Here is a 57,671-nt window from a genome sequence, read left to right on the forward strand (position 1 = left end):
GCGGATGGACTCGACCACGCGGGCAATCTGGTCGATCGTCTCCCCATGCCCGGCGGGCCAGCTGCGCCACTGCACGCCGTAAACGGGCCCCAGGTCCCCGTTCTCATCCGCCCACTCGTCCCAGATGCTCACCCCGCGCTCCTGCAGCCAGCGCACGTTGGAGGAGCCAGAGAGGAACCACAGCAGTTCGAGCGCCACCGAGCGGAAGTGCACGCGCTTGGTGGTCAGCAGGGGGAAGGAGCCGCCCAGGTCGTAGCGGATCTGGCGTCCGAACACCGACAGCGTCCCCGTGCCGGTGCGGTCCGTCTTGGGGGTCCCGTTCTCGAGCACGTCCCGCAGGAGGTCCTCGTAGGGAGTGGGGATGGGCATGGGTCTCCTCTCACGACGCCGCTGCGGCGGCCTCCGCGCGGCGCGCACCTCACGAACGGTCGGGGCGCGCCCGGGTGGGGACAGCGGCGTCGGCGTGGGCATGAACGCGGGCCGGGGGCCCGGCGGTCGGGGTGGTGTCAGTCGTCGAACGGGGAAATGATCTCGAAGCCCACGGCGCGGGCGCTCTGCGAGGCCCGGGGCATGTGCAGCACGATCATCTGACCGGGGCTCAGGTACGGGTCCGCGTCCGGCAGTTGCGCTGCGAGCGCGGGCGGCAGGTGCTTGGCGAGCACCTTCAACACGGTGGGCAGCACGGGGCGGTGGGTGCACAGCACCACGGGACGCTCGGTGTCGAAGAGCTGCTCGGTGACCTGGGCCGCGCGCTTGGGATGGCGCTTGTGGGCGGCCTCCGTCAGCTGTGAGCGCTCCTTGACCTTGATCCCGTACTTCTTGGCGTAGGGCACCACGGTGGAGATGCAGCGCAACCACGGGGACGTCACCACGCGCTTCGGTTGCCACGCGGCGAGCAACCGGGTCACGGCGAGCGCCTGACGCTTGCCCGTGGCGGCGAGCGGGCGGTCCCCCTCGGCGCGCTGCCAGGAGGAACGCGGCTTGGCCTTGGCGTGGCGGATCACGATCACGGGGCGGGTGGCCAGGGAGGCCCGCGCGTACAGGCGGGCGAGTTCGTCCAGGGGAGCGGTGTCGTCCTCGTTGGTCAGGATCGAGCGGGCCCGGGCCACGGGCAACCAGCTCATCCGGTCCACCTCGTCGTCCTCCGGGGACGCGTGGGCGAAGGGGGAGACCTCCGCGGCCCAGTAGCGCACGAGCTTGTCATGACCGCGGACGGTGTACTCGGTGTCCGCGAGGTGGACCCCCAGGGTGATGTGCAACCCCGTCTCCTCGCGCAGCTCGCGCACGGCCGTCTCCGGCAGCGTCTCGCCGTCGTCCTGCTTGCCCTTGGGCCAGGACCAGTCGTCGTAGCGGGGGCGGTGGATGACCAACACCTGGAGTTCGCCGTCCACCACCCGCCAGCACACACAGCCGGCGGCGAGGATGTCGTACTTACTCAGGGTCTTGTTCTTCGCCATGACCTGCTCTCCGTAGTCGGACGCTCGACTCGACCGCGCGGCGCGGGCGGGGTTCGGTAACGATCGTAGCCGTCTCAGCTGCGGTACATGACGTCCACGTGCCAGCGCTCGAAGCCCAGGGATTCGTACAGCGCCACGGCCGCGGGGTTGTCCGCGTCCACGTACAGCATGACCTCGTCCAGCCCCTGTTCGGCCAGGTGGTTGATGCCCGCCGCGGTCAGGGCGCGGCCGAGTCCGTGGCCCTGGTGGTCCGGGGCGATCCCCACGGCGTAGACCTCACCGATGGCCGCGGCGTCCCCCGAGGACGGGTGCACCTTGGTCCAGTGGAAGCCCGCGACGTCGTCCAGGTCGTCCGCGGCGACCGCGAGCAGGAAACCCCGGGGATCGAACCACGACTCGTTCTCGCGTTCCTGCAGATCGGCGAGCGTCATGCGGCCCTGTTCGGGGTGCTCGGCGAACGCCGCGGCGTTGACCCGCAACCACGACTGCTCGTCCCGGCCCACCTCGAACGCCCGGATCTCGAGATGTTCCGGTAGGTCCACGGGCAGGGGGACGTCCTCGGCACCGGCCACGGCGCGCTTGAGCTGGTAGAGGTCCCGCACGGCCTCGAGGCCGTGGAGCTCGGCGAGGCGTTGCGCGGCCACGTGGTTGCCGTGGGCCCAGGCCTCCACGGTGCCGTCCAGCTGAGCGCGCAGCTGCCCCGCGATCGCCGTGGCCACACCCCGTTTGCGGTGCTCGGGGTCCACCACGAGCTCCACCGTGTACGTGGACGCGCGATCCGGCTGCGGCACGACCACCGCTGCACCCACGAGGCGCTCGCCGTCGGTGGCCGCGACGCACGTGACCCCCGCACGGCCGGAGCGCACGTCCACGAGGGTCTGGTCGGAGAACGGCGGCTCGCCGTCCGCGGCGTGGGCGCGCTCGGCGAGCGCCACGAGATCGTCGGGGAACGGGATGTCGTCGTGGGCGGTCACGGTCACGGACATGGGATGCCTCCTCAGTGGGTTATGGCGCGCGATCAGGGCGTCTGGCTCCCTGCCCGCGGTGTAGCTGTACCCCACGTTACGCACCGTGGTGATCAGGTGCTCGTGATCCGCACCCAGTTTGGCTCGCAGCCGACGGATGTGGACGTCCACCGTGCGCGTCCCGCCGTAGTAGTCGTAGCCCCACACCTCGGAGAGCAACTGGTGGCGCGTGAACACCCTCCCCGCGTGCTGGGCCAGGAACTTCAACAGCTCGAATTCCTTGAACGTGAGGTTCAGGGCCCGCCCGCCCAGTTTCACGGTGTAGGAGTTCTCGTCGATCACCACGGCCCCGGCGCGGATCACGGCGTCGTCGTTCTCGAACGCGTTCGTCCCGGCGTCGGCGAGCGCGAGGCGCAACCGCGCCTCGATCTCGGCGGGTCCCGCCGTGTGCAGCAGGACGTCGCTCACGCACCATGACGGCGCCACGGCCGCCATCCCGCCTTCGGTCACCGTCACGAGCACGGGCAGCGGGCGTTCGAGCCCGGACAGGGAGACGGCCGTGTTGCGCGCCGTCACGAGGTTGCGGGTGCCGTCAACAATCACCACGTCCGGGCGCGCGGACCCGGTCAGTGCACTGCTCTCGTCCGGGGCGTGCACCCGCACCCGGTGCGGCAGCAGCTCGAGCGCGGGCAGTGCGGACTCCACGGCGGGGGAGGCGGTGCTGAGCAGGGCGATGTGGGTCACTGTGGGATCCGCTCGGACGCGAGGTGACCGCTCCCGCGCGGGCACGGCCGATGACCGGGCCAGTATAGGCGGGCCCCGTGGACGTGCGGGGGTACACGTGACCCGCCGCGAGGCCCGCGCCGGTTACCCTGAAACGGGTACGCACCACACCGCCCGCCCTCGGCCCCGAAGGAACCCCGCCATGAAGTACGCGCGCATCATCGTCGCCGCCGTGGTGGCGCTCGTCCTCGCGCTCACGGCGGGCGTGATCGGCTCGTGGGCGCCGCTGCTCGTGTCCGTGGCCATGGCCGTGACGATCGGTGTGGGGTGGCCCGCCGCCGCGGGGATCCAGGCGCGGCGCCGGCACAACGTGCTCATCGCGGTGGCCGGCACCCTCGCGTGCCTGCTCGTACAACTCGTCCCGTCCCAGCGCCTCGTGTGGTTGCCCGCGATCATCGGTGTGTCCTTCATGGCCGTGTGCGTGGCCGAACTCGTGCGGGGGGAGGGTGCCAAGTACCGTCTGGAATCCGCGCTGGCCTCCGCGACGGGGGTCCTGGCCGCGGTTGCCGCCTCGGGGTGGATCGCGTTCTCCCGCGTGGCCCACGACCAGGGACTGAGCAGGTGGCTCACCGTCGCGGGCGTGGGCGCCCCGCTGACCATCATCCTGGTGGTCGCCGGTGCCCGCGTGATCTCCGCGGCCCCCGAGAACCTGCGCCGCAGGGGCATGATCACGCTCGGTGTCACACCCGTGGCACTGTTCGGTATGGTGGCCGTTTTCGCGACCCAGCTACTGGCCGCCGTGGTAGCGTGAAGCCATGCTTGCTCTCGAAATCTTCTACCTCGTTCTGCTCGGCCTCGCGGGCCTGTGCATCCTCGGAATCTCCTTGAAGGTCGTGTTCAGCCTCTTCAAGGGCCAGCTGTAACTCGTGCCCGTCGAGATCCCCACGGACCTGACCCCCGAACTCGTTCCCTTCGCATGGCTGTTGGGCACGTGGGAGGGCAACGGCTTCATGGGATACGGCGCCGCCGAACAGCGTGCCTTCCGGCAACGCGTCACGTTCGAACAGACCGGCTTACCGTTCATGATCTACCGCGCGCAGACCACGCTGCTCAACGAAGAGGGCGAACCCCAGCGCGAGGCCACGTACGAACAAGGGTTCTGGGAGCTCGCCCGTAACCGTGAGGACGGCGACATCGGACCCGGGATGCTCCCGCCGGACCCCGTGCCCGTGCTCAAGTCCGCACAGGACGTCGAGGACCTGCGCAACGCGGACGGCGGCTTCGACATCTCCGTGACGATCGCCCAGCCCGGCGGCGTCGCCGAGCTGTACCTGGGCCAGATCAAGGGCCCGCGCGTGGACCTCAGCACGGACGCCGTGATCCGCGCCCGCGGTGCCAAGGAGTACGTCTCCGGGACCCGGCTCTACGGGCTCGTCAACAACCACCTCATGTGGGCGTGGGACATGGCCGCGCAGGGCCACGAACTCGCGACGCACGCTTCCGCCGAACTGAGCAAGGTCGAACCCCAGAAGTGACTGACACCGCACCCTCATACTCCTCCGTCCTGTTGCACCGCCACGGTGCCGTGACCGCGGAAGCGCTGGACGAGGGGGTCGCGGCGCACTACGGCGCCCCCGTGCACGAACAGCGCGCCCTGGCCCGGGGGAGGGCCGTGGTGGACCAGTCCCAGCGCGGCGTCGTGACCGTGAGTGGCCCCGATCGACTGAGCTGGCTCACCACCTTGTCGTCGCAGGTGCTCACCGGACTGACCCCGGGGGTCAGTACCGAAACCCTCTTCCTGAGCATCCAGGGCCGCGTGGAATTCGCTCCGCACGTGGTCGACGATGGCGGGACCACGTGGTTGATCACCGAGGCCCGGGAGGCCGCAGGGCTCGCCGACTGGCTGACCACCATGCGCTTCGCCCTGCGGGTGGAGATCGAGGACGTCAGTGACCGCTGGGCGGTGCTCGTCGCCACGCGGGACCTTCGTGAGTTGCTTCCCGCCCAGACCAACCCCATGCTGGTGTGGCACGACCCGTGGCCGGGCGTCGGCGCGGGCGGTCACGCCTACGCCGTGACCGAGGACCACCCGGGTGCCGCGCGCTCGTGGTACGAACACCTGATTCCGCTCGCGTCGTTGGAGACCGCGGTCGCGGCTCTCGAGGAACAGGGGTACTCGCTCGCCGGTTCGTGGGCCGCGGAGGCCCTGCGGATCGAGGCCTGGCGGCCGCGCTGGGGCGCGGACACGGACGAGAAGACCATTCCGCACGAACTGGACTGGATGCGCACCGCCGTGCACCTGGCCAAGGGCTGCTACAAGGGCCAGGAGACCGTGGCCCGCGTGCACAACCTGGGCCACCCGCCGCGCCGGCTCACGTTCCTGGACCTGGACGGTTCCCAGCACACGCTCCCGGGCCCCGGGGCCACGGTCGAGCTGAACGGCAAGGTCGTGGGTCGCGTGACCGCGGCCCAGTTGCACCACGAGGCCGGCCCCATCGCGCTCGCCGTGCTCAAACGCTCGGTCGCCCCGGACGCGGTGCTCACCGTGCGGGACACCGTCGTGCAGGGCTCGGAGGAGGCTGCATCGAACGGCAACGGCGCGTCCGACGACGCCGCGGGCGGCACGTCCGCGGACGCACCCGCCGAACAGTGGGCCGCCGCCCAGACCGTGGTGGTCCCCCCGGATGCCGGGTCCGTGGTGGGCCGGGCCCAGGGGCTCATGCGCGGTCCGCGCGGCGGTGGAATGCGGCTCTGACCTAACACGACTGACATGTGGTGACGCCCCGTTCCCCTCGGAGGGGAACGGGGCGCCACCACGAGTCGGGGCTCAGCGACCGAACAGCACCTTGGCCTCGTCGTAGCGGTCCTGCGGTACCACCTTGAGCCCGTCGAGCGCCTCGGAGAAGTCCACGCGCACCACGTCCGTGCCGCGCAGCGCGCACATCTTGCCCCACTGCTTCTCGGTGGCCATCCCCACGGCGGCGATCCCCAGTCGCGTGGCCAGGACACGGTCGAAGCCGGTGGGCGCGCCACCGCGCTGGATGTGACCCAGGATCGTGTTGCGGGTCTCGATGCCGGTGTTCTCCTCGATCTCCCGCGTCACGAAGTCCCCGATGCCCCCCAGCCGCGGGCGCCCGGACGCCTCGGTGCCCTTGCCCGCGATGGCCTCCTCGCGGTCGTCGGGGATGAAGCCCTCCGCCACGACAACGAGCGGTGAGCGGCCACGCTCGTGGACCTCACGGACCCACTCGGAAACCTGCTCCATGGACTCCCGGAATTCGGGGATCAGGATGGCGTGCGCGCCGGCGGCCATGCCGGAGTGCAGCGCGATCCAGCCCACGTGGCGGCCCATGACCTCCGCGACCATGCACCGGTGATGCGATTCGCCGGTGGTGCGCAGCCGGTCCATCGCATCCGTTGCGATCGAGACCGCGGTGTCGAAACCGAACGTGAAGTCGGTGGCCTGCAGGTCGTTGTCGATGGTCTTGGGCACGCCCACCACGGGCAGCCCCGCATCCGCGAGCCGCTTGGCGCCGGCCAGGGTGCCTTCGCCGCCGATCGCGACCACGGCGTCGATCCCGTGACGCTCCAGGACCTTGGCGATGTTCTCGGGACCGCCCTGGGGGCCGTCGAAGGGGTTGGTGCGCGAGGTGCCCAGGATGGTCCCGCCCTGGCGCGCGAGGCCGCGTACGCTTTGCCGCGGCAGGTCGATGATGTCCCCTTCGACGACGCCGCGCCAGCCGTCCCGAAAGCCCACGAACTCGTGATCGAAGGATTTGATGCCGTGCAACACCGCGCCGCGGATCACCGCGTTGAGTCCGGGGCAGTCCCCGCCGCTGGTCATGAGCCCGATTCGCATGTGTGCCTCAGTTCCCCTCTGTCGTGTCGTGTCGTGTCGTTGTTCCCCTTCCATCCTAGTGACGCGCGCTCGGCGTTGCCCGGGACACCGGATGAACGGACGCGCGGCACACGGTGGGCCCCGTCCACCCGTGGTTAATGTGGACAACTAAGATCGGGGGAGGATCTGTGAACACGCCGTTCGCGATGTCAGGCCACCAGGAGGACGTTATGACCGCCCAGCAAGAACCGGCCCGGGAGAACCTGCGCGAGTTCATCGACAAGCTCGTGGACCAGGGGTACACCGTGCGGGACGGGCAGTCCCCGGACCCGGATCTGATCGACCCGGGTGGAAGCGCGGTGGAGACGTGGCGTGAGGGGTACCCGTACGACGAGCGGATGTCCCGCGAGGACTACGAGCTCGAGAAGTACCAGTTGCAGATCGAGCTGTTGAAGTTCCAGTACTGGGGCCAGGACAACGACCTCAAACACGTGATCGTGTTCGAGGGTCGGGACGCCGCGGGCAAGGGCGGGACCATCAAGCGTTTCACCGAGCACCTCAACCCCCGCGCCGCCCGCGTGGTGGCCCTGAACAAGCCCTCGGACCGCGAGCAGGGCCAGTGGTACTTCCAGCGCTACATCCAGCACCTGCCCACCAACGGTGAGATCGTGCTGTTCGACCGCTCGTGGTACAACCGCGGCAACGTGGAGCGCGTGATGGGCTTCTGCACGGACGAGCAGTACGAGAGCTTCATGCTGCAGGCGCCCGTGTTCGAGAAGATGCTCGTGGACTCGGGGATCCACCTGACCAAGTTCTGGTTCTCGGTGACGCAGCACGAGCAGCGCACGCGCTTTGCGATCCGCCAGATCGACCCGGTGCGCCGCTGGAAGCTCTCGCCCATGGACCTCGCGTCCCTGGACCGCTGGGAGGACTACACCGTGGCCAAGGAGGAGACCTTCCGCCGCACGGACACGGACCACGCCCCGTGGATCACCATCAAGTCCAACGACAAGAAGCGCGCCCGCCTCAACGCCATGCGCTTCTTCCTCAACCAGTTCGACTACGAGGACAAGGACACCTCCGTGGTGTACCCGCCAGACCCGCTGATCGTGCGCCGCGGCCGCGACGCCGTGGACGACTGATACCCGGCTCCTCCCACTGTCCCCCGGAAGCGTCCATGGTTGGTTCCACCCCGTGAGCCGCCCGGCCTGATTGATTCGTGGCTGGGCGGCCGCTGGCGTATCCACCCTGTGCGAGGCCACGTCCCACTACGCGGTGGACCCGAACCCGCCGAACATGGCCCTCCTGGCGTTGACCCTCCCGGCCGCGGGGCTCGTGTGCGTGCTTCTCGCCGGGCGGCGTCTCGGCGCCGTACGAATCGCGTGTGCCGTGGCGCTGAACCAGGTGCCCTTCCACGCGCCGTTCTCGCTGGGCGGTCATGCCGCGGGGCCGTCCTCCCACGTGATCGGGACGGCCCACGCCCAGGGTCATGCCCTGCGCCCCGTCCCCCTGGCCTACCCCCTGCCCCCGCGCGCGTGGTCACCCGTGCGCATCATCTCCCCACGCGGACCGCCGGCTCTCTCCGTCTGAGCCGCTTTCCTTTCGAGCACACCCCGGGCACTCGCCTGCGGGGTGTCCTCACCACCTGCCGTCGAGAGGTACTTCATCATGTCCGCAATACGGAACGCACTGTCGTCCGAACGCGCCCGCGAGGGCGCGCGCCCCTCCCACGCCTGGTTCATGGCCCTGCTGCAAAGACTGCACTCTGCCGCTGCGCACCACGATCGACTGGTTGCACCGGGACCTGCTGCTGGGTGAGCCCGGGCGGCTCTACAGCGAACTCGCGGCCTCGTGCTCGCGGCGGATCTCGCGGTCGCCGTCGTCGCACAACGCCGCCCGGCCCGGGAATCCGCGCACTGATCACCCGTGCGGACGGCGCTCCCCGAACGGGCCGTACGGCCTGAACGGGCCGCGCCGTCTGAACGGAAGGCGCTCCCTGCACGAACGGCGCCCCTGAACGAACGGCGCCCCCAACAGCGGTCATCCGCCGTCGGGGGTGCGTGCGCTGGGGAGGGTGCGTGCGCGGTGAAGGGTGCGTCCGCGCGGGGGCCTCAGGCGGTCTCGCCCCGGAAGTTGTGCCGGTCCACGAGCGCCCACGACGCCGCGGCGTTGACAGCGGCCACGGTGAACACCGAGGGCCACGCGCCGATCTTCTTGGCCAGCGGGTGGGACAGTCCGAACCCGGCGAGGTACAGCACGCTCAGGCCCGCGGTCGTGGCGGGTCCCGCGGAGCGGTACCACGTGCGCCCGGCGACCACGCCCTTCGCGAGCAGGACCGCGCCGCCCAGGGCGCGCACCCCCGTGAAACGGGCCACCGCGTAACCGCCGATCAGTCCGCCGGCCACCACAGCCGAGCTGGGCAGGGCCACGGCGGAGGGCAGCAATTCGTCCAGCTCGTGCAAGGTCTCTTTGACGCTCATTCGGTGCCTCCCAGGAAGTTCTGCAGACGGGACAGGCCCTCGGCGAGATCGTCGTCGCCCAGGGCGTAGGACAGGCGCAGGTACCCGGACGGGCCGAAGGCCTCACCCGGGACCACTGCCACCTCCGCCTTCTCGAGGATCAGTTCCGCGAGCTCCGCGCTCGTGGTGGGCGTGACGCCCGCGAACTCGCGGCCCAACAGCGCCGTGATGTCTGGGTACGCGTAGAACGCACCGGTGGGGGTGGGGCACACCACGCCGTCGATCGCGTTGAGCCCGTCCACGATCGTGCGACGACGCCGGTCGAAGGCCTCGCGCATGCGTTCCACCTGGTCCATGGGCCCGTTCAGTGCGGCCAAGGCCGCGCGCTGGGCCACGTTGTTCACGTTGGAACTCAGGTGCGACTGCAGGTTGGTCGCGGCCTTCACGACGTCTGCGGGACCAACCAGCCAGCCCACACGCCACCCGGTCATCGCGTAGGTCTTGGCCACGCCGTTGAGCAGGATGAGGTTCTCGTGCAGCTCGGGTACGGCGCGGGCCATGGAGGTGAACTCCACGTCGTCGTACGTGAGGTGCTGGTAAATCTCGTCGCTGATCACGAAGATGCCCTTGGCCGCGGCCCATTCACCCACGGCCCGGGTCTCCTCGGCGGTGTAGACCGCACCCGTGGGGTTGGAGGGCGAGCAGAACAACAGGGCCTTGGTGTGTTCCGTGTATGCGGCCTCCAGTTGTTCGGGCGTGACCTTGTACTCCTGGTCCGCACCCGCGAAGACCTCCACGGGGTTGCCGCCGGCCAGTCGGATGGCTTCAGGGTAGGTGGTCCAATATGGGGCGGGCAGCAGGACGTCGTCGCCGTCGTCCACGACCGTCTGGAACGCCTGGTACACGGCCTGCTTGCCGCCGTTGGTCACGAGCACCTGGGAGGGCTCCACGGCCCATCCGCTGTCGCGCTGCGTGGCTTGCGCGATCGCTGAACGCAGCTCGGGCAGTCCCGCGGCGGGGGAGTAGCGGAAGTTCTTGGGGTCCTGGAGGGCCTCGGCGGCGGCATCCACGATGTAGTCGGGGGTCGCGAAGTCCGGTTCACCCGCGCCGAAGCCGATCACCGGCCGCCCCTCGGCCTTGAGGGCCTTGGCCTTGGCGTCCACGGCGAGGGTCGCGGACTCCGCGATCGCCGAGATCCGATGCGAGATGCGCTGCTGCGCTGGTGACATGGTGATCATTTCTCCTGGGCTGACTGGGCTGCTTGGACTGACCGGGTCGTCCCGGCGGGCGGGCCTCACACTGGCCCGCGCACGGATCCGTACGGGAACCTGACGGGCCCGGGGTCCGACCGGGGACGCGGACACCGCTCCCAGCTTAGGTGGCCGGGCCCCTGCTTTGCACGGGACGCGGCGGGCGCGTACCATGGTCTGTTGGTGCCGCCACCAGTGCGGTGCGCTCTGCCCCGGGATGGACTCCCGACGGCGGGATGACGGGCCGATGATAGGCTCGGGCACCGGATTTCGTGTCGCGCACGGCTGCGGCGCGGTGTCGAAGGGCAGTGGCGCAATTGGTAGCGCAGCGGTCTCCAAAACCGCAGGTTGCAGGTTCGAGTCCTGTCTGCCCTGCTTCAGGACCCACAACGGCACGCACACCACCGCCGAGAAGTTGCTTCACGCAGGGGAGAGCCGATGTCGCACACCGTCACAGGACAGACCCCGGGTCAACCTGCGGGTTCCGATCACAAACGTGGGATCTTCGGCCGGATCTGGCTGTTTATCCGTCAGGTCGTGGGAGAACTCAAGAAGGTCGTCGCCCCGTCCCGCCGGGAACTGGTCAACTTCGTCCTGGTCGTGCTGGCGTTCGTGGCGTTCATGATGGTGTTGATCTCCCTGTTGGACCTGGGCTTCGGTCAGGTGGCCATCTGGCTGTTCGGGAACGGCGACCAGGCCCAGTAAGTCCTTCCACCACTTCCAGACGTCCACAGAAAGCAGGAATCCCCGGTGACCGATCACGAGCTCGATAACGACGACACCCAGCCCGCTCAGCTCGACTCCCTGATGGCGGACGCTGCGCGGGACGAGTCGGCGCAGAGCACGTCCGAGACCACCGAGACCACGGATCCGCAGCAGGACTCCGACGAGCGCACCGTGCAGGAAGCCGACCTCGACGCCGCCGAGGGTAACGGCGAGGCCGTGCCCGTCCCCACCGAGGACGCCGCGGCCACGGCGGAAGCCGCCGAAGACGACGTCGACCCCGCGGTGGAATTTAAGGCCAAGCTGCGCCGCCAAGAGGGCGACTGGTTCGTGATCCACACGTACGCGGGGTACGAGAACCGTGTGAAGACCAACCTCGAGACCCGCATCCAGTCCCTCAACATGGAAGAGGACATCTTCCAGATCGAGGTGCCCATGGAAGAGGTCGTGGAGATCAAGAACTCGCAGCGCAAGACCGTGCGCCGCGTGCGGATCCCCGGGTACGTGCTCGTGCGCATGAACCTCACGGACGCCTCCTGGGGCGCGGTGCGCCACACCCCGGGTGTCACGGGCTTCGTGGGCCAGGACGCCTACAACCCGGTGCCGCTGCGCCTGGACGAGGTCTTCGACATGCTCGCCCCCACGTTCGAGACCCCCGAGAAGGCCAAGGGCCTGGGCGAGACCGCCGGTTCCAGCGCGGGTGCCCAGGGTGGCGCCCAGCAGGTCACCGTGGACTTCGAGGTCGGCGAGTCCGTGATCGTGAAGGAGGGCCCCTTCGAGACCCTCCCGGCCACGATCTCCGAGATCAAGGTGGAATCCCAGCAGCTCGTGGTGCTGGTGTCCATCTTCGAACGCGAGACCCCCGTGACCCTCGGTTTCGACCAGGTCACCAAGATCTAGTCCCCCAAGATTTCGGAAACCGGCCCCGGATGTGCTTTGGTCCGGGGTGTTTCCGTTCGGTCGCCGCGCCACGGCGACCACCCGCCGTCGTACGCTCCTGTGCGGCGGTACGCACAGCTAGAAGAAGGACCATCACATGGCTCCCAAGAAGAAGGTCGCAGGCCTGATCAAGCTGCAGATCCAGGCGGGCGCCGCCAACCCGGCTCCCCCCGTGGGTCCTGCGCTGGGTCAGCACGGCGTCAACATCATGGAATTCTGCAAGGCCTACAACGCGGCCACCGAATCCCAGCGCGGCAACATCGTGCCGGTCGAGATCACCGTGTACGAGGACCGCTCGTTCACGTTCGTCACCAAGACCCCACCCGCCGCGCAGCTGATCAAGAAGGCCGCTGGCGTCGCCAAGGGCTCCGGTGTCCCGCACACCAACAAGGTCGGGAAGATCACCATGGACCAGGTCCGTGAGATCGCCGAGACCAAGAAGGAAGACCTCAACGCCAACGACGTCGAGGCCGCCGCGAAGATCATCGCCGGCACCGCCCGTTCCATGGGCATCGAGGTCAACTGAGCTCTCCCGAGCTCGTAACGAAGACAACCATCGTGGCAGGGCCGAGCGCGGCCCGCTGACCACAACTGCACAAGGAGAACAAGCAGATGGCACAGCGCAGCAAGGCATACCGGGCAGCTGCCGAGAAGATCGAGGCGGGCAAGTTCTACGCTCCCGCCGAGGCGGTCGCCCTGGCCAAGGAACTGGCCGAGAACAGCAAGTCCGATTCCACCGTCGAGGTGTCCATGCGCCTCGGTGTGGATCCCCGCAAGGCGGACCAGATGGTCCGCGGCACCGTGAACCTGCCCAACGGCACGGGCAAGACCGCCCGCGTGGTCGTGTTCGCGACCGGTGACAAGGCCGCCGCGGCCGAGGCCGCCGGTGCGGACTTCGTGGGTTCCGACGACCTGATTGCCAAGGTCCAGGGCGGTTGGACCGATTTCGACGCCGCCGTGGCCACCCCGGACATGATGGGCAAGGTGGGTCGTTTGGGCAAGATCCTGGGTCCTCGTAACCTCATGCCGAACCCCAAGACCGGCACCGTGACGATGGACGTGGCCAAGGCCGTGTCCGACATCAAGGGCGGCAAGATCGACTTCCGCGTGGACAAGCACTCCAACCTGCACTTCATCATCGGCAAGGCGTCCTTCGACGCCCAGAAGCTCGCCGAGAACTACGGTGCCGCGCTGGAAGAGGTGCTCCGTCTGAAGCCGGCCGCGTCCAAGGGTCGTTACATCACCAAGGCCACCGTGGCCACCACGTTCGGCCCGGGCATCCCCGTGGACCCGAACGCCACCGAGGTCACCACCCAGGCGTGATCGCAGGTACGTAACGGTGGAACGCTCGCGTTCCCTGCCGTTGAGGGAAGGGTCCGTGCCGTCACCGGCCGGACCCTTCTTTCGTGGGACGGCGGAAAACGCCGTTACGAATTCATGATGTACTTGAGGCCGGGTTCCGTGGACGGGGCCCGTCGCCCGGGTGCCGTCCCGGCCGGTCGGCGCGGAAGGAGAGCACTGTGACGGAGCCGTCACCGGTACGCATCGAGCTGTTGCGCATCCCCGCCACCTTCGACGACGAGGCGCAGCGGGTCCTGGGGTGCGTGGCCGCGCTCGTGCAGTCCTCCCGGCGACACGTGTGGGGCACCGGTCAGCTCAGCAACGGCCCCCACGATATCTTCCGTGACCTGCACGACCCCTACGAACGAGTGAACATCCTGTGCGCGTACCTCGGCGACCGTCTCGTGGGACGCGCCGAGGTACGGATGCCCCTGATCGCGGACACCGACATGGCGCAGATCGTGGTGGACGTGGCCCCGGACGAGACCTCCGAGGGGATCGGGCGCGGTCTTCTGAGTGCTGCGGAACAACTCGCGCGGGGTGAGTCCCGCCGGTTCATCCGCCTCGTGACCGAGCACCCGGCGTCCGAGGCGCGCGACCCCTCCGGCCCCGGGGACGGCAGTGCGGACGGCACGGCCGACGGCGGTGCGAGCCCCGTGGCTCCCGTCCAATGGCTCGACGCCGCCGATGGTTCCGGGCGCCTGCCCGCGAGCCACCGCCAGACGAGGTTCGCCCAGCACGCTGGGTACACCCTGCGCACGGTCAGCAGTTTCGCGCTCCTGCCCGTGCCGCTGGACGAGCAGCGCGCCGCACGCATCCACGAATCCCTCGAGGCCGTGCCGTTCGCGGACCACTACCGCCTGCACACATGGGTGGGGGAGGCCCCGGATGAGCTCCTGGCCCCGCTCGCGCAGCTGCACGCCAAGATCCCCACCGACTCGTTCGTGCGGCCGATCGTGGCGGACCCCGACCCGTGGGACGGCGCTCGGGTGCGCCGCACGGAACAGTTGCGTCAGGAGGACGGCGACCGGTCCCTGATGGCCGTGGTCCAGGACGTGCGCACGGGCGAGCTCGTGGGGATGACCGAACTGATCCTCGCGCAGCACCGCCCGGCCCTGGCGCTGCAGGACGAGACCCTCGTGGTGCGCACCCACCGCGGGCACCGGTTGGGGATGCGGCTCAAGTTCGCCAACCTCGAGCAGCTCGTGAACGTGGCCCCCGAGGTCCGGACCGTGTACTCGTGGACCCACAGCGGCAACGACCGGATGAACTGGGTCAACGCCCAGCTCGGCTTCCGGGATGCCGGTCAGTCCGCGATCTGGGAGCAGGACTTCAGCATCCACTGATCGCCGGGCCGGTCACTCACCACGGCGGGGGCAGTACTACCGTCTCCTGTCCACGGGCCAGCCCCTCCCGGGGCACGGACAGCAGACCCTCCGCCGCGGCGAGCCCGCGCACCATGTTGGAGCCGATCGCGCGGCACGGGACCCAACCGCCGTCGTGCCGCCGCGCGGGCAGCAGTCGTTCGGAGCGGGCCCCGGCCAGTTCCTCCCCGGCGACGGCGGGGGCGAAAGGTCGTGGTTCGCGGCCCAGCTGACCGGCCAGGAATGCCCCGCCCAGCAGCAGGAACGCCACCATGGCACCCAGGGGATTGCCCGGCAGTGCGAGCACGGCGGTGTCCCGCGCGGCCCCGAACAATGTGGGGTGACCGGGCATGAGGTCCAGCTGGTCCACGATCACGTGGCACTCGTCCTGCACCATGGGCCGCACGAAGTCCGCGCGCGAGCGGGACGTGCCACCCGTGGTGACCACGAGGTCGTGCTCGGCACTCAGTTCGCGGAACAGCGAACGCAGCGCTGCGGCGTGGTCGGGACCGCGGCGCACCGTGACCGTGCGTCCGCCGAAGGCCTGCACCATGGGCGGTAGGGACATACTGAACGCATCGCGCACGTACCCGGGAGCCGGGAGTCCGCTGGTACGCACCTCGGAACCCGTGAGCAGCAGGGCCACCCGCGGGACGCTACGCACCGGCACGTCGTCCCGTCCGGCCACGGCCAGGAACGCCGCGTGCGCGGGGGAGAGCACGGTGCCCGCCCGCACTACGGTCTCATCCCGAGCGCATTCCGTTCCGGCCGGGCGGATGTGCCTGCCCGCGAGTTCCGTGCGCGGGCTGTCGGGGGACAGCTCGAGGAGCTCGCCGCGGCGGGTTGCGAACTCTTCGCGGATGACCGTGGTGGTGCCGTCCGGGATCACGCCGCCCGTGACCACGGGGACGGCCGTGCCGGGCGCGAGGGTGACCGCGGACGCGGCACTCGGCAGCGGCGCGGACGGCGCAGCGCCGTCGGTCAGGTGATCATCCAGTCGCCGTCCGTCGGATGCCCCCGCACGGGGGCCCGGGGCGACGACGCGCCACGGTCCCGGTCCGTGGACCGCGTACCCGTCCATCGCGCTCGAGGCGTAGTGCGGGACGGGACATGCCGCGCGGACGTCGTGGGCCGCGGTGCGACCCGCCGCCCGGTCCAGGGGGACGATCTCTACCGCGCCGCCGGGCCAGGAGTCCGCGAGCGCCGAACCGGCCCGGTGTGCGAGGGCCCGTGCGGCGTCGCGTGCCGCGTGATGCAGGGGTTCGAGACCGCTGCTCCACGCGGGTGGGGTGGGACCGGGCATCCGATCAGCCCCCCGCGAAAGGCGGGAGGACGTCCACCGTGGCGGCCGGGGCCAGGGGGGACTCCGGGTCCCGGGCGGCCACACCGTCCACGAGCCACGAGCACTGCGGCAACACCTGGGCCAGCGCGCGTTCGCCCGGTGGGGCCACGGGGTGCAGGGTGACCAACAGTTGCTGCAGCTCGGAGCGGGTCAGGGCCGTGGTGGTCTCCACGTGCTCTTCCTCTGTCCCGGCCGCGGCAGCGGCGGCCGCGAAATAACGCACGAGCACGGTCTCAGCCCCCGATCGCGCTCATGCTGCGGTCGGGCTGGACGTAGTCCCCGGAGTCGAGGCCCGCGTGGTCCATCCCGTGGGCGCGCGGCTTGACCCACATGGCATCGCGCCAGCGTTGGGCGATGTCCCGGTCGGTCGCGTTCGAGCGCAACAGGTGCATCAGATCCGTCTCGTGGTGGGAGAACAGGCACGAGCGCACGTGGCCCTCCGCGGTGATCCGAGTGCGCGTGCAGTCCTCGCAGAACGGTTCCGTGACGGACGCGATGATCCCCACGGTCCCCACCACGGTGTCCTGGCCGCGTTCCCGCACGAGGTACTTCTCCGCGGGGGCGCCCGCGCGGGGTGCGGTGTCCTGGGTGATGTCGAAGTCCCGGGACAGGGACTCGCGGATCTCGCTGGCCGTGACCATGTTCTTCCGGGTCCAGCCGTGGTCCGCGTCCAGGGGCATCTGTTCGATGAAGCGCAGGGCGCAGTCGTGGTCCAGGGCCCAGCGCAGCAGCGCGGGCGCCTCGTGGTCGTTGACCCCGCGCATCAGGACGGCATTGAGCTTGACCGGGCTCATGCCCGCGTCCTGGGCGGCAGCTACGCCCTCGAGCGCCTGGGTGAGCCGCCCGCGGCGGGCGAGCTTCTCGTAGGTGTCCGCGCACAGGGTGTCCAAGGAGATGTTCACGCGGGTCATCCCGCCGTCCGCGAGGGCCTGGGCACGCCCGGCGAGTCCGATGCCGTTGCTCGTCATGGACACGGGGATTCCCGGCATGCGCTCGGTCAGGGCGGCCACGAGTTCCTCGAGATCGGGGCGGATGAGCGGTTCCCCGCCCGTGAGTCGGATCTCCCGCACCCCGAAGTCCGAGACGGCGATGGCGGCCAAGCGCACGATCTCCGGGACCGTCAGCAACGATTCACGCGGCAGCCACTGCATGCCCTCCGCGGGCATGCAGTACGTGCACCGGAGGTTGCACTTGTCGGTGAGGGAGATGCGCAGGTCCGTGGCGGTACGTCCGAAGCGGTCCGTCAACGGCCCCTGCGTGGGCACCCCCCGAACGGGGAGGACCTGGGGATTACCGAGGAAAACGGACATACCGTCCAGTGTAGGTGCTGCCCCCAGCGCGGGCGGAACCCCCGGCGGGGTGGCTACCCTGGAGCCATGTCCCGCAGTATCGAAACGCACCAGCGCGCGCTGGTCGAGTTGCTCGCCTCGGCGTCCCACGACGACGCCGCGCGCGTGCCCCTCGCGCGCGCCGCGGGACGCGTGCTCGCCCGGGACCTCGTGGCGGAGGCGGACCTGCCACCGTTGGCGAACTCGCAGATGGACGGGTTCGCGGTGCGCGTGGCCGATCTGACCCCCTCCGTCCCGCCCCAGCCAGGGGATGCTGAAGGGATCGAACTGCCCGTCGCGGACGTGCGGCCCGCAGGTGCCGAACCGGCGCGGCACACACCCGGTACCGTGACCGCCGTGATGACCGGGGCCGTGCTCCCCGAGGGCGCGGACGCGGTGATCCCCGTGGAACGGGTGCGTCCCCCGCGCTTCGACGTCCCGGCCGTGACGATCACCCCCGACGTCGCCCGGTCCGTCACCGAGGGCACCTTCGTGCGAGCGGCCGGGAGCGACGTCGCCCGCGGCGCCGTGGCGCTGCCCGCCGGAACGCGGCTGGGGGCTGCGGCGCTCGGTGCGTGCGCCGCGCTCGGACTGGGCCCGGGAACCGAGGTGTCCGTGCGCACCGGACCGCGTGTGGTCGTGGTGAGCGGAGGGGACGAGATCGCGCCCGACGGGCACGCGCCGCGCCCCGGGATGTACCACGACGCCAACGGCCCCTTGCTGGCCGCGTGGTTGTCCGAGGCGGGCGCCGAATCGGTGACCCGGGTCCGTGTGGACGACGACCCGGACGCCTTCGTGCGAGCCCTGGATCACGTTGTCACCGAGGCAAGACCCCACCTCGTGATCACGAGCGGCGGGATCAGCGCGGGCGCGTTCGAGGTCGTGCGCCAGGGCCTCGAGCGGGAGGGCCGGGACACGTGGTTCGACCACGTGGCCATGCAACCGGGAGGCCCCCAGGGACACGGCACGTTCCGTGGCGTGCCCGTGATCTGCCTGCCCGGTAATCCCGTGAGCACGTGGGTCTCGTGCGAGGTCTTCGTGCGTCCCGCGCTCGCGGCCGCGTGGGGGTGTTGCCCGTCGCCGCGGTGGTTCACGGCCGAATTGGGCGAGGCGGTTCGACCGCTGGTCACCAGGACCCAGCTGCGCCGCGGGAGTATGGAACACCCGGGGGACGGAACGGTCCCGTGCGTGCGTCTCGTGGGGGGAGCGTCGTCGCACCTGCTGAGCGCCGCCGCCCATGCGGACGTCCTGGTGCGCATCCCGCCCGGGGAGCACGAACTCGCTGCCGGGACGACCGTGGCGGTACTGCCGGTGGACGGCGGCGTGCTGCCCGCGGACGACGACCCGGCGCCCGCGGGCGCAGCAGTCGGAACGGAACGAACAGGAGAGCCAGCGTGAGCGAACGAGAGCCGGAGCCCGGACAACAGCACCTGACACACGTGCGGGAGGACGGCACGGCGCACATGGTGGACGTGAGCGAGAAGGCGGTGACCTCGCGCGAGGCCACCGCCCAGGCCGTGCTCATGACCCGCCCGGATGTGATCGACCTGCTGGCCTCGGGGGGGCTGCCCAAGGGGGACGCGCTCGCCGTGGCGCGCGTGGCCGGGATCATGGCCGCCAAGCGCACCCCGGACCTCGTGCCCCTGTGCCACCCGCTGCCCCTGAGCAAGGTGACCGTGGACCTCACCCCGCGCGAGGACCGCGTGGTGATCGAGACGACCGTGCGCACCCGCGGTGTCACCGGCGTGGAGATGGAGGCCCTCACTGCGGCGAGCGTGGCCGCGCTGACCCTGTACGACATGATCAAGGCCGTGGACAAGGCCGCCACGATCACCGACACCCGCGTGCTCGCCAAGTCCGGCGGCAAGAGCGGCGATTGGAGCGTCCGATGAGTGAGCACGCGGATCCGGCCCGCGGCCGTCCCTCCCGTCGACACGAGGTGGGCGACACTCACCTGGAGGGGCGGGGCGCCGTGGTGGTCGTGGTGTCCAGCTCGGCGGCGTCGGGCACGGCGGAGGACCGCTGCGGGCCGCTACTGCGGGACTGGTTGCGGGGCCGCGGCCTGGACGTGACGCTGCGCGTGATCCCGGACGGGCCCGAGGTCCTCGAGCTGCTGCGCAACCTCACATCGGCGTCCGGGCCTGCCGCCCCGCGGTTCGTGATCACGACCGGGGGCACCGGACTGAACTCGGACGACGTCACGCCCGAGTCCACGGCCCGGGTGCTGGAGCGCGAGTCGCCGGGGATCATGCACGCGCTGTGGAGCGCGGGGCTGCAGAAGACCCCCACGGCCGTGATGAGCCGCGGGGTCGCGGGGCACACCGGCCAGACCTTCATGGTGAACCTCCCGGGCTCGCGCGGGGGCGTCAAGGACGGGATGACCGTGTTGGACCCCCTGCTGGACCACATCAGCGCGCAGCTCGAGGACGTGCACGGTCACGGGGAGGACCGCTCCGTGACGCGCTCCGCGCAGGGGGAGGTCGTCCCCGCGGCGGTCCCGGACTCCCCGGGCCACGCCGAGCGCACGGACGTGCCCGGCCATGACGCCGCCCCCGCCGCGGGCACGGTCGGCGCGCGGGTGGCCGCAGCGGCGGCGTCGTCGCCCGACGACGACGCCGCGCCGGGCGCCGAGCCCTCGGCGGGCGAGGTGCTGCTGGCGCTCGTCACGACCGACCCCCTGGATGCGGCCGAGGCGCAGCGTGCGGTCCAGCATCCGCGGTGCGGGGCGGTCGTCGGGTTCAGCGGCGTGATCCGCGACCACGACGGCGGCAAGGACGGTGTCACGGCGCTTGAGTACAGCGCCCACCCCAGCGCGGGCGAGGTCATGCGGGACGTGGTCGGTGAGATCGCGAGCGCCCACCCGGACGTGCGCTTGTGGGCCGCGCACCGGATCGGCGCGCTCGCCGTGGGGGACAGCGCGCTCGAGGTGGCCGTGGCCGCGGGACACCGTCGCGAGGCGTTCGAAGCCTGCGCGCAGCTCGTGGACCTCATCAAGGAACGCGTGCCCATCTGGAAGCGGCAGAGCTTCGAGGACGGGCAGCACAACTGGGTGGGGCTGGACGCCTGAGATGGCCGCTCGGATCATCGTCCCCGCCCGCGTGCGCACGTTCGACGCCCACGGGGAAGTGCGCGCGGGGCCGGACCGGCTGGCGGGGGAGGAACCCCTGGAGATCCGGCTGAACGGGCAACAGTTCACCGTGACCATGCGCACACCCGGGGACGACTTCGAACTCGTGACGGGGCTGCTGCTGAGCGAGGCCGTGATCACGGAGGTCTCGCACATCGTGAAGATGGACTACCGCTCGGGCGTGGACCAGGACGGGCACCGCACGTACAACGTGGTGGACGTCCGGCTCGCACCGGCGGCCCCGGGGCCGCGCGCGGACGCCCAGCGCCAGGTGTTCACATCCTCGTCGTGCGGGGTGTGCGGCACGCCGTCGTTGGACGGGGTGGTCAAGTCCTCCGCGTACCCCGTGGCGCACCCGCGTCCACTCGTCACGGCGGCGCGGCTCGTGTCCCTGCCGGATGAGTTGCGGGAACACCAGCGGGTCTTCTCCGCCACGGGCGGGGTGCACGCGGCGGCGCTGTTCCCCGTGGGCCGGGACGAACCCCTCGTGGTCCGGGAGGACGTGGGCCGGCACAACGCCGTGGACAAGGTCATCGGGTGGGCGGTGCAGCGAGGACTGCTGCCGCTGCACGAAGCGGTCCTGCAGGTCTCCGCTCGGGCGTCGTTCGAGCTTGTGAGCAAGGCCGCCATGGCCGGGATCCCCGTGCTCTCCGCGGTCAGCGCACCCTCCGCACTCGCCGTGACCCACGGGCGGGAGCGCGGGGTCACGGTCGTGGGGTTCAACCGCAAGGGTCGGTGCAACGTCTACACCCACCCGGAGCGCATCACGGGGGAGTGAACCGGGCCCTGACGATTTGATGGGCACCCGCGCCCTGGGGTACGATGGATGTACCAAAGACCGCCGGTCATCACGCGTGCCCCGGTACGCGCGATCTAAGAGGTTCTCGGAAACGTGAACCGTCCAGCGCAGGTGAACCAGCACGAATCCCGCTCCTCAAAACACGCATTTTCATGCGTGTGATCAGGGCGTGGTCTCGAGCCCCGGGCATCTGCGCGGGGCTTTTTTCGTGTCCTCGTACGGGACGCGGGCCGGCACCCACATGTAAGGAAGGAGCACCATGGCGAATCCTGAAAAGGCTGCCGCGGTTGCGGAGTTGAAGGAATTCTTCTCCAACTCGCACGCTGCCGTCCTGACGGAGTACCGCGGTCTCACCGTGGCTCAGCTGAAGACGCTGCGCCGTTCCCTCGGTGAGAACGCCGAATACGCCGTGGTGAAGAACACGCTCACCGCCATCGCGGCTCGCGAGTCCGGTATCGACGCGTTCGAGGGCAAGCTCACGGGCCCCTCGGCCATCGCGTTCGTCTCCGGTGACGCCGTCGAGGCCGCCAAGAGTCTGCGTGACTTCGCCAAGGACAACCCCCAGTTGGTCGTCAAGGGCGGTTACCTGGATGGCGTCGCGATGGACGAGTCCGAGATCAAGAAGCTCGCGGACCTCGAGTCCCGCGAGGTTCTGCTGGCCAAGGTCGCCGGCGCCGCCAAGGCGTCGATGTCCAAGGCCGCTGCGCTGTTCCAGGCCCCGCTGTCCAAGACCGTGCGCACCGCCGAGGCCCTGCGCGCCAAGCTGGACGAACAGGGCGAGAACGCCGCCTGATCCCTTCGGGGACCCGGTTGCGGGGTCCCGGGCGAGTGCCCGGGAAACACCCGTGTTCTTCCCACGCACACCTAGCCGGCGCCACCAGCACCGGCACCACGTACAAGTAAGGAGCCAATACCATGGCTAAGCTGACCACCGAAGAACTCATCGAGGCCTTCAAGGAACTGTCCCTCATCGAGCTGTCCGAGTTCGTGAAGGCGTTCGAGGAGACCTTCGACGTCACCGCTGCCGCCCCCGTGGCCGTGGCCGGTGCCGCTCCCGCCGGCGGCGACGCCGGTGCGGCCGAGGAGGAGAAGACCGAGTTCGACGTCATCCTCGAATCCGCCGGTGACAAGAAGATCCAGGTCATCAAGGAAGTTCGCGGCCTGACCTCCCTGGGCCTGAAGGAAGCCAAGGACCTCGTGGACAGCGCTCCCAAGGCCGTCCTCGAAGGCGCCACCAAGGAAGCCGCTGACAAGGCGAAGGAAGCCCTCGAGGGCGCCGGCGCCACCGTCACCGTCAAGTGATCCACGGCGCCTCGTGCGCCCGCCGTGTCCCGTGACGTGACCCCCGGGTTCGTTCGGCACGACATCACCGCGAAACCCCGCACCGATGATCGGTGCGGGGTTTCGCGCATTCCCCGTAGCGGTGTGATGTGCGAAACTATGTGTGACCATCTGGCCGTCACCGTACGGCGGGAGAGCATGGCGGATCCTCGTGAGCCGGAACCACGTGTACCGGTACCGCGTGCATCGCGCCATCGCCGAAGGAGCAAACCCTCCCCGGGAATCTCTCAGGCACCCGTACCGCCGCACCGGGCCACTCTGAAGAGCTCACCCCTGTCACGGGGAGAGCACCGACGGGGCAGGTCGACGGGCGCGAGTTGCTGCGCCCGCCGGCGAAATCTCTCAGGTTGCGATACAGAGCGGGGAGGACTCACCGGGCCCTCGCGCGCCCACAAGCAGCCCAGGAGACCCTCGTATGTCCTTCCTGTCACGCCACATCGGCCCCGACGCCGATGACATGGCCGTCATGCTCCGCACCGTGGGGGTAGCCAGCCTCGACGAACTGATCGACCGCGCCGTCCCCGAGAGCATCCGTGTCCGGGACGCCCTGGACCTGCCGGAACCCCTTGACGAGCCCGAGGCCCTCGCGGCCCTGCGCTCGATCGCTGCGCGCAACACCGTGATGCGCCAGATGATCGGGCAGGGCTACCACGACACCGTGACGCCCGCCGCGATCCGACGCAACATCCTGGAGAACCCCGGGTTCTACACGTCCTACACGCCGTACCAGCCCGAGATCTCCCAAGGCCGGCTCGAGTTGCTGCTCACGTTCCAGAACGCGGTGATCGACCTCACCGGCCTCGAGGTGGCCAACGCGTCCCTTCTGGACGAGTCCTCCGCCGTGGCCGAGGCCGTGCTCATGATGCGCCGCGCCAACCGCCGATCCAAGAGCCTGCGCGTGCTCGTGGACAGCCGCAGCCTGCCCCAGACCCTCGCCGTGCTCACGGGCCGCACCCGTGCCGCGGGTATCGAGCTTGTCACGGCGGACCTCGGTGATCCCGACGCCGCCGCGCGGGCGGTCTCGGAGGGTGACGTCTTCGGCGTCGTCGTCGCGCAGATCGGTGCGGACGGGGACGTCACGGATCCCACCGCGGTGATCGACGCCGCGCACGAGGCGGGCGCGCTCGTGACCGTGAGCACCGACCTGCTCGCCTTGACCATGCTGCGCAGCCCGGGTGAGCTGGGCGCGGACATCGCGGTCGGTTCGGCCCAGCGCTTCGGGGTGCCCCTGTTCTTCGGGGGCCCGCACGCCGCGTTCATGGCGACCCGCAAGGGTACCGAACGCTCCCTGCCGGGGCGCATCGTGGGGGTGTCCACCGATTCCTCGGGCGCACCCGCGTACCGGCTCGCGCTGCAGACACGTGAGCAGCACATCCGACGCGAGAAGGCGACCTCCAACATCTGCACGGCGCAGGCCCTGCTCGCGATCGTGGCCGCGGCCTACGCGGTGCACCACGGTCCCGTCGCACTGCGCGCCCTCGCCGAGCGGCTGCACGGTCTCGCCACGGAGCTCGCCGCCGGGTTGCGGGAGCGCGGGATCGACGTCGCCCATGAGCGGTTCTTCGACACCGTGACCTTCTCCGCGCCGGGCCGGGCGGACGGCATCGTGGCCGCGGCCGCGGACCGCGGGATCAACCTCCGCCGCATCGACCAGGACACGGTGGGCGTGAGCTTCGGTGAACCCCATACGCAGCGGGACGTCCAGGACGTGCTCACCGCGGTGTCCGAGGCGTGCGGCGCGCGCACCTCGGACTCCGGGGAAGCCGCGAGCGCGGACGCACTGCCGGACGAGTGGCTGCGCACGGACGAGTACATGACCCACCCGGTCTTCCACACGCACCGCTCCGAGACCTCGCTCATGCGGTGGCTGCGCGAACTCTCCGACAAGGACCTGGCGCTGGACCGCACCATGATCCCGCTGGGCTCGTGCACCATGAAGCTCAACGCGGCGGCGGAGATGGAACCCATCTCGTGGCCCGAGTTCGCGAGTATCCACCCGTTGGCCCCTGCGGATCAGACCCGGGGCTGGACCGAACTGATCGAGCAGTTGCAGACATGGCTCGCGGAGATCACCGGCTACGCGGCGGTGTCCGTGCAGCCCAACGCCGGTTCGCAGGGTGAACTCGCGGGTCTGCTGGCCATCCGGCGGTACCAGCTGGCCCGCGGCGAGGGTCAGCGCAAGACGATCCTCATCCCGTCCTCCGCGCATGGGACCAACGCGGCGTCGGCCGTGCTCGCGGACCTCAAGGTCGTGGTCGTGGCGACCGCCGCGGACGGCACGATCGATCAGGCGGACCTCACGGCCAAGATCGAGGCGGTGGGGGACGAGCTCGCGGGCATCATGGTCACCTACCCCTCGACCCACGGCGTCTACGACACGGACATCACCGAGGTGTGCGCCGCGGTACACGACGCCGGTGGTCAGGTCTACGTGGACGGCGCGAACCTCAACGCGCTCATGGGGCTGGCACGGCCCGGCCGCTTCGGCGGGGACGTCTCCCACCTGAACCTGCACAAGACCTTCTGCATCCCGCACGGCGGCGGCGGGCCCGGTGTGGGTCCCGTGGCCGTGGCCGAACACCTCGTGCCGTACCTGCCGGGCAACCCGGCGGACGCGGACCTGGACGAGCACGGCGCGGGCTTCCCCGTGGCGCAGGCTCCCTACGGTTCCGCGGGGGTTCTGCCCATCACGTGGATGTACATCGCCATGACGGGCGCGCAGGGGCTGACCGAGTCCACGCGCACCGCGGTGCTCGGGGCCAACTACATCTCCCGCGCGCTCGCGGACGTGTTCCCCACGCTGTACACCGGGGACGGCGGGCTCGTGGCCCACGAGTGCATCCTGGACCTGCGGCCCATGACCAAGGCCTCCGGCGTCACGGCTGAGGACGTGTGCAAGCGCCTCGTGGACTTCGGATTCCACGCGCCCACGCTCGCGTTCCCGGTCGCCGGGACCCTGATGGTCGAGCCCACCGAGTCCGAGGGCCTCGAGGAGCAGGACCGGTTCATCGCCGCGATGCGCACGATCCACGCGGAGATGCAGGAGATCGCGGACGGCACCGTGTCCCTCGAGGACTCCGTGATCCGCAACGCCCCGCACACCGCCCAAGTGCTCACCGCGGACGAGTGGCAGCGCGCCTACCCGCGCTCGCAGGCCGCCTACCCGGTCGCGTCCCTGCGCCGGGTCAAGTACTGGCCCCCCGTGGGCCGGATCGACAACGCCGCGGGGGACCGCAACCTCGTGTGCGAGTGCCCGCCCATCGAGGCGTTCGACGCCGCGTACAACACCGCAGCAGTAGCACAGGGGGAGACTCGATGAGCGAGCAGCACACCGCACTGTACGAGGCCCACGAGCGGTTGGGGGCGCGGTTCACCGACTTCGGTGGCTGGACCATGCCCGTGCGCTACGCGAGCGACACCGCCGAGCACCACGCGGTGCGCCGCGGCGCCGGGATCTTCGACCTGTCCCACATGGGGGAGGTCTCGGTCTCGGGTCCGCAGGCCGGCGCGTTCCTGGACTACGCCCTCGTGAGTGTGCTCTCCGGGCTCACGGTGGGCCGCGCCAAGTACTCGATCATCGTGGACGAACAGGGCAGGATCCTGGACGACCTCATTACCTACCGTACGGACGAGGACGAGTACCTCGTGGTGCCGAACGCGGGCAACCAGGAGACGGTCGTGCGTGCGCTCCAGGAGCGCGCCCAGGGCTTCGACGTGCGCGTCACGGACAACGGTCCGGCGACGTCGCTGATCGCCGTCCAGGGTCCGCGCGCCCTCGAGGTGCTCGAGGCCACACGCTTGGAACCGGCCGAGGACGTCGCCGCGCTGAAGTACTACGCGTGCGTGCGCGCACGCTGCGCGGACGTGGCCGTGCTCGTGGCCCGCACCGGGTACACGGGCGAGGACGGTTTCGAACTGTACTGCGACAACCAGGACGCGCCCGTGCTGTGGGACGCGCTCCTGGCGACCGCGGCCGAGCTCGGCACGGAGGAGGCCCCCGTGGGAGCGGCGGGTCTCGCGGCGCGCGACTCCCTGCGGCTCGAGGCCGGGATGCCGCTGTACGGTCACGAACTGTCCACGGAGATCACCCCGGTCGAAGCGGGACTCGGCAAGCTCGTGGAGATCGCCCTGCGCAGGAAGGCGGAGGCCGGCACCACCACGGTTGGCGGGGACGTGCTCGGGGCGATGCTGGAAGGCACGCCCGAACGCACCCTCATCGGTCTGGAGGGCCTGGGTCGCAAACCCGTGCGCGCGGGCTACACCGTGCACGTGGGGGAGCGCACCGTGGGTGAGGTGACGAGCGGGCTGCCCTCGCCCACGCTGGGCAAGCCGGTGGCCATGGCGCTCGTGGCCACGGACGCCGTCGACGGGATCGACGCCGGTGAGGTGAGCGTCCAGGACGCACGCGGGCGCGCCGTGGAGGTCACGCGCACCGCGCTGCCCTTCTACAAGCGGTCCTGAAGGGTGGTGTGGGGAGCGAGCCGCCCGGAGTAGTCTCTAGGCAGGCCCGCTCCGCCGTGCACGTTCCGAGGACCGCGCGGGCCGGTGAGGGTCCCGCCCCGTGTGATCAGGGCGGGACGGACAAGGAGAACGCCGTGTTCCTGCGCGACGCCGCCCCCGGGATCCATATGATCCAGAACCACAACGTGAACTGCTATGTCCTGGAGGACTCGGACGGCCTCACGGTCGTGGACGCCGGTCTGCCCAGGGTGTGGAACGAACTCGGGTGGGCCGTGCGCGAACTCGGCCACGCCCCGGAGGACATCAAAGCGCTCGTGTTGACCCATGCGCACTTCGACCACGTGGGGGTCGCCGCGAAACTCGTGGACCGGCTCGGGATTCCCGTTTACGCCCACCAGCGGGACAAGCACCTCGCGGCACACCCTTACAGCTACGCGCACGAGAACCCCACGGCCGTCTACCCGCTGCGTCACCCGCGCGCCGTGCCGATCCTCGCGTCCATGATCGCCGGTGGCGCCGCAATGGTGCGGGGCGTGACCGTGACCCGCGAGCTGACCGCGGGGGAGACCGTCCCCGTCCCGGGCCGCCCGCGGGTCGTGTTCACCGCGGGCCACACGTACGGGCACTGCGCGCTGTACGTCCCCACAGCGGACGCCGTGATATCGGGGGACGCGCTCGTGACCCTGGACCCCTACTCGGGTCTCACGGGCCCCCGCATCGTGGCTCGCGCCGCCACCGCGGACAGCGCGATGGCCGTGGAATCCCTCGCCGCACTCGAGGTCACGGGAGCCACCCTGGTGCTGCCCGGACACGGCGACCCGTGGCGTGAAGGCGTGGGACGCGCCGTCGAACTGGCCCGGGAGAACGGGGTCGCCTGAGGGTGCGCCGCCCGAGGGGCGGGCATCTTACGGCCCGGACGGGATTTCGTCCAGCACCGGTGTGGACAAACGGGCGCAGTTCGCCTAAGCTAGTACTTTGCGTTGTCCCTTATACATGCGTGCCTTCATATAGCGGTGGGCGCCGCAGGGGCGGTTGTCGACGAGCATCGAAAACCGGCCCCTTTTTCTCTCCCCGGGAACCTCGCGTATTCACTGCATGTCTGTGGAAGGATCACATCTTGGTCGCCTCGAGCACCGATACGAACGTCTCCGCCAACCACCCCACGAGTGATAACACTCCTCGCCGCGTTTCCTTCGCGAAGATCCACGAACCGCTGGACGTCCCCAACCTGCTCGCTCTGCAGACCGACAGCTTCGATCGGCTGGTCGGCAACGAGCGCTGGCAGGCACGCGTGGTCGAAGCCCAGGAGACGGGTGACACCAGCGTTCCCACGACCTCCGGTCTGTCCGACATCTTCGAGGAGATCTCCCCGATCGAGGACTTCCAGGGCACCATGTCCCTGTCCTTCTCCGAGCCGGAGTTCTACGACCCCAAGTACACAATGGTCGAGTGCAAGGACCGCGACGCGACCTTCTCGGCCCCGCTGTACGTCAAGGCCGAGTTCATGAACAACAACACGGGCGAGATCAAGCAGCAGACCGTGTTCATGGGCGACTTCCCCCTGATGACCGACAAGGGCACGTTTGTGATCAACGGCTCCGAGCGCGTCGTCGTCTCCCAGCTCGTGCGTTCCCCGGGTGCCTACTTCGAGAAGGGCCAGGACCGCACGTCCGACAAGGACATCTACTCCGCCAAGATCATCCCGTCCCGCGGTGCGTGGTTCGAGCTCGAGATCGACAAGCGCGATCAGGTGGGTGTGCGCCTGGACCGCAAGCGCAAGCAGTCCGTGACCGTGCTGCTCAAGGCGCTGGGCTGGACCGAGTCCAAGATCCTCGAGGAGTTCGGCGAGTTCGACTCCATCCGCGCGACGCTGGAGAAGGACACTACGGAGACCCGCGAGGAGGCGCTGCTGGACATCTACCGCAAGTTGCGCCCGGGGGAGCCGCCCACGGTGGACGCCGCCCAGTCCCTTCTGGACAACATGTACTTCAACCCCAAGCGCTACGACCTCGCCAAGGTGGGCCGCTACAAGCTCAACCGCAAGCTCGGTCTGGACAAGCCGTTCACGGACTCGGACGCCTCGGTGCTGTCCCTCGACGACATCGTCGCCATGATTCGCTACCTCGTGACCCTGCACGACGGCGGCTCCACCATGCCCGGTACGCGTGACGGCGAGGCCCGTGAGATCCACGTGGACGTGGACGACATCGACCACTTCGGCAACCGTCGCATCCGCGCGGTGGGCGAGCTGATCGAGAACCAGATCCGCACGGGTCTGTCCCGCATGGAGCGCGTGGTGCGCGAGCGGATGACCACCCAGGACGTCGAGGCGATCACGCCGCAGACCCTGATCAACATCCGCCCGGTCGTGGCCGCGATCAAGGAGTTCTTCGGGACCTCCCAGCTGTCGCAGTTCATGGACCAGAACAACCCGCTCGCGGGCCTCACGCACAAGCGTCGTCTATCCGCGCTGGGTCCCGGTGGCCTCTCCCGCGATCGCGCGGGCATGGAGGTCCGTGACGTGCACCCCTCGCACTACGGCCGCATGTGCCCGATCGAGACGCCGGAAGGCTCGAACATCGGTCTGATCGGTTCGCTCGCGACCTACGCGCGGATCAACCCGTTCGGTTTCATCGAGACGCCCTACCGCCGCGTCGTGGACGGCACCGTAACCAACGACGTCGTCTACCTCACCGCGGACGACGAGCGCGGGCTCACCATTGCGCAGGCCAACGCTCCGTTGACCGACGACGGTCGCTTCGCCGAGGACGCCGTCCTCGCGCGTGCCTCCGACGGCTCGGGTGAAGCGGTGCTCGTGGCCCCCACGGACATCGAGTTCATGGACGTGTCCCCGCGCCAGATGGTGTCGGTGGCCACCGCCCTGATCCCGTACCTCGAGCACGACGACGCCAACCGCGCGCTCATGGGCGCCAACATGCAGCGTCAGGCCGTGCCGCTGCTCACGTCCGAGGCGCCACTCGTGGGCACTGGTATGGAGCGCTACGCGGCCCTGGACGCCGGCGACTCGGTGTTGGCCACCAAGTCCGGCGTGGTCGAGGAAGTCTCCGCGGACCTCGTGACCGTCCTGAACGACGACGGCACCACCAAGCTCTACCCGATCAACAAGTTCGTGCGCTCGAACCCGGGCAACACGTACAACCAGCGCGTGATCGTCTCCGAGGGTGACCGCGTGGAGCCCCGCACCGTGATCGCGGACGGGCCCTCCACCGACCACGGTGAACTCGCACTGGGCAAGAACCTGCTGATCGCGTACATGTCCTGGGAAGGCCTCAACTACGAGGACGCCATCATCCTGTCCCAGCGCATGGTCTCCGAGGACGTCCTGACGTCCATCCACATCGAGGAGCACGAGATCGACGCCCGCGACACCAAGCTCGGTGCCGAGGAGATCACCCGTGACATCCCCAACGTGTCGGAAGAGGTGCTCTCCGCCCTGGACGAGCGCGGCATCATCCACATCGGTGCCGAGGTCCAGGCCGGTGACATCCTCGTGGGTAAGGTCACGCCCAAGGGCGAGACCGAACTGACCCCGGAGGAGCGGCTGCTGCGCGCGATCTTCGGTGAGAAGTCCCGCGAGGTCCGTGACACCTCCCTCAAGGTTCCCCACGGCGAGTCCGGCACCGTGATCGGTGTGCGCGTGTTCGACCGCGACGACGAGGACGACGACCTCCCGGCCGGCGTCAACCAGGTCGTGCGCGTGTACGTGGCGCAGAAGCGCAAGATCACGGACGGCGACAAGCTCGCCGGTCGTCACGGCAACAAGGGCGTCATCTCCAAGATCCTGCCCATCGAGGACATGCCGTTCATGGAGGACGGCACCCCCGTGGACGTGATCCTGAACCCGCTGGGCGTGCCCGGTCGTATGAACCTGGGCCAGGTGCTCGAGGTCCACACCGGTTGGCTCGCCAAGCAGGGCTGGAACATCGAGGGCGACCCCGAGTGGCTGCACGGTCTGAGCAACTTCCCGAAGTCCACCGGCCCCACTAACGTGGCCACCCCGGTGTTCGACGGCGCGCGCGAGGACGAGATCTTCGACCTGCTGGACCACACCAACCCCACGCGGGACGGTGACCGCCTGATCGGGCGTTCCGGCAAGGCCAAGCTCTACGACGGCCGTTCCGGTCAGCCGTTCCCGGACCCCGTGTCCGTGGGCTACCAGTACATCTTGAAGCTCCACCACCTGGTGGACGACAAGATCCACGCGCGCTCCACCGGCCCGTACTCCATGATCACCCAGCAGCCGCTGGGCGGTAAGGCGCAGTTCGGCGGTCAGCGTTTCGGTGAGATGGAGGTGTGGGCGCTCGAAGCGTACGGCGCGGCCTACACCCTGCAGGAACTGCTCACCGTCAAGTCGGACGACGTCCACGGCCGCGTCAAGGTGTACGAGGCGATCGTCAAGGGCGAGAACATCCCTGAACCGGGTGTGCCCGAATCCTTCAAGGTGCTCATCAAGGAAATGCAGTCCCTGTGCCTGAACGTGGAGGTCCTCTCCGCGGACGGTAACGCGGTGGAAATGCGTGATTCCGAGGACGACAGCTTCCGGGCTGCGGACGAACTCGGTATCGACCTCTCCCACTCCGAGCCCAGCTCGGTCGAAGAGGTCTGAGACCCCTTTCGTTCATCGATCAGCCCGAACACACTTCAGGATTTTAGAAAGAGGGACAGGACCTTATGTCCAACGATTCTTCACTGGGCCTCATGCGTATCGGCCTCGCGACCGCGGATCAGATCCGCGGCTGGTCCTACGGCGAGGTCAAGAAGCCCGAGACCATCAACTACCGCACGCTCAAGCCCGAGAAGGACGGCTTGTTCTGCGAGAAGATCTTCGGCCCCACCCGGGACTGGGAGTGCTACTGCGGTAAGTACAAGCGTGTGCGCTACAAGGGCATCATCTGCGAGCGCTGCGGCGTGGAGGTCACGCGCGCCAAAGTGCGTCGTGAGCGCATGGGTCACATCGAGCTCGCCGCTCCCGTGACCCACATCTGGTACTTCAAGGGCGTGCCCTCGCGCTTGGGATACCTGCTGGACCTCGCCCCGAAGGACCTCGAGAAGGTCATCTACTTCGCGGCGTACATGATCACGTCCGTGGACGAGCAGGCCCGTCACGACGACCTGCCCAACCTGCAGGCCGCGATCGACCGTGAGAAGAAGCAGCTCGAGGACACCCGCGACGCGGACATCAACGCGATCGCCCGTGACCTCGAGAACGATCTCGCGCGCGTCGAGGAAGAGGGTGGCAAGGCCGCCGAGAAGCGCAAGCTGCGCGACTCCGCGGACCGCCAGATGGCGAACGTGCGCAAGCGCGCCGATCGCGAGATCGACTACCTCGAGAAGGTCTGGGACCGCTTCAAGAACCTCAAGGTCAACGACCTCGAGGGCGACGAGGCCCTGTACCGCCAGATGGTGGACCGCTACGGCATGTACTTCGAGGGCTCCATGGGCGCCGAGTCCATCAAGAAGCGCCTCGAGACTTTCGACCTCGCTGCCGAGGCCGAGGCCCTGCGCGAGACCATCGCCACTGGCAAGGGCCAGCGCAAGACCCGTGCGCTCAAGCGTCTCAAGGTTGTCAACGCGTTCCTGACCACGGACAACTCGCCGCTCGGCATGGTCCTGGACGCCGTCCCGGTCATCCCGCCGGAACTGCGCCCCATGGTCCAGCTGGACGGCGGCCGCTTCGCGACGTCCGATCTCAACGACCTCTACCGTCGTGTGATCAACCGCAACAACCGCCTCAAGCGGCTGTTGGACCTCGGTGCGCCCGAGATCATCGTGAACAACGAGAAGCGCATGCTCCAGGAGGCCGTGGACTCGCTGTTCGACAACGGCCGCCGCGGTCGCCCGGTCACGGGCCCCGGCAACCGTGCGCTGAAGTCGCTGTCCGACATGCTCAAGGGCAAGCAGGGCCGCTTCCGTCAGAACCTGCTGGGCAAACGCGTGGACTACTCCGGTCGTTCCGTGATCGTGGTGGGCCCGCAGCTCAAGCTGCACCAGTGCGGGCTGCCCAAGCAGATGGCGTTGGAGCTGTTCAAGCCCTTCGTGATGAAGCGCCTCGTGGACCTCAACCACGCGCAGAACATCAAGTCCGCCAAGCGGATGGTGGAGCGCTACCGCCCGCAGGTGTGGGACGTGTTGGAAGAGGTCATCACGGAGCACCCCGTGCTGCTCAACCGCGCACCGACCCTGCACCGTCTGGGCATCCAGGCGTTCGAGCCGCAGCTCGTGGAGGGCAAGGCCATCCAGCTGCACCCGCTCGTGTGCGGCGCGTTCAACGCCGACTTCGACGGTGACCAGATGGCCGTGCACCTGCCGCTGTCTCCGGAGGCGCAGGCCGAGGCGCGTGTGCTGATGCTGTCCTCGAACAACATCCTCAAGCCCTCGGACGGCAAGCCGATCGCCCTGCCCTCGCAGGACATGATCATCGGCCTGTACCACCTCACCACCGTGCGTGAGGGTTGGGCCGGGGAGGGCAACAGCTACTCCTCCGTGGCCGAGGCCATCATGGCCGCGGACTCCGGTGAGCTGCACCTGAACTCGCGCTGCAAGATCGAGCTCGAGGACTTCGTGCCGTACGCCGGGTGGGAAGCGCCCGAGGGCTGGGAGCAAGGTCAGCCCGCCGTCGTGGAGACCACGCTTGGTCGCGTGCTGTTCAACGAGACGCTGCCTGCCGACTACCCGTGGGACGAGAACGTCGCGGACAAGAAGCACCTGTCCGCGCTCGTGAACGACCTCGCAGAGCGTTACCCCATGACCCAGGTGGCCAAGACCTTGGACAACCTCAAGGACGCCGGCTTCCACTGGGCTTCCCGATCGGGCGTCACCGTGGCCATCTCGGACATCGCCACCCCGCCGGAGAAGCCCGCCATCATGGAGGGCTACGAGGCGCAGGCCGCGCGGATCCAGGGCCAGTACGACAAGGGTCTGATCGACGACGACGAGCGCCGCTCCGAGCTCATCGACATCTGGTCCAAGGCCACCGATGAGGTCGCCGAGGCCATGCGCAACAACCTGACCGCCGGGAACACGATCAACCGGATGGTCTCCTCCGGTGCACGTGGTAACTGGATGCAGGTGCGTCAGATCGCGGGTATCCGTGGTCTGGTGGCGAACCCCAAGGGCGAGATCATGCCCCGACCGATCAAGTCCTCCTACCGTGAGGGCCTGTCCGTGTTGGAGTACTTCATCGCGACCCACGGTGCGCGTAAGGGCCTCGCGGACACCGCTCTGCGTACCGCCAACTCGGGTTACCTGACCCGTCGACTGGTGGACGTCTCGCAGGACGTGATCGTGCGAGAGTCCGATTGCCAGACGGTGCGCGGGTTGACCCTGCCGCTCGCGGACATCACCGACACCGGTGTGCGCACGCTGCACGAGGACATCGAGAACACGGTGCACGGCCGCGTGCTGGCCAGCGCCGTGGCGGACGAGAACGGCGAAGTGCTTGCCGAGGCGGGCGCGGACATGTCCGACGCCATGATCAACAAGCTCTACAACGCCGGTGTGGACCAGGTGCGCGTGCGCTCGGTCCTCACGTGCGAGTCCGCCGTGGGCGTGTGCGCCGCGTGCTACGGCCGTTCGCTGGCCACCAACCAGTTGGTGGACATCGGCGAGGCCGTGGGCATCGTGGCCGCCCAGTCCATCGGTGAGCCCGGTACCCAGCTGACCATGCGTACGTTCCACACCGGTGGTGTGGCGTCCTCGGACGGTGACATCACGCAGGGTCTGCCCCGTATCCAGGAGCTGTTCGAGGCCCGCACGCCCAAGGGCGTGGCCCCAATCTCCGAGGTGGCCGGCCGGATCCGCATCGAGGACACGGACAAGTCGCTGAAGATCGTGGTGGTCCCGGACAACGGTGACGAGGAGTTCGCCTACCCGGTGCTGCGCCGCGCCAAGCTGCTCGTCGCGGACGGCGATCACGTGGAGGTCGGTCAGCAGCTCGTGACCGGTGCCGTGGACCCCAAGGAGGTACTGCGTATCCGCGGTCCTCGTGAGGCGCAGAAGCACCTCGTGGATGAGGTCCAGGGCGTATACCGCTCCCAGGGCGTGGGCATCCACGACAAGCACGTGGAGGTCATCGTGCGCCAGATGCTGCGGCGCGTGACCATCATCGAGTCCGGCGACACCTCGTTGCTGCCGGGTGAACTGGTGGACAACGTGCGCTTCCTCGAGGCCAACCGCGCCGCGGTGGCGGAGGGCAAGCGTCCCGCGGCCGGGCGTCCGGAGCTCATGGGCATCACCAAGGCCTCCCTGGCCACGGACTCGTGGCTGTCCGCCGCGTCCTTCCAGGAGACCACCCGTGTGCTCACGCAGGCCGCCATGGAGGGCAAGTCGGATCCGCTTCTGGGTCTGAAGGAGAACGTGATCATCGGTAAGCTCATCCCCGCCGGTACCGGTCTGGAGCGGTACAACAGCGTGGACGTGGAGCCCACCGAGGAGGCCAAGGCCTCCATGTTCACGGATCCCTCCGCGTTCACCGATTTCAGCTACGCCGAGGAGAACGCCGGGGGGCTCGGTTCCGAGTTCCATGCGATCCCCCTGGACGACTACGATTTCGGCGGTCACTGAGCCGAGTAGGCGAGTGATCTGAGAGCCCGGGTGGGCTTCCCTTCGGGGAGGGCCACCCGGGCTCTCGCGTACCCGGACCCGTTCCGGACGACGGCGCGGTACCCGGCCACCGCGCCCCGGTTGCGACCGACCCGAACGCGTTCGTCCCGGTCGCGGCCACCCTCGCCGCAGCCTCGTGCCGGGAGAGGCACGGCCGCGGGGTCGTAGGCTGGAGCGGGCAAGGATCCCGCGGTTCGGCTTTCGCGGGAGCCATGAACGGAGGCGAAGCATGGCCAACTCGGCGTCCGGTGAATCACTGATCACCCGGTTCGATCGCGTCCTGGACGCGTTCGGCCCCGCGCGTCCCGAGCTGACCTTCCGCGAGATCTGCGCGGCCACCGGGTTGCCATCCTCCACGGTGCACCGGATCCTGGGGGACATGAAGCGCGCGAGGTGGCTCGAGTCCGGTTCCGCGCAGACCTACCGGGTGGGGACCCGGTTATGGGAGCTCGCGTCCCGCGCGGCATCCGCCGAGAACCTCGCAGCGGTCGCGATCCCGTTCATGTCGGACGTGCACGCGGTGTTGCGCCAACACGTGCACGTGGGGGTGATCGAGGGCCACGACGTCCTGTTCGCCGAGCGGATCGCCGCGAGTGACTCGGCGGTCCCACTGCGCTCGATCGTCGCCGGACGCCTTCCACTGCACCGCTCGGCCACGGGTCTCGCCCTGTTGTGCCACTGTTCGGACGAGTTCATCGCGCAGTACCATGACGCCGCCGCGGCGCGGGCGGTCGCGGACGAACCGGGCGGTGCCCTCGTGGGCAAGGAACGCTTCGCGGCGGACCTGCGGGTCTTCGCGGAGCGCGGTTATGCGATCCAGCGCGAACGCATCGACGAGGGCAGTGGGGGAGTGGCGGTCCCACTCAAGGTCCCCCCGGGGCACCGCGCGGCGGCCCTAGGAGCGGTGCTGCCCCTGAGCGACATGCGGGATCCGGACGTCTCGGCCATCGTGCAAACGTTACGGGTTGCCGGCCACGGGATCTCCCGCGCCCTGGGGGCATTCTGACAACCTCTTGTGGGTGATCTTAGCGGGAAACCCCTCCGCCCACGGCGCAACGGGGAGCCTCGTACCGGCCGCAGCCATGCCGTACCCCGCGTCACAGACGCGACCCCGTCCCATTGAACGGAATCAATGAGATACGCGCCATGTGGCTCCAACATAATGTGACCCACGACGTGCGCAAGGAGGACACATGCTCGAGGAGCGAACGATCATCGACACCCAGGTGGCCATCGTGGGGGCGGGGCCCGCCGGACTGATGCTCTCCCACCTGTTGTACCGGGCCGGGATCGACAACGTGGTCGTGGAGAAACGCAGCCACGACGAGATCGCTAACACCCACCGCGCGGGCATCCTCGAAGCGGGGACCGTGCAGATGCTCGCCGAGACCGGCGTGGACGGGCGCGTGCTGTCGCACGGCCACGAGCACGAGGGCACCGTACTGCGCTTCGAGGGCGAGAGCCGTCGGATCGACTTCCACAAGCTCGTGGGTCACTCCGTGTGGCTGTACCCCCAGAACGAGGTCTTTGTGGATCTTGCGGCGGCGCGCGAGCGCGACGGCGGTGACGTGCGCTGGGAAGTCACGGACACCGAGGTCCGGGACCTGACCACGGAGCAGCCCACGGTGCTGTGCACCACCAAGGAGGGCGAGAAGCTCGAGATCCGTAGCCGCCTGCTCGTGGGCGCGGACGGTTCCAAGGGCATCTGCAAGCGTCAGATCCCGCAGGACGTGCGCACGGACAATTTCATCGAGTACCCGTTCGCGTGGTTCGGGATCCTGTGCGAAGCGCCGCCGTCGGCCCCCGAGCTCATCTACGCGAACTCGCAGTACGGTTTCGCGTTGATCTCGCAGCGCAGCGACACCGTGCAGCGCATGTACTTCCAGTGCGACCCCAACGAGAACGTGGACGACTGGGACGACGAGCGGATCTGGACCGAGTTGCAGCGGCGCATCGACGGCCCGGACGGGTTGCAGCTGCAGCGCGGGCCCATCTTCGACAAAACCGTGCTGCCGTTCCGCTCGTACGTGTGCGAGCCCCTGCGCTACGGGAACATGTTCCTGGTGGGGGACGCCGGGCACACCGTGCCGCCCACGGGCGCCAAGGGTCTGAACCTCGCGTTCTGCGACGTGCGGGTGCTCGCGCCGGCGATCATCGAGTTCTTCGGTTCCGGTGACGAGCGCGGGTTGGCCGGGTACTCCGCCAAGGCCCTGGACCGGATCTGGAAAGCCCAGAACTTCTCGTACTGGGTCACCAACCTGATGCACATCCAGCCGGGGGAGAACCCCTTCAACATGAAGCGCCGCCGGGGCGAGTTCGAGACCGTCACGAACTCCACGTACGGCTCGGGCTACTTCGCCGAGTCATACACCGGCTGGCAGGACCGCACCTGAGCACACCGGACCTAGACTCCGATCCACTCACCCAAGGAGATGATCATGACCACCGAGAACGACGACACCTTCGACCCGCCGTACGTCAAGGGCGCGGACGACGCCGCCGACACCCAGAACCAGCTCAACGACGAGATGGCCGCCATCAGCAAGCAGTACGAGAAGGCCGGCACGGAGGAGACCCAGCCTCGTCTGGACTACGCCCCGTACCGCAGCTCGATCCTGCGTCACCCCACCAAGGACCCCCGCCACGCGGACCCGGAGACCATCGAGCTCTACGCGCCGGCCTTCGGCCAGCGGGACGTGCACGCGCTGGAGTCGGATCTGACAATCCAGGACGGCGGCGAGCCCATCGGTGAGCGGATCCGGATCTCCGGGCGCATCCTGGACGGCGACGGCCGCCCCGTGCGCAACCAGCTCGTGGAGATCTGGCAGGCCAACGCCGCCGGTCGCTACATCCACAAGCGCGATCAGCACCCGGCCCCGATCGACCCGAACTTCACGGGCGTGGGCCGCTGTCTGACGGGTGACGACGGTTCCTACTCGTTCATCACCATCAAGCCGGGCCCGTACCCGTGGAAGAACCACCTCAACGCGTGGCGCCCCGCGCACGTGCACTTCTCGCTGTTCGGCACGGACTTCACGCAGCGCATGATCACCCAGATGTACTTCCCGGGTGACCCGCTGTTCGCGTTGGACCCCATCTACCAGTCGATCGTGGACCCCAAGGCGCGCGAGCGTCTCGTGGCGGGCTACGACCACGACATCTCCGAGCACGAATGGCTGCTCGCCTACCGCTGGGACATCGTGCTGAGCGGTTCGAACCGAACCTGGACGGAGGACGACAGCAATGTCTGAGAACACTGAGCGCCTGGTGCCCACCCCGGGCCAGACCATCGGACCCTTCTACGGCTACGCGTTGCCCTACGAGGGCGGGGAGTTCCTCGTGGACCGTTCGCACCCGAACGCCGTGCGCCTGCACGGCACGGTGTACGACGGCCACGGCACGCCGGTTCCGGACTCCATGCTCGAGATCTGGCAGGCGGACGAGAACGGCCAGGTCTCGCAGGAGCCCGGTTCGCTCAAGCGGGACGGCTACACCTTCACCGGTTTCGGCCGCGTGGCGGTGGACAACGTGGGGCACTACGACTTCACCACGGTCAACCCCGGCCCTACCGAGGACGGCAAGGCCCCGTTCATCTGCCTCACGGTGTTCGCGCGCGGTCTGCTGAACCGCCTGTTCACCCGCGTGTACCTCCCCGAGGATACGGACGCACTGACCAACGATCCGCTGCTGTCCTCGCTGTCTGAGGCCGAACGCGCCACGATGATCGCAGAGCGTCAGTCGGACGGCTCGTTGCACTTCGACGTGCACCTGCAAGGGGACCGCGAGACCGTGTTCCTGGCCTACCCGGGGATCTCATGATCTTCACCGGTCTTCTCACCCCGGGGAGCCACCGAGCCGCAGAGCTCGCCGACGACCGTGCCGTGGCCCGCGCGATCCTCCGTGTGGAGGACGCGTGGGTCGCGGCCCAGTCGCGGTCCGGGCTCGTTGCGCCCGACGCCGCTCGGGCGGCCCACGCCGCAGCTGAAAGCGTGGCGCTCCACGAAGCGGCCCTGAACGACCTCGCGGTCGCGTCCGAGGGCGGGGGCAATCCCGTGATCCCCCTGCTCGCGGCCTACCGTGCGGCGGTCACCGAGAAGAACGGCGCGCCGATTAGTGCGGTGCACGCCTCGCTGACCAGCCAGGACGTCATGGACACGGCCCTCGCGCTGGTGATGCGTGACGTCCGCTCGAGCATCCTCGCGCACCTCGCCCGCACGGGGGACGCTCTCGCTCGCATCGTGGCTGAGCACCGCGACACCGTGATGGTCGGACGGACCCTCACCCAGCACGCACTCCCCATTTCTTTCGGTCTCAAGGCCGCCTCGTGGCTCGCAGCGGTCGACGACGCCGTGGACGCCGTGCTCGCCGCACGGCTTCCCGTGTCGTACGGCGGGGCGTCCGGGAGCCTGGCCGCCACGATGGCCCGCTGCTCCGACGGCGCAACGTCGGAGCAGACCTTCGGGCGGGTCACCGATTTGCTGGGCCACTGGGCGGACGAGCTCGGCCTGGAGCTGCCGAACGGTGTGTGGCACACCGACCGCGTGCCGGTGCTGCGGGTCGCGAGCGGCTACGCGCAGACCACCGCCGCACTGGCCCGCATGGCCAACGACGTCCTCATGATGTCCCGGCCGGAGGTGGGGGAGCTCCGCGAACCCACCGCGGAGGGGCGAGGTGTTTCCTCGGCCATGCCGCAGAAGCAGAACCCCGTGCTGAGCGTGCTGCTCAAGCGCACGGGCATCGCGGCCCCGGGGCTGCTGTCCCAGGTGTTCGCGGGTGCGAGCGCCGCGGACGACGAACGCCCGGACGGCGGCTGGCATGCCGAATGGGCCGCGTTGCGCGAGCTCGCGGTACTGGCGACCGCGGCGTCGTCGCACGCTGCCGAGCTGGCCGGGGGGCTCACGGTGGACACCGAGCGCATGGCGCAGAACCTCGAGCGCGCGGGAACGGGCGTGATGGCGGAACGGCTGAGCGCGGCACTCGCGCCGATGCTGAGCGAGCGCGAGGGCAAGAACGCGAAGCAGCGCGTGCAGGCCGCGGTGCGCGCTGAGCCGTGGGACGCGGACGCGCTCGCGAGCGCCCTGGCGCGGGAGATCGCGGCGGAAGAGGACCCGACTCTGCCCGAGGGAGTGTCCGTCGGGGATCCGCAGTCCGTGACCCGCTGGGTCCGGAGCCTGCTGGACCCGCGCGGTTACCTGGGTGCGTCGGGCGAACTGTGTGATCGGGCCGTGGCCCGGCACGAGGAAAGGACGACGGCATGACGGTTCCCGCACGGGGACTCGTGGAATTCACCCGACCGCAGGACCTCGCGGAGGGTGCGCCCCTCGTGGTGCTCGGCCCCGCACTGGGCACCTCGGTCACCCATCTCTACGCGGCCGTGGCCCCGCTGCTGGCCGAGCGGTTCCACGTGATCGGCTGGGACCTTCCGGGCCACGGGGTCAGCGATCCCGCGCAGGAATTCACGCTCGGAGAACTCGCCCGCGCCGTGGCGGACGCCGTCACCGAGCGCACCGGTGCGCGGTCGTGGCACATGGCGGGGACCTCGATCGGGGGAGCGGCGGTGCAGCAATTGCTCGCCCAGGATCCCGAGCGGGTGGCGTCCGCGGCGTTGATCGCCACGAGCAACTACTTCCCGGACCCGCGGATGTGGCGCGAGCGCGCCGAGCTCGTCGCGAGTGCCGGCACACCCACCCAGGTGATCGAGTGTGCCAAGGCGTGGTTCGCCCCCGATTTCCTGGCCGAGCACTCGGAACGCGGGACCCCGCTGCTGCACGACCTGCAGGGGACGGACCGGTTCAGTTACGCCGCGGCCTGCCGTGCGCTGGGTGGTTTCGACCTGCGGGAGCGCACGCGCCCCGCGCCCGTCCCCACCGCAGTCGTGGCCGGTGCGCAGGACGCCATGGTGGGGCCCGACGTCGCCCAGGGTCTCGCGGACGCGCTGCACGCGCGCTGCGAGGTCGTCGACGACGCCGCCCACCTCGTACCTGTGGCCGCACCCGAGCTCGTGGCCCACACGATCGCGGAGCTCGTGGCGGCCGCGCGCTGACGCGGTCCACGCGCGCTCGATCGATCCGCGGCACCCGCGGGGAGCCGCGAGCGCACGAGACACGGATTCACGGGACGCGGCATGACGGGCCACGAGCTCGGGAACGACGACACGAACCAGCACGAGACCAGGAACGAGGAACAAACATGAACCCACGCTCGCAACGCACCGAAGCACAGGCCCTGCAGGACGGGATGACCGTGCGCCGGGAGGTGCTCTCGGACGCCCACGTGGACCGCGCGGAGTCCGGCAAGACCGAGTTCACGGAGGACTTCCAGGACTTCATCTCGCGCTACGCGTGGGGCGAGATCTGGACCCGGCCCGGCCTGGACCGCCGGATGCGCAGCGCGTGCGTGTTGACCGCGCTGATCGCCGCCGGTCACTGGGAGGAGTTCGAGATGCACGTCAAGGCGGCGTTGCGCAACGGGCTGAGCATGGACGAGATCAAGGAGATCCTGCTGCAGTCCGCGATCTACCTCTCCGTCCCGTCCGCCAACAACGCGTTCAAGCACGCGCAGAAGGCGCTGTCGGAGTACTCGGGCTGACCGGAATTGTTCGCCATGCGAACAGATGTTCACATGGCGAGCACGGCGCTCTAGACTGACCACATGCAACGCGGTGACCGGACACCCGAGCCCGGCGCCGCCCCGGCCGCGGCCGGGTGAGTTACCACGGTGAGGATCCCCATGAACCACGCATACGTCTACGACGCCATCCGTACCCCGTTCGGGAAGGTGGGTGGCGCGCTCGCGAGCCACCGTCCCGACGACCTCGCGGCCCTCGTGGTGCGCACGCTCGTGGAGCGCGCACCCGAGCTGGACCCCGCCACGATCGACGAGGTCTACTTAGGCAACGCCAACGGCGCCGGTGAGGAGAATCGCAACGTGGCGCGCATGGCCACGCTGCTCGCGGGTCTGCCCGTGTCCGTTCCCGGCTCCACGATCAACCGGTTGTGCGGTTCGTCCTTGGACGCCGCGATGATGGGCTCCCGTCAGATCGAGGTGGGGGAAGGGGACTTGCTGCTCGTGGGCGGCGTCGAGTCCATGTCTCGCGCGCCGTGGGTGCTGCCCAAGACCGAGCGGCCCTACCCCATGCAGAACCTCGAGCTCGCCAACACGACCCTGGGCTGGCGTCTCGTGAACCCGGACATGCCGAGCGAGTGGACGGTGTCCCTCGGTGAGGCCACCGAGCAGTTGCGCGAGAAGCACGGCATCTCGCGCGAGGACCAGGACGCGTTCGCGGCCACCTCCCACCAGCTCGCGGCCAAGGCGTGGGACGAGGGCAAGTACGACGACATCACGGTCAGCGTGGCACCCAACACCAAGAAGGGCGTGGAGCTCACCCGGGACGAAACCGTGCGCGGGGACTCCACCCCGGAGACGCTCGCCGGTCTGCGCACCGTGTTCCGCAGCGGTGACAACGCGACCGTCACCGCCGGTAACTCCTCTCCCATGAACGACGGCGCGTCCGCCGTGTGGCTCGGCAGCGAGCGCGGTGCGCAGCTGCTCGGTCGCGAGCCCATCGCCCGTATCGCCGGCCGCGGTGCCGCCGCCAACGAACCACAGTTCTTCGGTGAGGCGCCCGTGGAGGCGGCCAACATCGCCGTGCGCCGCGCGGGGATCACGTGGGACGACGTCGCCGCCGTGGAACTCAACGAGGCCTTCGCCGCGCAGTCGCTCGCGTGCCTGCGCCAGTGGGGTGTGGACCAGAGCATCGTCAACCAGTGGGGCGGGGCCATCGCGATCGGCCACCCGCTCGGCGCCTCCGGGACCCGCGTGTTGGGGACCCTGGCCCGCCGGTTGCAGGAGAGCGGGCAGCGCTGGGGTGTGGCCAGCCTGTGCATCGGCGTGGGGCAGGGCCTCGCGGTGGTGCTCGAGAACGAGAACGCCCAGGGCTGAGACCCCTCCAACCTTTTCGAGAAAGGCACACCATGCTCAACATTGCAGACAGCGCCGCGGCGGCCGTGGAGCTCATCCACGACGGTGCGTGCGTGATGATCGGCGGCTTCGGTGTGGCCGGTCAGCCCGTGGAACTCATCGACGCCCTGATCGAACACGGCGCCAAGGACCTCACGGTCGTGAACAACAACGCCGGCAACGGGGACGTGGGTCTCGCCAAGCTGATCCAGCTGGGCCGCGTGCAGAAGATCATCTGCTCGTTCCCGCGCCAGTCGGACTCGTGGCACTTCGATGAGAAGTACCGCGCCGGTGAGATCGAGCTCGAGGTCGTCCCGCAGGGCAACCTCGCCGAGCGGATCCGCGCCGCCGGTGCCGGGATCGGGGCGTTCTTCACGCCCACCGGTTACGGCACGCCCCTGGCCGAGGGCAAGGAGGTGCGCGAGCTGGACGGCAAGCACCAGGTGCTCGAGTACCCCATCCACGCGGATTTCTCCCTGACCAAGGCGTACCGGGCGGACAAGGCCGGCAACCTCGTGTACCGCAAGACGGCGCGCAACTTCGGCCCCATCATGGCTGCGGCGGCCACGCACTCCATCGTGCAGGTCAGCGACATCGTGGAGCGCGGGCAGATCGATCCCGAGGTCGTGGTGACCCCTGGGATCTACGTGGACACCGTGGTGCAGATCAACCGGCCCCAGTAGCAGGACCCGCGAGAGGAAGGTGCGGCATGAGCGTTCCGCAGAACAGTGATCACCCGTTGAGCCCGGAGGAACTCGCGGAGGTCGTGGCGCGGGACATCCCCGCCGGGGCGTACGTGAACCTGGGCATCGGCCAGCCCACCCTGGTCTCTAACTACCTCAGCGCCGAGGACGACGTCACCCTGCACACCGAGAACGGGATGCTCGGGATGGGTGCGGAGGCCCACGGGGACGAGGTGGACCCGGACCTGATCAACGCCGGCAAGATCCCCGTGGTCGAGACCGAGGGCTGCTCGTACTTCCATCACGCGGACTCGTTCGCCATGATGCGCGGCGGTCACCTGGACTGCTGCGTGCTGGGTGCGTTCCAGGTGGACCAGCAAGGCAACCTCGCCAACTGGCACACCGGTAAGCCGGACGCGATCCCCGCCGTGGGCGGTGCCATGGACCTCGCTACCGGCGCCAAGCAGACCTTCGTGATGATGACCCTGAAGACCAAGAAGGGTCAGTCGAAGCTCGTGAAGGAGTGCACCATGCCGCTCACGGGCGTGGGCTGCGTGTCCCGGATCTACACGGACCTCGGCGTGTTCCTCCTCGAGGACGGCAAGGTCACGGTGCGCGAGACCTTCGGTGTCGGCTTCGACGAACTCGCCCAGCAGGTGGATGTGGAGCTGACACCCGCCCAGTGACCCGCGCGGTATTCTGCCGGGTAGTGTGCCGATGGTGTCGCGCGGACCGTTCGCGGTGCCATCGCCGTGTCGATCAGTGACCCACGCGGCGCCGTGGGGGAGAGAGGGTGGTCACCACGACCGGTAGCAACGACTCCGCCCCCGGGGACGGTTTCGTGCAGTCGCTCGCGCGCGGGCTCGCCGTGATCGGGGCGTTCGACGCCGAACGCCCCGCCATGAGCCTGTCCGAGGTGGCCCGGCAGACCCAGCTGACCCGCGCGACCGCCCGCCGGTTCCTGCTCACGCTCGAGTCCCTGGGTTACGTGCGCTCGGACGGGCGGCGCTTCGAACTCACGCCCAAGGTACTGAGCCTGGGCTACTCCTATCTCTCCGCGCTGTCGCTGCCGCAACTGGCCCAGCCCCACCTGCGTTCGTTGTCGGACGAGCTCGGGGAATCCACGTCCATGTCCGTGCTCGACGGCGCGGAGATCGTCTACGTCGCGCGCGTGGCCACCCAGCGGATCATGAGCGTGAGCATCTCGCTCGGCACGAGGTTCCCGGCGTACGCAACCTCCATGGGCCGGGTCCTGCTCGCGGCACTGCCCCCCGAGGAGCTCGCGGAACTGCTCGAGCGGGCGCAACCGCGCAGCCTGACCCCGCTGACACTCACGGACCACACGCAGCTGCGGGCGCAGATCGCCGCCGTGCGTCGTGCCGGCCACGCCGTGGTGGACCAGGAACTCGAACTCGGGCTGCGCTCCGTGGCCGTGCCGGTGACGGACGGCACGGGAGCGGTGGTGGCCGCGATCAACGTGTCCATGCGCGTGGGCCTCGGATCCGGGGACGTGGAACACCTGGACCGCCGCGTGGTCCCCGCCCTGCAACGGTGCGCCGCCGCCCTGTCGGCGGACGTCGTGACCTCCGGCAAAAGCGATTTCTCCTCCTGAGACGCGAGCTGCTATGCTAAGGAAGAATTGCTCGATTCCGGGCAGTCCTCAGATGGCAAATCGGACACCGTCCTGTGGTACGCACCTTGTACCTAGATGCCATCTTTCGTCATGCTCGGACACGGTTTCGTCGCAGTCACTACTGCTGATCCGTCCCGGCGGGCCCGGGATCAATATTCCGCCATCAACGGGGGCGGCCACCACCGGTCCCGTTCCAACAGGAGGCACTGTGCCAACTATCCAGCAACTGGTCCGCAAGGGCCGGCACTCCAAGGTCGTGAAGACCAAGGCTCCCGCGCTCAAGGGCAACCCCATGAAGCGCGGCGTCTGCACCCGCGTGTTCACCACGACCCCCAAGAAGCCGAATTCGGCGCTGCGCAAGGTGGCCCGTGTGAAGCTCAACGGCGGCGTGGAAGTCACCGCCTACATCCCGGGTGAGGGTCACAACCTTCAGGAACACTCCATCGTGCTCGTGCGCGGTGGTCGTGTGAAGGACCTGCCGGGTGTCCGTTACAAGATCGTGCGCGGCGCGCTCGACACCCAGGGTGTCAAGGGCCGTCAGCAGGCTCGCTCCCGCTACGGCGCGAAGAAGGAGAAGAAGTAATGCCTCGTAAAGGTCCCGCTCCCAAGCGCCCCCTCGTCGTCGATCCCGTCTACGGCTCGCCCGTGGTCACGCAGCTGATCAACAAGGTCCTGCAGGACGGCAAGAAGTCCACCGCCGAGCGCATCGTCTACGGTGCCCTTGAGGGTGTGCGCAACAAGACCAACTCCGATCCCGTGGCCACCCTGAAGAAGGCCCTCGACAACGTCAAGCCCGCCCTCGAGGTCCGCTCCCGTCGTGTCGGTGGCGCCACCTACCAGGTGCCGGTCGAGGTCAAGGCAGGCCGCGCCCAGGCACTGTCCCTGCGCTGGCTCGTGGGCTACTCCAAGGCCCGTCGTGAGAACACCATGACCGAGCGTCTGCAGAACGAGATCCTCGACGCCTCCAACGGCCTCGGTGCCGCTGTGAAGCGCCGCGAGGACACCCACAAGATGGCCGAATCCAACAAGGCCTTCGCCCACTACCGCTGGTAAAATTCGGTAGTCCTGTCGGCCCCGCGCTGCGCGGGGCCGACACCAGGGCCCGGCACTACCTTTTACGAAGGGAACCATCGTGGCACTCGACGTGCTTACCGACCTCAAGAAGGTCCGCAATATCGGCATCATGGCTCACATCGATGCCGGTAAGACCACGACCACCGAACGAATCCTGTTCTACACGGGCATCAACCACAAGCTCGGCGAAACGCACGACGGTGCATCCACGATGGACTGGATGGCTCAGGAGCAGGAACGCGGCATCACCATCACGTCCGCCGCGACCTCGTGCTACTGGCACGACTACCAGATCAACATCATCGACACCCCGGGTCACGTGGACTTCACGGTCGAGGTCGAGCGCTCTCTGCGCGTGCTCGACGGCGCCGTGGCCGTCTTCGACGGCAAAGAGGGCGTGGAGCCCCAGTCCGAGACCGTGTGGCGCCAGGCCGATAAGTACGAAGTGCCCCGCATCTGCTTCGTCAACAAGATGGACAAGCTGGGCGCCGACTTCTACTTCACCGTGGACACCATCAAGTCCCGCCTGGGCGCGACCCCGCTCGTGTTGCAGCTGCCGATCGGTGCCGAGAACGACTTCGTGGGCGTCATCGACCTGGTGACCATGAAGGCTCTCGTGTGGGAGGGCGACTCCAAGGGTGACGTCTCCCTGGGCGCCAAGTACGAGACGCGCGAGATCCCGGAGGATCTGAAGGACCGCGCGGATGACTACCGCAACCAGCTCGTCGAGGCCGTCGCGGAGGCGGACGACGAGCTCATGGAGAAGTACCTCGGCGGCGAGGAGCTCACCGAGGACGAGATCAAGGCCGGCATCCGCAAGCTGACGATCACCTCCCGGGCCTACCCCGTGCTGTGTGGCTCGGCGTTCAAGAACCGCGGCGTGCAGCCCATGCTCGACGCCGTGGTGGACTACCTGCCCTCCCCGCTCGACGTGGAGGACGTGCAGGGCCACGCCATCAACGACGAGGAAGAGGTCATGACCCGCACCGCGGACGCCAACGGCCCCTTCGCGGCCCTCGCGTTCAAGGTCGCCTCGCACCCGTTCTACGGCCAGCTCACATACATCCGCGTGTACTCCGGCAAGGCGAAGGCCGGCGAGCAGGTCATGAACTCGACCAAGGGCAAGCGCGAGCGCATCGGCAAGCTCTTCCAGATGCACTCCAATAAGGAGAACCCGGTGGACGAGATCTCCGCCGGTCACATCTACGCGGCGATCGGTCTGAAGGACACCACCACGGGCGACACCCTGTGCGATTCGAACAACCAGATCGTGCTGGAGTCCATGAGCTTCCCCCAGCCTGTGATCTTCGTGGCCATCGAGCCCAAGACCAAGGGTGACCAGGAGAAGCTGTCCACTGCCATCCAGAAGCTCTCCGCGGAGGACCCCACCTTCACGGTGTCCCTCAACGACGAGACCGGCCAGACCGAGATCGGCGGCATGGGCGAGCTGCACCTGGACATCCTGGTGGACCGCATGAAGCGCGAGTTCAAGGTCGAGGCCAACGTGGGCAAGCCGCAGGTGGCCTACCGCGAGACCATCAAGAAGGCCGTGGACAAGGTCGACTACACCCACAAGAAGCAGACCGGTGGTTCCGGCCAGTTCGCCAAGGTGCAGGTTTCCTTCGAGCCGCTGCCGCTGGACGCGGAGGAGCTGTACGAGTTCGACAACGCCGTGACCGGTGGTCGCGTGCCGCGCGAGTACATCCCCTCGGTGGACCACGGTATCCAGGACGCCATGCAGTTGGGCATCCTGGCGGGCTACCCGGTGGTGGGCGTCAAGGCCACACTGATCGATGGTGCCTACCACGACGTGGACTCCTCGGAAATGGCGTTCAAGATCGCCGGCTCGATGGTGTTCAAGGAAGGTGCCCGGCGTGCCAACCCGGTCCTGCTCGAGCCGCTCATGGCCGTGGAGGTGCGTACCCCGGAAGAGTACATGGGTGACGTCATCGGTGACCTGAACTCCCGCCGTGGCCAGATCCAGTCCATGGAGGACGTCGCGGGTGTCCAGCTCGTGAAGGCCCTGGTGCCCTTGTCGGAGATGTTCGGCTATATCGGTGACCTGCGGTCCAAGACCCAGGGTCGCGCGGTGTACTCGATGGAGTTCGACAGCTACTCGGAGGTCCCCAAGGCCGTGGCCGAGGAGATCATCCAGAAGAACCGCGGCGAGTGAGCCGGCGGGGCCCACGCCCCGTGATTTCAGTAAATTCGTAATCCAGAAGTAGACTTGCACAGGTTTCGACACGCGCAGCGTCTGAAGCGCTGTGGTCCCACGCTCCGTGGTCCGGAGCAGTCGAGCAAGTCTCACCTCAATGTTCTAGGAGGAACACATCATGGCGAAGGCCAAGTTCGAGCGCACCAAGCCGCACCTCAACATTGGCACCATTGGCCACGTTGACCACGGCAAGACCACGCTCACCGCTGCGATCTCCAAGGTTCTGGCCGACAAGTACCCGGACGTCAACGAGCAGCGTGACTTCGGTGCGATCGACTCCGCCCCGGAGGAGAAGCAGCGCGGCATTACGATCAACATCTCTCACATCGAGTACCAGACCGACAAGCGTCACTACGCCCACGTGGACGCCCCCGGTCACGCCGACTACGTGAAGAACATGATCACCGGTGCCGCTCAGATGGACGGCGCGATCCTCGTGGTCGCCGCGACTGACGGCCCCATGGCCCAGACCCGCGAGCACGTCCTGCTCGCCCGCCAGGTGGGCGTGCCCTACCTGCTGGTGGCGCTGAACAAGTCCGACATGGTCGACGACGAAGAGCTGCTCGACCTCGTCGAGATGGAGGTCCGCGAGCTGCTGTCCGACCAGGGCTTCGACGGCGACAACGCCCCCGTGGTGCGCGTCTCCGCTCTAAAAGCCCTCGAGGGCGACGCCGAGTGGGTCAAGTCCGTCGAGGACCTCATGGAGGCCGTGGACGAGAACGTCCCGGACCCCGTGCGTGACACCGACAGGCCCTTCCTGATGCCCGTCGAGGACGTCTTCACGATCACCGGTCGCGGCACCGTGGTGACCGGCCGCGCCGAGCGCGGTACCCTGCCGATCAACTCCGAGGTCGAGATCGTGGGCATCCGCCCCGTGCAGAAGACCACGGTGACCGGTATCGAGATGTTCCACAAGCAGATGGACGAGGCCATGGCCGGCGAGAACTGCGGTCTACTACTGCGCGGTCTCAAGCGCGACGACGTCGAGCGTGGCCAGGTCGTGTGCAAGCCGGGTTCCATCACCCCGCACACCGACTTCGAGGCCAACGTCTACATCCTGTCCAAGGAAGAGGGCGGGCGTCACAACCCGTTCTACTCGAACTACCGCCCGCAGTTCTACTTCCGCACCACGGACGTCACCGGCGTCATTACCCTGCCCGAGGGCACCGAGATGGTCATGCCCGGCGACAACACCGAAATGACCGTTGAGTTGATTCAGCCCATCGCCATGGAGGACGGCCTCGGCTTTGCTATCCGTGAGGGTGGCCGCACCGTTGGTTCCGGTAAGGTGACCAAGATCACCAAGTGATCCAAACACTGACCGTCTGTAAATCGACTCTGTGAGGAGTTGAGATGGACGTGGTGCGGCCTGGACCCAGGGAATGCTGATTGTCGCAGTCCCCTGATCATTGGATCGGGCCAACCCGTCAGTGCTCTGCAAAACGCTCGGCTGGACTGTCCAGCCGAGCGTTTTGCGTGGTCGGTGTTACTCGGCACTTCATGGACTTCGCCATGATCGGCCACTCTGCGGATCAGGTTATGGGGCCGGTTTCTTGGGGGGGGGTGCCTCTATGGTTTTCGTCAAGCAGCCAGGGCCATTGATGACGCGGGCTGAGGGTCGGTGGGGTCTTGGTAGAGGGTGCCGTCACGCAGCATCGCGAACAGGACGTCGGTCCGCCGGCGGGCCAGGGCGATGATCGCCTGGTTGTGGCGTTTGCCCTGGGCGCGTTTCCGGTCGTAGTAGGCCCGCGACGGGGCGTGGTGCAACGAGGCGAAGGCCGAGAGGAACAGCGCCCGTTTGAGCCTCTTGTTCCCACCGCGGGGGGCGTGCTCGCCGCGGATCGAGGTCCCCGACCGCCGGGTGACCGGGGCGATTCCGGCGTAGGAGGCCAGGTGCCCGGCATCGGCGAAGTCCTTGCCCACGACTTCGGTGAGGATCCGTGCTGCGGTCCTGACGCCGATGCCGGGCATCGAGGTCAGGACCTCGGAAAGAGGGTGGGCCTCCACCAGGACCTCAACCTGGCTCGCCACCTGCGCCCGCTGGGTCGTCAGCGCGGCCAGCTGCCCGGCCAGGATCGGCACGACGGTGGCGGCCTCGGTGCCGGCCACCACCACGGTCTGCTGTCCCAACGCGGTGAAGATCTCCTCGGTGAGGGTCTCGGCCAACCTGGGTGCGTGCTTGCGCAGCCGCGCCCTCACATGACCTCGTCCGGCGGCGGCGAGCTTCGCCGGGGTCGGGTAGCGGGTGAGCAGGTCGGCCACCGCCGGGTGGCCCACCCGCGGCCCCAGGACCCGTTCCAGGGCGGGGTGGATCTGGGTGAGCATCCCGCGTAATCGGTTCGAGATGGCGGTGATCTGGGCGGCGAGGTCGTCGTCGAAGCCGGCCAGCACGGCCAGCTCAGCGATCTGGGCCTCATCGACGCGGATGCCGCGCAGAGTGTGCGGCATGGTCCGGGCGGCCTCGGCGATGATCAGTGCATCACGGGCGTCGGTCTTGGCCGTACCCGGGTGCAGGTCCGCGATCCGGCGCATGGCCAGCCCTGGCAGGTAAGCCACCGTGACAGACTCCATCGCCTGGGCCACGGCCACCGGCAGCGCCCCGATCGTGGCCGGCTGATCCACCACCATCAGCACCGGCCCGTGCGCGGTGGCCAGCTCCTCGAGGATCGCGCGCAACCGGGCCTCGTCGTTGGGCAGGGCCTTGTCGTAAACCGTCTTCCCGGCCGCCGTCACGGCCACGGCGTGGTGGTCGGACTTGCCGACGTCGAGGCCGACGAACACCGCCGGGCGTGCTCGCTCCGAGATGGACCCATCCCTTCTCTCGTACTGGCATCTGCTCGTGCTGGCCGGCCGGGAGGTGGTCACGCTCGGCATCCACGTTACGAAGGTCCTCCACAGGAGATCCCGCCTCTATCAGCGATCCGCGACCACCGGAGCGATCCTCGGTGACAACACCCCCCGGATCATCGACGACTGGGGGCAAACGATCATGCCCAGGACCGGCCGGCCAACACCCCTCCATCCTGCTGGACGGAGGAGCTGGGAAAAAGGTAACGGGGGTAATGAGTGTGGTGCCTCTGAAGTTGGGTGTTAGGTCTCTGCAGTGGAAGTTCATCGGTACTTCAGTTGCAATCAGGTGGGTTCTCAGGGGCGGCGGTCTCCGTTGTCGCGACCGAAATGCCCTCCTAATGTGGGAAACGTCCCAACCATTCGCGGCACCCGCCGCTTTGCAAAGGAGCGAATCATGAATCCCGACCTGTCAAAGTTCGACCTCAACGGACTCGAGATCTCAGAGTTTCTCGACGACACCCGTATGGAGGACGGCGAGGTAGTCGCCAAGGTGATGTCCGCGTCCTGCACCACCTGCGAGTGCTGCTGCAGCTGTTCTTCCTAACAGTGCCAGGGGGAGGCTCGCGGGACCGCGAGCCTCCCTTCGACGGTGGATATGACCATGTTGTCACCTGCACATGCAGTCGCAAGGAACTCCCCATGGCGTGGATACCACATCGTCGCCAAGGTCTCTGAGATCGAGCGGGCACGCATCCGCATTGGCGCGCTGTCCTGTGTGGAAGGTATTCGTCTGGTTCTGAACATGACGCCCAAGCGGGGAGCCGAGTTCAGTTTCAGCGTGATGGTCGGTTCAGGTCAGGACTCCGTTGACCGGGCGGTGCGTGATGCGCTGGGTCGTGGCGCCATCGAAACCTCCGAGCCGGACCTACCGCTGGCCGGTTCTTCCTTCGGCGGGCAAAGCTTGGCAGTTGCCGTCCTGAGCACGCTGTCCACCGCGTCCCGGGACATCTTGGAACTTGCCGGCTGCTCCCCGCGAGAACGTTTCGAAAAGATTCTTCATGTCTTTCTGGATCACGCAGGCGCCGTGTCGAGTCGGTGGATCCCCGCTGCACTTGCACCGGCGCCGGCGGCTTACCTTAGCTTTCACTCCCATGCGCAGGGGTTTGCTGCACGCTCCACCGACCCGGATGCAGTACGCCACCGAATGGCCGCGACATCCGAAGCTCTTGCGCCCTACCTTCTCCCAGAGGCGTCCCGAACTTTGGACAGGTGGTACGCAGTCCATCAGGATGAACGGGAGCCGCCGGCGCAGGGCTGGGGCCGCGTTGTGCATGATGCCGTCCCGGGGCTGACCGAACTAGCGAAATCCGGGCTATTAACCGTCGATGACGATCAAGCTACGCCGGGTCCCCTCGATGAGAGCGACTTCCACATTCGAGTGCGTGCAGATAGGCGTCTCTCGAATTACCTGCAGCGTGATCCTCGCTTCATCGCCAGCAGATTGGCGACATCCCTGCTCTACCACCAGGCGTATGCTCTCGGGTTTACGCTTGAGCAGCGATTCCTGGCGTGTGCAATAACCGCCCGCCTCATAGAGCGTGGGTGCGGAATAACGGAGGACAGTGCCCTGAGGTTCATGGGTCACACCTGACGAGCCCCTGTGGGGCGGGGTCGCCTGGAGAGAACTGCAAGTGTGGTGCCTGGCAACCCTGGCCGAGATGTTCCTCGCTGGTGGTTGGCGGTCAGGACGCGGCGCTGTTGAATCCTTCGAGCTGTGAAGGCATGAAAACACGAGCACCGGCATCACCATTGACCACATTCATTAGCCCGACGGTGCCCGCAGTTCCTGTCACCGCCCCCTGGAGCGCGCCCCAGATGATGCCGTCCGGGGCTGAACGCAACGGACCCGTATTACCGTCCTGGGTCGGCAGCCGGGAGAACACGCTCATGTCCTCCACCAAATACACCCCACCCCACTGCTGCATTACCTCATTGTGGAACCAGGCCTTGAAAATCACGCCCCCCAACTGGGACACGGCGGGCATAGCCCAAGAGGTCAGCCAGTTTCGCAGCTCCTCCACGCTTACATCGTGGTGCTTCGTGAGGTCGAAATAGACCAAACATACGTACATCGAGCACTCCTCAGGACTCGAAGACAGCCATCTCGAAGGCCAGTTGGATCAGAGTCAGATTGCGGACTTCCGGTTCAAGACGGATACCCTGCTCGTCTTCTATCAACCCGCGGTGCCGGAGCAGATCCGCCAGAGGCCGGATCCGGGTGCGGTCGAGCACTTCCAGCAGCTCGGTGCCCGTCAAAATGGACCAATCAGTGCGGGTGATGCCCTCATTGGTGGAAAGGCCAGCTTGGATGAAGGATATTAGTGTGCGGTCGTTGTCCAGGGGCTCGTCGAGCTCGAAGGATAGAGGGTTGGTGATGTAGGCGTGCAACGCACCGGACCGGTGCAGTTGCAGACGCTGATGTGAGAATGAAGCGGCTCCTGATCCGAAGCCCAGAGTGTCCGCCTTCGCCTGAAAATAAAGCGTGGTGAATGCTGATTTGCGCCCGAAGTATCCATGGCCGTACTCGGGCAGAACCTCGTTGATGCGCATGCGCGCCTCGGCGTAAAGGGCGTATTGCTGCGCAATGTAATCGCGCTTGTCCTTCGGATCCATCTTCTTCCGAAGATGGGTTCCCTCGGTGGGACGGTAGGAGTACAGGGACAGGTGGTCCAACGGCAGCGTCAGCGCCGTCTCCACGCTCTCCATGAGTTCATCATTCGTCTGATCGGCAAAACCCGACATCAAATCGATGGACACGTGTTCAAACCCTGCTCGGCGCGCCATGTCGGGGAGACCCCTCGCCTCCTCCGCACTATGCCTTCGCCCGAGTGAACGCAAGCGGTCATGATCGAAGGACTGCACGCCAGAGGAAACCCGGTTGAAACCCAATTCGCGGTACATCACGAGTTTGTCTTCGTCCACGGTGTCTGGAGAGCACTCGATGGTCGATTCGGTCAATGGATTCAGATCGAATGTCTCCGTGATCGCCGTCATGACCCGCACGGTCTCATCCTCGGTCAAGTTACTGGCAGTGCCGCCTCCCCAATAGATCGTGGATATCTCCTTGTCGGCGTACTCAGGCCCCCGCGTCCTGATTTCGTGACAGAGTGCCTCAACGTACCGTTCGCGTATTGGATCGCCGGCGCGTCGGGTCAGGTCCTTGTTCGGAATGGCCTGGACCCAGTCGCAAAAAGTACAGCGAGAGCGGCAAAACGGGACATGCACATACAACAGCGCTTGCTTTTGCCCGGTGGTCGTGGCCGGATTGTCGGTGGCGTGGTCGGTGAGAGTTCTCACGCTGACACTTCCTCTCGCGATGTGCGCTGGCAGTGCGCCCCGGGTGGGGACGCGGCTCGGGAAAAACGCTACAAGGGATGTTCTGAAGTGCCCAGGTTTGATTTTTCACTGTGATCCCACTGAACCGTCGATACAGATCCTCTGGAGCCCTGGCGCAGATCCATTGACGAACGCGGAATGCTATTGACGCCTCATGAGAGGAATCTGCAAGTCTTGGTTTCAGCAGCTCCCGGACCGCAGTGATTGGATTAGACGGAGGAAACCCCATGACTGCTATTTTGAATGCACCTGAGTTTGTACTTCCTGACTTGGCCGCGATCGTACAAGAGGCTGAGACAGTTGACGTTGGGGCAGTGCTCGAGGCGGAGACCGGGCAGCACCTACCGTGGACACCGTCGGCCATTGCCCTGGCTCTCTTTCGGGATGAGTCCCTCACCACGAAGGAACTTGTGGCTCGCGCGGAGGCCAGGTGCGCGCGACGTGAGCCGCAGTTGAAGACCTTCGTCCCTCTCTACACGACCAACCACTGCGATTCCGAGTGCAAAATGTGCTCCATGCGAGGAAAGAACACTAGGCTTGATCGCCAGTTCGCCTCCCGCAGCCAGATCCTCGAGCAACTTGAGATCCTCCGCCATGAGGAGGGCGTTCGCGGCATCGGGCTGCTCACCGGCGAGTATGACAGTGCCTACACCCGTCTTGCGACCGCATTCAGGGTCGGTTGGATCGCCCGAGAGGCTCTGGACCGCGGTTTCGAGGACATTTACGTGAACATAGGCTCCATGACCCCCGAAGAGATTGAAGTCTTCGCGGACTGGGTTCCGGACCGTAAGGACGCCGTGACTCTCTGTGTATTTCAGGAGTCGTACGACCGGGAAACCTACCGACGCTTCATGGGAGACACCTCGGAAAATGTGCCCAAGGCTAACTTCGACCGTCGGATTACGTCCTTCGACCGGTGGCTTGATGCGGGCTTCCCTCGCACGAACCCCGGTGTGTTGATGGGACTCCATACCTCCGTGGAGGAGGAACTGGTCTATCTCACCAGTCACGTTGGGCACCTGCGGGACCGAGGATCCGTCGTGGACATCTCCATCCCTCGGATGCGGCCGGCTCGTACTACTCGCAACACCACGCGCGTCGGGGATGAGGACTACGTGCGTCTCACGGCAGTGCTTTCCCACACGTTCCCGGAGAATCGCCTGGTCCTGACTAATCGGGAGCCGAAGGAAATCCGAGACCAGGTAATCGGGATGTCAGGAATCATCAGCCCCGGCAGTCCGGACGTGGCTCCATATGCACGTGACGGATCCGTGAAGAACTCCGAGGGCTCGTCCCAGTTCATCGTGGCCGAGCTGGCGCGGCCGCGCGACATCCTCGCCGACGTCGAGGCCTCGGGCCGACGCATTGCCAACTTCGGCCCGACCATTCCTGTGCGGAGCGGCGAGGAAGCTGCGGTCTGAGGATGTCTGTGCGGCGCATCTACCTACTGCACGGCCTGATGGGTACGGCCTATGCGCACTTCGGTGTTCAGATTCGCCGCTGGCATGACGACGGGCCGGTGCCGGTGGACCTGCCTGGACATGGACGGTGTCGGTTAGACGCCGCCCCATCCTATTCGGAACAAGCCATGCAGTACGTGGAGAGGATCTTGGGCCGCCTCGGACCGGGAGACGTTGTGGCGGCTTCCTACTTGGGCGGGCCCATCGCGGTGAGCATTGCAGCTCGGCGTCCCGATCTCGTGCGCTCCCTCGTGCTGTGCGGGACCGCACTTCCTCCTGACCCGAAATACGTCTATTCCGCGCTCCGTGTCTTCGAGAAGATTGCTCCTCCGCACAGTGAGCTCAGCGCCGCCTACGACAACCTGCACGGCACGCGCTGGCG

At 68.0% G+C, this 57,671-nt stretch carries 52 protein-coding genes, 1 tRNA gene, 1 pseudogene and 1 riboswitch (2 of these 55 cut by a window edge); of the genes and pseudogenes, 41 read left to right on the top strand and 13 right to left on the bottom strand.

Going from position 1 to position 57,671, the window contains the following annotated elements; genetic code table 11:
* The 4 genes and pseudogenes from RF650_RS06870 to RF650_RS06885 form a co-directional block, all read right to left on the bottom strand.
* Nucleotides 1–369: the 5' portion of a thymidylate synthase gene (locus tag RF650_RS06870; protein WP_368814483.1), read on the bottom strand. 450 nt of this gene lie to the left of the window's left edge; the window shows 369 of its 819 coding nt (coding positions 1–369); the start codon lies at nt 367–369; the stop codon falls past the left edge of the window.
* A gap of 137 nt (nt 370–506) precedes the next feature.
* Nucleotides 507–1,457, bottom strand: coding sequence for an NUDIX hydrolase (locus RF650_RS06875; RefSeq protein ID WP_098055935.1), 951 nt, complete (start codon nt 1,455–1,457; stop codon nt 507–509).
* Nucleotides 1,458–1,531: 74 nt separating this feature from the next.
* Nucleotides 1,532–2,443 carry a mycothiol synthase gene (mshD, locus tag RF650_RS06880; protein WP_368814563.1) on the bottom strand — a complete coding sequence of 304 codons (912 nt, stop codon included), beginning with the start codon at nt 2,441–2,443 and terminating at the stop codon, nt 1,532–1,534.
* 66 nt (nt 2,444–2,509) lie between these two features.
* Nucleotides 2,510–3,166: pseudogene (locus RF650_RS06885) on the bottom strand (winged-helix domain-containing protein); the annotation flags it as partial.
* A gap of 181 nt (nt 3,167–3,347) precedes the next feature.
* Between RF650_RS06885 and RF650_RS06890 the strand changes: the two are divergent.
* The 3 genes from RF650_RS06890 to RF650_RS06900 all read left to right on the top strand — a co-directional run bounded on the left by RF650_RS06890 (nt 3,348) and on the right by RF650_RS06900 (nt 5,900).
* Entirely contained in the window at nt 3,348–3,956 is a 609-nt protein-coding gene (locus RF650_RS06890; RefSeq protein ID WP_035959995.1) for a hypothetical protein, read from the top strand.
* 115 nt (nt 3,957–4,071) lie between these two features.
* A complete protein-coding gene (locus RF650_RS06895) occupies nt 4,072–4,680 on the top strand; it encodes an FABP family protein (RefSeq protein WP_131332447.1) in 609 nt (202 codons plus the stop codon).
* Nucleotides 4,677–5,900, top strand: coding sequence for a folate-binding protein YgfZ (locus RF650_RS06900; RefSeq protein WP_242670602.1), 1,224 nt, complete (start codon nt 4,677–4,679; stop codon nt 5,898–5,900). The genes RF650_RS06895 and RF650_RS06900 overlap by 4 nt, the downstream gene beginning before the upstream one ends.
* 72 nt (nt 5,901–5,972) lie before the next feature.
* Here the strand turns inward: RF650_RS06900 and RF650_RS06905 are convergent, their stop codons facing one another.
* Nucleotides 5,973–7,004: a 6-phosphofructokinase gene (locus RF650_RS06905; RefSeq protein WP_085108437.1), complete on the bottom strand. Its 1,032-nt coding sequence runs from the start codon at nt 7,002–7,004 to the stop codon at nt 5,973–5,975.
* Between the two features lie 209 nt (nt 7,005–7,213).
* On the opposite strand from RF650_RS06905, the gene ppk2 reads away from it, so the two are divergent.
* A complete protein-coding gene (gene ppk2, locus RF650_RS06910) occupies nt 7,214–8,125 on the top strand; it encodes a polyphosphate kinase 2 (protein WP_172644385.1) in 912 nt (303 codons plus the stop codon).
* Between the two features lie 70 nt (nt 8,126–8,195).
* Complete coding sequence (locus tag RF650_RS06915; RefSeq protein ID WP_242670603.1) at nt 8,196–8,573, top strand: hypothetical protein; 378 nt, start codon at nt 8,196–8,198, stop codon at nt 8,571–8,573.
* Nucleotides 8,574–9,094: 521 nt separating this feature from the next.
* Here RF650_RS06915 and RF650_RS06920 read toward each other — a convergent pair.
* On the bottom strand, nt 9,095–9,463 hold the full coding sequence (locus tag RF650_RS06920; RefSeq protein WP_131332449.1) for a hypothetical protein: 369 nt from the start codon (nt 9,461–9,463) through the stop codon (nt 9,095–9,097).
* The gene (locus RF650_RS06925; protein WP_186313787.1) at nt 9,460–10,680 is read right to left on the bottom strand and encodes a pyridoxal phosphate-dependent aminotransferase; all 1,221 of its coding nucleotides are present in this window, start codon (nt 10,678–10,680) and stop codon (nt 9,460–9,462) included. Before RF650_RS06925 ends, RF650_RS06920 begins: the two co-directional genes overlap by 4 nt.
* A gap of 314 nt (nt 10,681–10,994) precedes the next feature.
* Here RF650_RS06925 and RF650_RS06930 point away from each other — a divergent pair.
* The 6 genes from RF650_RS06930 to RF650_RS06955 all read left to right on the top strand — a co-directional run bounded on the left by RF650_RS06930 (nt 10,995) and on the right by RF650_RS06955 (nt 15,041).
* Nucleotides 10,995–11,067, top strand: a tRNA-Trp gene (locus tag RF650_RS06930).
* 63 nt (nt 11,068–11,130) lie between these two features.
* Nucleotides 11,131–11,397: a preprotein translocase subunit SecE gene (secE, locus tag RF650_RS06935; protein WP_064845237.1), complete on the top strand. Its 267-nt coding sequence runs from the start codon at nt 11,131–11,133 to the stop codon at nt 11,395–11,397.
* A gap of 45 nt (nt 11,398–11,442) precedes the next feature.
* Nucleotides 11,443–12,315 (top strand): transcription termination/antitermination protein NusG, encoded by an 873-nt coding sequence (gene nusG / locus RF650_RS06940; RefSeq protein WP_131332451.1) that lies wholly within the window; start codon nt 11,443–11,445, stop codon nt 12,313–12,315.
* A 136-nt stretch (nt 12,316–12,451) separates the two neighbouring features.
* A complete protein-coding gene (gene rplK / locus RF650_RS06945; protein ID WP_035959909.1) occupies nt 12,452–12,880 on the top strand; it encodes a 50S ribosomal protein L11 in 429 nt (142 codons plus the stop codon).
* Between the two features lie 86 nt (nt 12,881–12,966).
* Entirely contained in the window at nt 12,967–13,677 is a 711-nt protein-coding gene (gene rplA / locus RF650_RS06950; protein ID WP_035959904.1) for a 50S ribosomal protein L1, read from the top strand.
* Between the two features lie 197 nt (nt 13,678–13,874).
* On the top strand, nt 13,875–15,041 hold the full coding sequence (locus RF650_RS06955) for a GNAT family N-acetyltransferase (protein ID WP_368814484.1): 1,167 nt from the start codon (nt 13,875–13,877) through the stop codon (nt 15,039–15,041).
* A gap of 16 nt (nt 15,042–15,057) precedes the next feature.
* Here the strand turns inward: RF650_RS06955 and RF650_RS06960 are convergent, their stop codons facing one another.
* The 3 genes from RF650_RS06960 to moaA are packed head-to-tail and all read right to left on the bottom strand — an operon-like array spanning nt 15,058 to nt 17,711.
* Nucleotides 15,058–16,362 carry a molybdopterin molybdotransferase MoeA gene (locus tag RF650_RS06960; protein ID WP_368814485.1) on the bottom strand — a complete coding sequence of 435 codons (1,305 nt, stop codon included), beginning with the start codon at nt 16,360–16,362 and terminating at the stop codon, nt 15,058–15,060.
* A 4-nt stretch (nt 16,363–16,366) separates the two neighbouring features.
* Nucleotides 16,367–16,630: a MoaD/ThiS family protein gene (locus RF650_RS06965; protein ID WP_131332454.1), complete on the bottom strand. Its 264-nt coding sequence runs from the start codon at nt 16,628–16,630 to the stop codon at nt 16,367–16,369.
* 4 nt (nt 16,631–16,634) lie between these two features.
* Complete coding sequence (gene moaA / locus RF650_RS06970) at nt 16,635–17,711, bottom strand: GTP 3',8-cyclase MoaA (protein WP_368814486.1); 1,077 nt, start codon at nt 17,709–17,711, stop codon at nt 16,635–16,637.
* Between the two features lie 66 nt (nt 17,712–17,777).
* On the opposite strand from moaA, the gene glp reads away from it, so the two are divergent.
* From glp to tuf, 26 genes are all read left to right on the top strand, one after another.
* Entirely contained in the window at nt 17,778–19,127 is a 1,350-nt protein-coding gene (gene glp / locus RF650_RS06975) for a gephyrin-like molybdotransferase Glp (RefSeq protein ID WP_368814487.1), read from the top strand.
* Nucleotides 19,124–19,621 (top strand): cyclic pyranopterin monophosphate synthase MoaC, encoded by a 498-nt coding sequence (moaC, locus tag RF650_RS06980; RefSeq protein WP_368814488.1) that lies wholly within the window; start codon nt 19,124–19,126, stop codon nt 19,619–19,621. The genes glp and moaC overlap by 4 nt, the downstream gene beginning before the upstream one ends.
* Nucleotides 19,618–20,796: a molybdenum cofactor biosynthesis protein MoaE gene (locus RF650_RS06985; protein ID WP_368814489.1), complete on the top strand. Its 1,179-nt coding sequence runs from the start codon at nt 19,618–19,620 to the stop codon at nt 20,794–20,796. The genes moaC and RF650_RS06985 overlap by 4 nt, the downstream gene beginning before the upstream one ends.
* Nucleotide 20,797: 1 nt before the next feature.
* Nucleotides 20,798–21,634, top strand: a complete 837-nt coding sequence (gene fdhD / locus RF650_RS06990) for a formate dehydrogenase accessory sulfurtransferase FdhD (RefSeq protein ID WP_064845229.1) — start codon at nt 20,798–20,800, stop codon at nt 21,632–21,634.
* 280 nt (nt 21,635–21,914) lie between these two features.
* The gene (gene rplJ / locus RF650_RS06995; RefSeq protein ID WP_035959878.1) at nt 21,915–22,448 is read left to right on the top strand and encodes a 50S ribosomal protein L10; all 534 of its coding nucleotides are present in this window, start codon (nt 21,915–21,917) and stop codon (nt 22,446–22,448) included.
* A gap of 122 nt (nt 22,449–22,570) precedes the next feature.
* Nucleotides 22,571–22,957, top strand: a complete 387-nt coding sequence (rplL, locus tag RF650_RS07000) for a 50S ribosomal protein L7/L12 (protein WP_131332458.1) — start codon at nt 22,571–22,573, stop codon at nt 22,955–22,957.
* 158 nt (nt 22,958–23,115) lie between these two features.
* Nucleotides 23,116–23,249: riboswitch (glycine riboswitch) on the top strand.
* A gap of 162 nt (nt 23,250–23,411) precedes the next feature.
* On the top strand, nt 23,412–26,315 hold the full coding sequence (gene gcvP / locus RF650_RS07005) for an aminomethyl-transferring glycine dehydrogenase (RefSeq protein ID WP_368814490.1): 2,904 nt from the start codon (nt 23,412–23,414) through the stop codon (nt 26,313–26,315).
* On the top strand, nt 26,312–27,457 hold the full coding sequence (gene gcvT / locus RF650_RS07010) for a glycine cleavage system aminomethyltransferase GcvT (protein WP_368814491.1): 1,146 nt from the start codon (nt 26,312–26,314) through the stop codon (nt 27,455–27,457). The genes gcvP and gcvT overlap by 4 nt, the downstream gene beginning before the upstream one ends.
* Before the next feature lie 134 nt (nt 27,458–27,591).
* On the top strand, nt 27,592–28,335 hold the full coding sequence (locus tag RF650_RS07015) for an MBL fold metallo-hydrolase (protein WP_098054410.1): 744 nt from the start codon (nt 27,592–27,594) through the stop codon (nt 28,333–28,335).
* A gap of 239 nt (nt 28,336–28,574) precedes the next feature.
* Entirely contained in the window at nt 28,575–32,084 is a 3,510-nt protein-coding gene (gene rpoB, locus RF650_RS07020; RefSeq protein WP_131332461.1) for a DNA-directed RNA polymerase subunit beta, read from the top strand.
* A gap of 65 nt (nt 32,085–32,149) precedes the next feature.
* A complete protein-coding gene (locus RF650_RS07025; RefSeq protein ID WP_064845224.1) occupies nt 32,150–36,040 on the top strand; it encodes a DNA-directed RNA polymerase subunit beta' in 3,891 nt (1,296 codons plus the stop codon).
* A 268-nt stretch (nt 36,041–36,308) separates the two neighbouring features.
* On the top strand, nt 36,309–37,085 hold the full coding sequence (locus RF650_RS07030; RefSeq protein ID WP_368814492.1) for an IclR family transcriptional regulator: 777 nt from the start codon (nt 36,309–36,311) through the stop codon (nt 37,083–37,085).
* 187 nt (nt 37,086–37,272) lie between these two features.
* On the top strand, nt 37,273–38,472 hold the full coding sequence (locus RF650_RS07035) for a 4-hydroxybenzoate 3-monooxygenase (RefSeq protein WP_368814493.1): 1,200 nt from the start codon (nt 37,273–37,275) through the stop codon (nt 38,470–38,472).
* A 45-nt stretch (nt 38,473–38,517) separates the two neighbouring features.
* Nucleotides 38,518–39,330: a protocatechuate 3,4-dioxygenase subunit beta gene (gene pcaH / locus RF650_RS07040; RefSeq protein WP_368814494.1), complete on the top strand. Its 813-nt coding sequence runs from the start codon at nt 38,518–38,520 to the stop codon at nt 39,328–39,330.
* A complete protein-coding gene (pcaG, locus tag RF650_RS07045; protein ID WP_368814495.1) occupies nt 39,323–39,898 on the top strand; it encodes a protocatechuate 3,4-dioxygenase subunit alpha in 576 nt (191 codons plus the stop codon). Before pcaH ends, pcaG begins: the two co-directional genes overlap by 8 nt.
* Nucleotides 39,895–41,337 carry a lyase family protein gene (locus RF650_RS07050; protein ID WP_368814496.1) on the top strand — a complete coding sequence of 481 codons (1,443 nt, stop codon included), beginning with the start codon at nt 39,895–39,897 and terminating at the stop codon, nt 41,335–41,337. The genes pcaG and RF650_RS07050 overlap by 4 nt, the downstream gene beginning before the upstream one ends.
* A complete protein-coding gene (locus RF650_RS07055; RefSeq protein ID WP_368814497.1) occupies nt 41,334–42,122 on the top strand; it encodes an alpha/beta fold hydrolase in 789 nt (262 codons plus the stop codon). The genes RF650_RS07050 and RF650_RS07055 overlap by 4 nt, the downstream gene beginning before the upstream one ends.
* Before the next feature lie 146 nt (nt 42,123–42,268).
* Nucleotides 42,269–42,667 carry a carboxymuconolactone decarboxylase family protein gene (locus RF650_RS07060; protein WP_145002924.1) on the top strand — a complete coding sequence of 133 codons (399 nt, stop codon included), beginning with the start codon at nt 42,269–42,271 and terminating at the stop codon, nt 42,665–42,667.
* Between the two features lie 141 nt (nt 42,668–42,808).
* A complete protein-coding gene (locus RF650_RS07065) occupies nt 42,809–44,020 on the top strand; it encodes a thiolase family protein (protein WP_064845217.1) in 1,212 nt (403 codons plus the stop codon).
* Nucleotides 44,021–44,052: 32 nt separating this feature from the next.
* Nucleotides 44,053–44,721 (top strand): 3-oxoacid CoA-transferase subunit A, encoded by a 669-nt coding sequence (locus RF650_RS07070; RefSeq protein ID WP_368814498.1) that lies wholly within the window; start codon nt 44,053–44,055, stop codon nt 44,719–44,721.
* 26 nt (nt 44,722–44,747) lie between these two features.
* Nucleotides 44,748–45,407, top strand: a complete 660-nt coding sequence (locus RF650_RS07075; RefSeq protein WP_064845215.1) for a 3-oxoacid CoA-transferase subunit B — start codon at nt 44,748–44,750, stop codon at nt 45,405–45,407.
* 107 nt (nt 45,408–45,514) lie between these two features.
* Nucleotides 45,515–46,333 (top strand): IclR family transcriptional regulator C-terminal domain-containing protein, encoded by an 819-nt coding sequence (locus RF650_RS07080; RefSeq protein WP_239318122.1) that lies wholly within the window; start codon nt 45,515–45,517, stop codon nt 46,331–46,333.
* A gap of 229 nt (nt 46,334–46,562) precedes the next feature.
* Nucleotides 46,563–46,937 carry a 30S ribosomal protein S12 gene (rpsL, locus tag RF650_RS07085; protein ID WP_012397684.1) on the top strand — a complete coding sequence of 125 codons (375 nt, stop codon included), beginning with the start codon at nt 46,563–46,565 and terminating at the stop codon, nt 46,935–46,937.
* The gene (rpsG, locus tag RF650_RS07090; RefSeq protein ID WP_064845213.1) at nt 46,937–47,407 is read left to right on the top strand and encodes a 30S ribosomal protein S7; all 471 of its coding nucleotides are present in this window, start codon (nt 46,937–46,939) and stop codon (nt 47,405–47,407) included. Before rpsL ends, rpsG begins: the two co-directional genes overlap by 1 nt.
* Nucleotides 47,408–47,486: 79 nt before the next feature.
* Complete coding sequence (fusA, locus tag RF650_RS07095; RefSeq protein ID WP_368814499.1) at nt 47,487–49,601, top strand: elongation factor G; 2,115 nt, start codon at nt 47,487–47,489, stop codon at nt 49,599–49,601.
* Nucleotides 49,602–49,761: 160 nt separating this feature from the next.
* Nucleotides 49,762–50,952 carry an elongation factor Tu gene (gene tuf / locus RF650_RS07100; RefSeq protein ID WP_368814500.1) on the top strand — a complete coding sequence of 397 codons (1,191 nt, stop codon included), beginning with the start codon at nt 49,762–49,764 and terminating at the stop codon, nt 50,950–50,952.
* Between the two features lie 272 nt (nt 50,953–51,224).
* Here the strand turns inward: tuf and RF650_RS07105 are convergent, their stop codons facing one another.
* A complete protein-coding gene (locus RF650_RS07105; RefSeq protein ID WP_368814564.1) occupies nt 51,225–52,448 on the bottom strand; it encodes an IS110 family transposase in 1,224 nt (407 codons plus the stop codon).
* Nucleotides 52,449–52,887: 439 nt separating this feature from the next.
* Between RF650_RS07105 and RF650_RS07110 the strand changes: the two genes are divergently transcribed.
* Together RF650_RS07110 and RF650_RS07115 are read left to right on the top strand one after the other, a co-directional pair.
* Nucleotides 52,888–53,037, top strand: coding sequence for a thiocillin/thiostrepton family thiazolyl peptide (locus tag RF650_RS07110; protein ID WP_368814501.1), 150 nt, complete (start codon nt 52,888–52,890; stop codon nt 53,035–53,037).
* 51 nt (nt 53,038–53,088) lie between these two features.
* Nucleotides 53,089–54,084, top strand: coding sequence for a hypothetical protein (locus tag RF650_RS07115; protein WP_368814502.1), 996 nt, complete (start codon nt 53,089–53,091; stop codon nt 54,082–54,084).
* A gap of 91 nt (nt 54,085–54,175) precedes the next feature.
* Here RF650_RS07115 and RF650_RS07120 read toward each other — a convergent pair whose 3' ends face one another.
* Together RF650_RS07120 and RF650_RS07125 are read right to left on the bottom strand one after the other, a co-directional pair.
* On the bottom strand, nt 54,176–54,514 hold the full coding sequence (locus RF650_RS07120; RefSeq protein WP_368814503.1) for a hypothetical protein: 339 nt from the start codon (nt 54,512–54,514) through the stop codon (nt 54,176–54,178).
* 61 nt (nt 54,515–54,575) lie between these two features.
* The gene (locus tag RF650_RS07125; RefSeq protein ID WP_368814504.1) at nt 54,576–55,790 is read right to left on the bottom strand and encodes a coproporphyrinogen-III oxidase family protein; all 1,215 of its coding nucleotides are present in this window, start codon (nt 55,788–55,790) and stop codon (nt 54,576–54,578) included.
* Between the two features lie 266 nt (nt 55,791–56,056).
* Here RF650_RS07125 and nocL point away from each other — a divergent pair, with 266 nt between their 5' ends.
* Nucleotides 56,057–57,250 carry a 3-methyl-2-indolic acid synthase gene (gene nocL / locus RF650_RS07130; protein ID WP_368814505.1) on the top strand — a complete coding sequence of 398 codons (1,194 nt, stop codon included), beginning with the start codon at nt 56,057–56,059 and terminating at the stop codon, nt 57,248–57,250.
* Between the two features lie 8 nt (nt 57,251–57,258).
* Nucleotides 57,259–57,671: the 5' portion of an alpha/beta fold hydrolase gene (locus tag RF650_RS07135; protein WP_368814506.1), read on the top strand. It continues 301 nt past the right edge of the window; 413 of the gene's 714 nt are visible here — the first part of the coding sequence; the start codon lies at nt 57,259–57,261; its stop codon lies off the right edge, out of view.

Source organism: Kocuria sp. CPCC 205297 (assembly GCF_040981035.1).
Lineage (GTDB): Bacteria > Actinomycetota > Actinomycetes > Actinomycetales > Micrococcaceae > Kocuria > Kocuria marina.

Coding starts and splice junctions, on each gene's coding strand:
- RF650_RS06875 (WP_098055935.1), bottom strand. CDS start 1,457: ATGGCGAAGAACAAGACCCTGAGTAAGTACGACATCCTCGCCGCCGGC.
- mshD (WP_368814563.1), bottom strand. CDS start 2,443: ATGTCCGTGACCGTGACCGCCCACGACGACATCCCGTTCCCCGACGAT.
- RF650_RS06890 (WP_035959995.1), top strand. CDS start 3,348: ATGAAGTACGCGCGCATCATCGTCGCCGCCGTGGTGGCGCTCGTCCTC.
- RF650_RS06905 (WP_085108437.1), bottom strand. CDS start 7,004: ATGCGAATCGGGCTCATGACCAGCGGCGGGGACTGCCCCGGACTCAAC.
- ppk2 (WP_172644385.1), top strand. CDS start 7,214: ATGACCGCCCAGCAAGAACCGGCCCGGGAGAACCTGCGCGAGTTCATC.
- RF650_RS06920 (WP_131332449.1), bottom strand. CDS start 9,463: ATGAGCGTCAAAGAGACCTTGCACGAGCTGGACGAATTGCTGCCCTCC.
- RF650_RS06925 (WP_186313787.1), bottom strand. CDS start 10,680: ATGATCACCATGTCACCAGCGCAGCAGCGCATCTCGCATCGGATCTCG.
- secE (WP_064845237.1), top strand. CDS start 11,131: ATGTCGCACACCGTCACAGGACAGACCCCGGGTCAACCTGCGGGTTCC.
- rplK (WP_035959909.1), top strand. CDS start 12,452: ATGGCTCCCAAGAAGAAGGTCGCAGGCCTGATCAAGCTGCAGATCCAG.
- rplA (WP_035959904.1), top strand. CDS start 12,967: ATGGCACAGCGCAGCAAGGCATACCGGGCAGCTGCCGAGAAGATCGAG.
- RF650_RS06960 (WP_368814485.1), bottom strand. CDS start 16,362: ATGCCCGGTCCCACCCCACCCGCGTGGAGCAGCGGTCTCGAACCCCTG.
- moaA (WP_368814486.1), bottom strand. CDS start 17,711: ATGTCCGTTTTCCTCGGTAATCCCCAGGTCCTCCCCGTTCGGGGGGTG.
- glp (WP_368814487.1), top strand. CDS start 17,778: ATGTCCCGCAGTATCGAAACGCACCAGCGCGCGCTGGTCGAGTTGCTC.
- RF650_RS06985 (WP_368814489.1), top strand. CDS start 19,618: ATGAGTGAGCACGCGGATCCGGCCCGCGGCCGTCCCTCCCGTCGACAC.
- fdhD (WP_064845229.1), top strand. CDS start 20,798: ATGGCCGCTCGGATCATCGTCCCCGCCCGCGTGCGCACGTTCGACGCC.
- rplJ (WP_035959878.1), top strand. CDS start 21,915: ATGGCGAATCCTGAAAAGGCTGCCGCGGTTGCGGAGTTGAAGGAATTC.
- rplL (WP_131332458.1), top strand. CDS start 22,571: ATGGCTAAGCTGACCACCGAAGAACTCATCGAGGCCTTCAAGGAACTG.
- gcvP (WP_368814490.1), top strand. CDS start 23,412: ATGTCCTTCCTGTCACGCCACATCGGCCCCGACGCCGATGACATGGCC.
- gcvT (WP_368814491.1), top strand. CDS start 26,312: ATGAGCGAGCAGCACACCGCACTGTACGAGGCCCACGAGCGGTTGGGG.
- RF650_RS07025 (WP_064845224.1), top strand. CDS start 32,150: ATGTCCAACGATTCTTCACTGGGCCTCATGCGTATCGGCCTCGCGACC.
- RF650_RS07030 (WP_368814492.1), top strand. CDS start 36,309: ATGGCCAACTCGGCGTCCGGTGAATCACTGATCACCCGGTTCGATCGC.
- RF650_RS07035 (WP_368814493.1), top strand. CDS start 37,273: ATGCTCGAGGAGCGAACGATCATCGACACCCAGGTGGCCATCGTGGGG.
- pcaH (WP_368814494.1), top strand. CDS start 38,518: ATGACCACCGAGAACGACGACACCTTCGACCCGCCGTACGTCAAGGGC.
- pcaG (WP_368814495.1), top strand. CDS start 39,323: ATGTCTGAGAACACTGAGCGCCTGGTGCCCACCCCGGGCCAGACCATC.
- RF650_RS07050 (WP_368814496.1), top strand. CDS start 39,895: ATGATCTTCACCGGTCTTCTCACCCCGGGGAGCCACCGAGCCGCAGAG.
- RF650_RS07055 (WP_368814497.1), top strand. CDS start 41,334: ATGACGGTTCCCGCACGGGGACTCGTGGAATTCACCCGACCGCAGGAC.
- RF650_RS07060 (WP_145002924.1), top strand. CDS start 42,269: ATGAACCCACGCTCGCAACGCACCGAAGCACAGGCCCTGCAGGACGGG.
- RF650_RS07065 (WP_064845217.1), top strand. CDS start 42,809: ATGAACCACGCATACGTCTACGACGCCATCCGTACCCCGTTCGGGAAG.
- RF650_RS07070 (WP_368814498.1), top strand. CDS start 44,053: ATGCTCAACATTGCAGACAGCGCCGCGGCGGCCGTGGAGCTCATCCAC.
- RF650_RS07075 (WP_064845215.1), top strand. CDS start 44,748: ATGAGCGTTCCGCAGAACAGTGATCACCCGTTGAGCCCGGAGGAACTC.
- rpsG (WP_064845213.1), top strand. CDS start 46,937: ATGCCTCGTAAAGGTCCCGCTCCCAAGCGCCCCCTCGTCGTCGATCCC.
- tuf (WP_368814500.1), top strand. CDS start 49,762: ATGGCGAAGGCCAAGTTCGAGCGCACCAAGCCGCACCTCAACATTGGC.
- RF650_RS07110 (WP_368814501.1), top strand. CDS start 52,888: ATGAATCCCGACCTGTCAAAGTTCGACCTCAACGGACTCGAGATCTCA.
- RF650_RS07115 (WP_368814502.1), top strand. CDS start 53,089: ATGACCATGTTGTCACCTGCACATGCAGTCGCAAGGAACTCCCCATGG.
- nocL (WP_368814505.1), top strand. CDS start 56,057: ATGACTGCTATTTTGAATGCACCTGAGTTTGTACTTCCTGACTTGGCC.